Below are 56,528 nucleotides of genomic sequence, written 5' to 3'. Positions count from 1 at the left end.
GTGTTTTGGAAACCAAGTTCCCTCTCTTCGTACTCCCAGTCCTATTAAGAGGCCCGGCGCCGGAATAGGGGAATGTCGGTATCGGTAGCCGCCTGATACCCAAAGCTGAAGAAGTTCAGACACCTCTCCGCCTTGGTAATATCCTTGTCAGGTCGAAGCACATAAGCATCGAACCCGCACCGCTTCATGAACTGAAGCTGATCCAGCAACACATCCCCGATGGCCCGCAGCTCATTCACATAGCCGAAACGTTCCCGCAGCAACCGCGCAATACTGTAACCGCGGCCATCACTGAACTTCGGAAAATTCACCGCAATCACCGGCAACTCATTCACCCGGCCATCCAGAATCTCCGGCTCATCGTGGCTGTCGAACCACACGCCGATGTCCTGGCGGCCAGCAAAATGCTCATGGCCGGCCAGCCACAGATCGGCCGGAATCAACGCCGGCTGGTCTGCCGGGATATCCAGCGATTCACCTTCGGCCGGGCGGGGCACCACAACCCAGTTGTCGTGACGGATGCTGCCATCCCGGGAAATAACGTTAGGCATAAACCCGCTCCTTGAAAGGCTCAATTCCAACACGGCGATAAGTGTCCAGGAAGGTTTCTTCCTCCGTGCGCTTATCCACGAACACATCAATGATTTTGGCGATTACCTCGGGCATCTCGTTCCGTGCAAACGACGGCCCCAGAATCTTGCCAATTGAGGCATCATGGTGGGATGAACCGCCCAGACTGATCTGATAGAACTCCTCACCCTTCTTGTCGACCCCGAGAACTCCGATATTGCCAACATGGTGGTGACCACAGGCATTCATACAGCCGGAGATGTTCAGATCAATGTTGCCCAGGTCGTACAGGTAATCGAGATCATCGAACTTTCGCTGGATGGCTTCGGCTACGGGGATCGATTTGGCGTTGGCCAGGGCGCAGAAATCACCACCGGGGCAGCAGATCACATCCGTCAGGGTGTTCAGGTTCGCGGTGCCAAACCCCATGGGCGTGATGGCCTGCCAAAGTTCCAGCAGCCGATCCTGGCGAACATCCGCAAGTACCACGTTCTGGTGGTGGGTTACCCGGATTTCGCCAAAACTGTATTCATCGGCCAGATCCGCGATCTGTTCAAGTTGCCGGTCAGTAACATCACCCGGAGGCGTCCCTGTCTTCTTCATGGTCAGGTTAACAATGGCATAACCCGGTTTTTTGTGGCTGTCCACGTTATGAGTCAGCCACTGGTCAAAGCCTCTGTGCTCGAAACGCTGGCTAGCCAGTAAGTCCGTGGCATTCTCAAGTGCAGCATAATCCGGCTCGGTGAAGTAGCCCTGGATGCGCTCAATGGCCTCGCGGGTCAGGCGCGTCGGGGAATCCTTGATGTGGGCCCACTCGGCTTCGACCTTTTCGGCAAACCCTTCCGGCGTCAGTGCCTTGACCAGAATCTTGATACGGGCCTTGAACTTGTTATCCCGGCGACCGTACCGGTTATAAACCCGGAGCACGGCTTCCAGATAGGTGAGCAGATCCAGCTCGGGAAGAAATCCACGAATCACCGGCCCGACCATCGGCGTGCGGCCAAGGCCACCGCCAACATGAACCCGGAAGCCCAGTTCACCGGCATCGTTGCGGACCATCTGCAGGCCGATATCGTGCACCTGAATGGCCGCACGGTCTGTCTGTTCCGACGCATTCACAGCAACCTTGAATTTGCGCGGCAGGAACGCAAATTCCGGGTGGAAAGTAGACCATTGGCGAATGATTTCGCAATAGGGCCTCGGGTCTGCAATTTCGTCGGACTGAACCCCGGAGAACTGGTCCGTGGTGGTGTTCCGGATGCAGTTACCGCTGGTCTGGTTGGCGTGCATCTCCACTTCGGCCAGTTCTGCCAGAATGTCAGGAACATCCTCAAGCGCAGGCCAGTTCAGCTGCACGTTCTGACGAGTTGTGAAATGGGCATAGCCTTTGTCATAGTCACGGGTGACGCGTGCCAGCCTGCGCAACTGGTCAGAACGCATCATGCCGTAGGGAACACAGATCCTGAGCATCGGGGCAAGACGCTGAATGTACAGGCCATTCTGCAGGCGCAGGGGAAGGAACTCATCTTCAGCCAGTTCGCCGGCCAGGGCCCTCTCGGTCTGGTCACGGAACTGGGCAACCCTTTCGGCAGCTAACTGACGATCGTGTTCATCGTATACGTACATAGTAGGAAGATCCTGCTTGAAAGCGTCATATCCGGGCCGACGGCCTTATATCTGCGGGAAAGGATAACAGCGGGTTTTTATTCTTAAAATGATTATTTCAAAATATGTTTATCGATTCAGGCGATAAGCGGGCGGAACAACGGACTGGACGAATATCAATTTCCTGCTTAACTTAAAAGCGTCAGCGGAGAAGTTGCACTTCGCTGTTACCTTGATAACAAGAACGCGACATTGAACCCGGAAAGAGGAAAAGACATGAAGAAGACCGTGCGCTCAGATAGCCAGGCTGATGCCGTTGCCGCCGTTCTGCTGGTCATCCTGGCCGTCGCATTTGCGGTGGTCTGGGTCTCCAGCCAATAACCTTACTGGCTGGCCAGGACCAGGTTCACGATCACAATCAGCCCCACCACAAAACTGGCGGTGAATAACACGCCGGCAATAATGTAGGGCCAGGGGCTGTGGCTTGAAAAATCCTCTTCCCGGCGCTTGTCGGACTGAACCCCGAAAGCGCCGGCCAGAATGCTTTGCATGACTTTCAGAACGCCGGGTCCCTTTGGTTTTTGTTGATCCTTGTTTTCCGCCCCGGAGGATTCCGTCATAAAGCCGCCCCTGTTATCAGCCGTATCTGAAGCTTACTCCGCCGGATCGTATGCCAGGCTTGGCGCCAGCCAGCGTTCCGCTTCAGCCTTGGAAATACCTTTGCGTGCAGCATAGTCCTCAACCTGATCCGCGCCAATTTTCCCGACCGCAAAGTATTTGGATTCCGGATGGGCAAAGTACCAGCCAGACACCGCCGCCGCCGGGAACATGGCAAAGTGCTCGGTCAGTTCGATACCGGCCTTGTTGGTGGCATCCAGCAGATTGAACAGCGTGGCCTTCTCAGTGTGATCCGGGCAGGCGGGATAACCCGGCGCAGGGCGAATGCCCCGATACCGCTCCTTGATCAGATCGGCACTGCCCAGCTGCTCGTCGGCGGCGTAGCCCCAGAATTCCTTCCGGACCCGCTCATGCATGCGCTCGGCAAACGCTTCAGCCAGCCGGTCGGCCAGGGCCTTGACCATGATGGCGTTGTAATCGTCATTGGCGTCCTTGAACTCCACCGAGAATTCCTCGGCACCCACGCCCGTGGTTACCGCGAAACCGCCCACATAATCACAGGTGTCCGACCCTTCGGGGGCCACAAAATCGGAAAGGGCCAGCATCGGTTTGCCTGGCGCCTTCTCGTCTTGCTGGCGAAGATGGTGCAGGGTGGTCAGCTCTTCAGAGCGGGACTCATCCGTGTACAATACAATGTCGTCTCCGCGCCGGTTCGCCGGCCAGAAACCGATGGCGCCACGGGCGGATACCCGGTTTTCATCGATCATCCGGTGGAGAATCGTCTGGGCGTCGTCAAACAGGTGCCGCGCAGCCTCGCCACGCTTCGGGTCATCAAATATGGCCGGGTACTTTCCGGAAATATCCCAGGACACAAAAAACGGTGTCCAGTCGATGTAATCGATCAGCTCGTTAAGATCATATTCCTCAAACACCCGGATACCGGTGAAGGCCGGTTTTGGCGGCTGGTAACCCTCAAAGCTGATGTCCGGCGCGCGATCCCGGGCTTCCTTCAGGGATACCAGCTTGGTGCGGTCGCCCCGGTTCTTGCGGCGTTCGCGGATCTGGTCGTATTCGGTACGAGCGGCGCCCACCAGGTCTGGTTTGGCGGTCTTGCTGAGCAGCTGCGAAGCCACATTCACACAGCGGGAGGCATCCGACACGTACAGAGCGATGTCGTTCTTGTACTGGGGCTCGATCTTGACGGCGGTGTGGGCCCTGGACGTGGTAGCACCACCAATCATCAGCGGAATGTCGAAATCCAGACGCTGCATTTCCCGGGCGACGTGGACCATCTCATCCAGGGACGGTGTGATCAGGCCGCTGAGGCCGATAATATCGACGTCATGCTTTTTTGCGGCGTCCAGGATCTTGTCACAGGGCACCATAACGCCCAGATCGATCACCTCGTAGTTGTTGCACTGAAGCACCACGCCCACGATGTTCTTGCCGATATCGTGGACATCACCTTTGACCGTGGCCATCAGGATCCTGCCCTTGGCTTTCTGGTCTTCGGTTTTTTCGGCCTCGATGTAGGGTATCAGGTGCGCCACGGCCTGCTTCATGACCCGGGCGCTTTTGACCACCTGGGGCAGGAACATCTTGCCGTCGCCGAACAGGTCACCGACCACGTTCATGCCGTCCATCAGCGGCCCTTCAATGACCTCAATGGGATGGCTGGCTCTCTGGCGACAGGCTTCCGTGTCATCCACGATGTGGCTGGTAATACCCTTTACCAGAGCATGTTCCAGTCGCTTTTCTACCGGCCACTCACGCCAGGCCAGATCCTCTTCCTGGGTTTTGCCGCCTTTGCCCTTATAGCGCTCGGCGATTTCAAGCAGGCGGTCGGTGGCATCATCGCGGCGGTTCAGAACAACGTCTTCCACCAGTTCTTTCAGTTCCGGGTCGATCTCATCGTAAATGACCAGTTGCCCGGGATTCACGATGCCCATGTTCATGCCGGCCTTGATGGCGTGGTACAGGAACACGGAATGAATGGCTTCACGCACCACGTCGTTGCCCCGGAACGAGAAGGACACGTTACTCACACCGCCGGAGATTGAGGCGTAGGACAGGTTCTTGCGAATCCAGTGGGTGGCATTGATAAAGTCCACCGCGTAGTTGTTGTGTTCCTCGATACCGGTGGCAATGGCAAAGATATTCGGGTCGAAAATGATATCGCCCGGGTTGAAGCCGATGCCGGTCAGAACATCGTAGGAGCGTTTGCAGATCTGGGTCTTGCGCTCGTAGGTGTCTGCCTGGCCCTGCTCATCGAACGCCATAACCACAACGGCGGCGCCATAGCGCATACAGTCCCTGGCGCGCCTGATAAACTCCTCTTCGCCTTCCTTGAGGCTGATGGAGTTCACCACGGCCTTGCCCTGGATGCAGCGCAGGCCCGCTTCGATGACATCCCACTTGGACGAATCGATCATGATGGGAACCCGGGAGATATCCGGCTCGGAGGCCACCAGATTCAGGAAGGTAACCATCACCTCCTTCGACTCCAGCATGCCCTCATCCATGTTGATGTCGATGATCTGGGCGCCATTTTCCACCTGGTCCCGGGCAACGCTCAGGGCTTCTTCGTACTGTTCTTCCTTGATCAGTCGCAGGAAACGTTTGGAGCCGGTGACGTTGGTACGCTCACCCACGTTGATGAACAGAGTATTTTCATCGCCGGTGAACGGCTCGAGGCCAGACAGGCGCAGGGCCTTCGGACGCTCCGGAATCTTGCGGGGCGGGTACTTGGCAACAGCCTGGGCGACGGCTTCGATGTGGTCCGGGCGGGAGCCGCAGCAGCCGCCAATGATGTTCAGGAAACCGTCCCGGGCAAAACCTTCGATAATCTCGGCCATTTCCTCCGGGGTCTGGTCGTATTCGCCAAACTCGTTCGGAAGACCGGCGTTGGGGTGGGCGCTGACGTAGGTTTCGGCCTTGGCGGAGAGTTCCTCCACATAGGGGCGCAGGGCGTCGGCACCGAGGGCACAGTTCAGGCCTACTGAAATCGGTCTGGCGTGAGCCACGGAGTTCCAGAAAGCTTCGGTCGTCTGGCCCGAGAGTGTGCGGCCGGAGGCATCCGTAATGGTGCCTGAGATCATGATCGGCAGGGTGACGCCGCTGTCTTCAAAATATTGCTGGGTCGCGTAAATCGCGGCCTTGGCGTTCAGTGTATCGAAGATGGTCTCGATCAGAATCAGATCACAACCGCCTTCAACAAGACCTTCTACCGCCTCGTAATAGTTATCAACCAGGGTCTGGAAATCGACATTCCGGTATCCCGGGTTGTTCACATCCGGTGAGATCGACGCCGTTCGGGACGTGGGACCAACCGCGCCTGCCACAAACCGCGGTTTGGCCGGGTCCTTCACGGTGTATTCATCCGCGACCTGCCGGGCCAGCCGGGCCGCCGACACGTTCAGCTCTTTGGCAATTTCCTCCAGGCCGTAATCCGCCTGGGACAGGCGTGTGGAGTTGAAGGTGTTGGTCTCGATGATATCCGCGCCAGCATCCAGGTAATCCGCGTGAATGTTACGGAGCAGGGCAGGCTGGGTAAGGTTCAGCAGATCATTGTTGCCCTGAACTTCCCGCTCGAAATCGGCAAACCGGTCGCCCCGGAAGGCCTGCTCGTCCAGTTTCAGATTCTGGATCATGGTCCCCATGCCGCCATCAAGGATCACAATGCGTTCCTGCAGGGCCTTGTGGAGCTGGTCGAGACGGGTGTTGCGATCGGTCATAGGATTACTTCCGGGTGTCGTTATTAGCGCTGTATTGAAGTCAATAGCGCGGGATCATAGCAAAAATGCCTGAGCCCGTCTTAGTGCGAATGATCATTATCAATTACCTTCCTGAAATGAGCTTGCATACGGGAAATTCATTACCCCGGTAAAGCCCGACTATTTTACTTGGTCTTTCATGTTCCCGCGAACTGCCTTAAAATGAAGTCAAACTTTCAAACGGGTTGAAAACATGGCTTTGGTTACTGTGACAGATCCCGCACGGGACTACCTCGCACAACTTATTGAAAAACAGGACGTGGAAGGCATGGGCGTACGGATCTTCGTGACCCAGCCCGGCACCAGGAATGCCGAAACCTGTCTGGCCTACTGCCCGCCCAATGAAGTGGTGCCAACGGACGAGCAGGTAGACCTTGAGAAGTTCACCCTGTACCTGGATCACACCTCCGTGCCTTTCCTGGAGGAAGCGTACGTCGATTATTCAAAAGACCAGATGGGGGGGCAGCTCACCATCAAGGCTCCGAATGCCAAGGTGCCCAAGATCGACGACGACGCCCCCTTGCCGGATCGCGTCAACTATGTTCTGGCCTCCGAGATCAACCCGAATCTGGCGTCCCACGGCGGCGAGGTGTCTCTGGTGGAAATCGTCGATGAGTCCGTGGCTGTTCTTCGCTTTGGCGGTGGCTGCCAGGGTTGCTCCGCGGTCAGCCTGACCCTGAAACAGGGGGTTGAATCCACGTTGAAGGAGCGGGTGCCGGAAATCACCGCCGTGCGGGATGTCACCGACCACTCCTACACAGAAAACGCCTACTACCAGTAAGCGATCCGCGATCCTCACCTTGAGGTACCGTAGCTTCCGGGCTGCGGTACCTGCCTCCAGGCTGCCGCAATACCGAGTTCACAAAGGCTACACGGCCAATGTTGTGACAACTCGGTTGCTCCATCATTCGTCGCACAAACAGAAACAGCACACAGGTATTATCGTGTGTGTTCGTTAACGGATATATTGCCGGCTTAACCAGACTACACACTCAAACCGGGGTCAAACTTGTTCGACGTTGCGCTTCTGTCCTTGCCGCTCATGGCGGCTGTGGTTGGCTGGTTCACCAACTGGCTTGCCATCCAGATGTCTTTTTTCCCCGTTCAGTTCATAGGCGTAGGGATTGTCGGCTGGCAGGGCGTTATTCCCCGCAAAGCCGAGAAGATGGCTCATATCTGCCTCGACAGAACCTTGCAGCAATTTGGCGACCTGAATGCCGTCTACCGGAAGCTTGAACCTCAACGCATTGTCGAGCAGGTCATTTCCCAGGTCACGCCCCGGATGGACGAGTATATTGATGAAGTCATGTACGAAATCCAGCCGGTGCTCTGGGATAACCTCCCCGTATTTCTGAAAAACCGGATTTACCAGTGGGCGAGGGAGCGGTTACCGTCCCGGATTGAGGATCTGGTGGAGGATTTCGGCGACGACCTGGATGAACTGGTGGACCTCAAGGCACTGCTCAGCCGGGAACTGGCAACCCATCCGGACCTGATGAACCGGATCTTCAGGCAGGCGGGGGCGGTTGAACTCAGGTCGGTGATCAACCGGGGCGCCATTATCGGCGCTATTCTGGGTGCGGTTCTGGTGCCGGTGTGGTCCAGGTATCCGGAGCCCTGGCTGCTGCCGCTCGGTGGCTTTGTGATTGGCTTTGTCACCAACTGGATTGCCATCAATCTGATTTTTGCACCGTTAAACCCCCGGCGGGTTCTGTTCTGGAAAATCCAGGGTCTGTTCCTGCGTCGCCAACCCGAGATCAGTGATGTCTGGGCGAAGCTGGTGGCCGAAGAGCTGATGACCGTGGAAAAAGTGGCCGATGCCATGATCAACGGCAAGCATGGCGACCGAACCCGGGCCATCATCCAGAAACACCTGCGGCCTTTGCTGGACAACTCTGTCATTATGAAACTGACGGCGCAGGTAACCGTGGGCATGACGGGTTACACGGAACTGAAAAAGGCCATGAACCAGAAGGCGGTGCTGGCCACTCATGATGTGTTCAGTGATCCCGCCTTTAACCGCGAGCGGGCGCCGGTCGTGGCGGAGGTCCTGTCAGGCCAGATGAAAGCCCTGAAACCCTCCGAATTCCAGGACATTCTTCGCCCGGCTTTCCGGGAGGAGGAAATCCAGCTGATGATCGTCGGCGGTATGTTCGGCGGCCTGGCGGGACTGCTGCAGTTCCTGTCCCTCACATACATGACATTCTAGGCAAAGTACGCTCTGTTCCTTTGAGGGCGCACAAGGAGGAAGGCCATGCCTCTCTGGGTATCACTTACAGTTCAGTTTTTTGTGACGGTTGCCGCCGTGCTTCTCACACTCTGGGGTTTCTGGCGTTTTGTCGTGCGTCCCTACCTGGACAAGAAAGTCTCGGAGCTGATTGAGGTCTCCCGGGAAATTGAGCCTGCGGTTACGCGGGGAGTGAAAAAGGGTGTGACAGACACTCTGCGAGCGCTGCCCGAGAGTGCCCTGGACGGCACCGTCAAGGAATCGACCCGCCAGTTTCTGAAATTCGGCTCCGGGCTGTTTGAAAACGGGCTGAGCAGCTTCCTTGGGACTGCGGCAGACCTTGAACGGAATAAGCGGGAAAACCCCGGCAAGCCCTTCGAGCGCCCTACAGACAGTTAGTAGGCCGGGGCAGCCCGGCAATCCGGCAGGCGGTTTTTGCGGGTGTACCGGGAAACAGCTGCATCAGATAGATGCTGTTGCCCTTGTTCTCTCCAAGGGCCTCCTTCACGGCCTTCACGAACAACCTGTTTGAGGGTGGCGATATTTCATGTTCTTTGTAAAAATAACGAAGAAACATGATGATTTCCCAATGATTTTCACTTAGATGAATGTCATCCTCAGCAGCAATCGTGGTCGCGACGCCTTCCGTCCAGGCGTGGGCATCCTCAAGAAATCCTTCGTTATTGCGTTCCGGCATCGTGCTACTGGTCATGGCTTACCAACTGATTACCCGTCGGGCCTGAAGCGACAATGACACCATATCGCCAAACCCCACCAATGTCGCATTACCAACCATATTACCGACGCCACGCGCGGAAACATCCGGCGAAAGTGCGAATACCTTGCCGATAGCCGGCAGACTCCCCGCAGAGAGTAACAGAACGCCGTTTTCGGTCAGCAACAGGGCATCCCCCTCGGATAGCAAGTCAAGGCACTGCGCTGCCCTTGGGTGCTCCGGGGATTTATTCAGAATATGCAGAGTATCGAATGAGCTCATGTCCGGTTAACCTGCAAACGCGGTGTGGTCGTATTGATCGAGCAGGGTTCTGTTGGCATCCACCAGAGTCACGCCGGTAATAAGCGAGGTCTCATCCAGCCCATACTTCTGGCAGGCTGAACGGTCTGCAAGGATCGCCTCAATGCCGAATATGGGCGCCGCCGAAAGGTTTTTCTCCACCGACTTCTGGGCTATGCCGGCCGTATCCTGTGCCCGCTTCAGCCAGGTGACTCCCGCACCGGTAAACAGCAGCGATGCCGGCTGGTCGAACGCTGCGAGGGAGAATGCCATATCCAGTGCTTCTCGCCCGCTCCAGGTGCCATAGGATGCCTGGTCAATCATGATCAGTGTGCTCATGGTCAGCCTCCGGCGTGGAAATAGAGTGTTCGTGCAGACGTCCTCCGGCCTTCGACCCATTCGCCAAGGCCGGCGATTTCGAAAGGGTGAAGCAGGTTGGAGCCGGGCAACGCGTAGCGCTTCCGCTCAGCTTCGTTCACCAGACCCCGGCGCAACGCTGAAGCAATGCAGGCTATCCCGGGGATGCCGTGGTGTTCGAGAAAGCTCGCCCATTCCTTCGGCCAGTGCGTCTCGTCAGAGGGGGGGGTGCACAGTGCCGAGGCAAGATGCACGCCGTCACCATACAGGAAGACGCGGGCGATGCGGTGGCCTGCGTCTGTGGCAGCCCTGGCGAAACCCAGAGCCGTCTGGGGCGCCTGGGAGGAATAAGGCGCGCCAGTAATGACCAGGGTGAAGGTTTCAGATGAGGTATCGGCCATGATTCCGGTTCGTTTGTGGTTATGGACGCTGGGATTTTCAGTGTAGCTAAAGCAAAAACCCCGGCAACTGCCGGGGTTTCAAAATCGGCTATTTTAGCCCGGCATCAGTTGTCACCGCTGAAAGCGGACAGCAGGTGCAGCAGGCTGATAAACAGGTTGTAGATTGAAACGTACAGGCCGACCGTCGCGATGACGTAATTCCGCTCGCCGCCCTTGATGATCTGGCTGGTCTCAAACAGGATCATAACGGACGCGAAAATGGTGAAGCCTGCGGATACCGCCAGTTGCAGAGCGGAGCTCTCCATCAGGAAGGCCAGCAGCATGGCGCCGATCAGCACAAACGCGCCAGCGGTCAGGAAGCTGGACATGAAGCTGAAGTCTTTCTTGGTAATGATCGCCGTAGCGGACAAACCTACAAAGGCGATTGCAGTCAGCGTCAGCGCTTGAGCAACGATCTGAGAGGCACCGGCGGCAACGAACGCACCAATGATCGGACCAAGGGTGTAACCCATGAAGCCGGTCAGGGCGAAGGTGGTCACGATCCCCCAGGGGCTGTTTTTCAGCTTATAGGTCGCGAACAGCAGACCGATGTATCCCACAATGGTGATCAGAAAACCCGGATGGGTTCCGTTCATGTTCAGGAAAGCGGTAAGCGCCGAGAAGGCGAGGGTCATGCCCAGAAGCATGTAGGTGTTGCGCAACACATTCATCGCGTCAGCGCTGATTCCTGTGGTCGCGCGCTCGGTCTGGGGAGCAGAATAGGCTCCCTGAGAGTTTTGAACGCCGAAACGTTTGTCTTCCATTGTCATCTCCGTTTTATAACGACTGGATACTGTGTCTCATCATAGTGTCAGATACGCAACTTTCAATCATTTACGACATGAAACTGGCTCCTGGATTCCATTAAAAACCGTTAATATTGAAAAATGCGACGGGTTTTATGCAGGGCGTTGACAGCACAGGCAATTCCGGTATCATGCTCACCGCTGTCGCAATGGCAGCAATGGGAAAACGGTGGGCTGGCAGAGTGGCTGAATGCAGCGGTCTTGAAAACCGCCGAAGGTTAGTAGCCTTCCCGGGGTTCGAATCCCTGGCCCACCGCCATTTTTCCTTTCTCTTCTTTTCCCTCTTTCCCGGAGACACCCGATCGCTGTTCACTTTTCCGGTGGTTTTCCCTACTTGGTTTAATGCCAGGTTACCCTCATTATCAGCGTATTGATATCGCGAGGGCTCATTATGACAGACTCACAAAATACCCACCAATCCGCAGTCGAGTCGCCGGATCGTCGTGACCGGAAGTTTTCTGTGTCAGCAAATCGGGGCAAGGCCAGCCACAAGATCCGGTACGTTGAAGCTGGCGGTGCTGCGGTTGATACGGAGGAGTGCACCTTCTGCCAATCGGTGCCGGATCTTTCGAATGAAGGGGGGAGAGAGAAGTACGGAGCGGCTGATACCGCTCCGGGAACAATTGAAAGCTCCGATTGAAAGCTCCGATCAGAGATCGCGGCCCGGATAGGCCGTCTCTTTTTGTTCGTCCGCCCGTTTCTGCCGCGCAGCCAGAGCTTCTGGCTCATTCCCCGGCACCTGCCAGCCCAGCAGATTCTCCTCAATCAGCTTGACCAGGGCTTCAATGTGGCCCGGCGTTGCGTTCAGCGCGGTTATGTAACTGAAACCCTCGCCACCGGCTTCCATAAAGTATTCACGGTTCTCCTCGTCGATTTCCTCAATGGTCTCAAGGCAATCGGATGAGAATCCCGGGCAGAATACGTCGATGGATTTAACGCCTGTGCCAGGCAGTGATTTGAGCGTCTCGTCCGTGTAGGGCTTTAGCCACTCTTCCTTGCCAAACCGGGACTGGAAGGTGGTCAGGTAATCTTCTTTGCTCAAACCAAGCCGTTTGGCCAACAGCCGCGAGGTTTTCTGGCATTCACAATGGTAAGGGTCGCCTTTGGTCAGGTATTTCAGGGGAACCCCGTGATAGGAGAGCACCAGCTTCTGATTGCGCCCGTGATTGGCCCAGTGCGCCTCGATATGCCGCGCCATGGCTTCTATGTAGGGTGGGTAATCCGGGTAATGGGAGACGAACCGGAGATCCGGTAACCACCTGCGCCTGGCAAAATCGCTGGCAATGGCATCAAAGGTTGAGGCAGAAGTCGATGCGGAATACTGGGGGTAGAGTGGCAGTACCAGCAGTTTCCGCACCCCCTGCTGCTGCATTTCATCCAGAACCCGGGAGATGGAGGGGTTGCCGTAACGCATGGCAAAGCCAACCACCACATTGGGCCCGTATTTGCGCTTGAGCGCTTCCCGGATGCCCTCAGCTTGCTTTGCAGTGTGCAGCAGCAGGGGTGAGCCCTCTGGCTGCCAGACACTGGCGTAGGCCTCTGCACTGCGCCTGGGGCGAATCCGCAGAATAACTCCGTGCAGGATCAGCCACCACAATGGCCGGGCCAGTTCCACCACCCTTGGGTCCGAGAGAAATTCAGCGAGGTACCGGCGGAGTGCGGAGGTCGTGGGGGCATCCGGGGTACCCAGGTTGGTTATCAGCACGCCCAGCCTGTCAGGCTGGGCGTGGCTGAAATTCTCTGAACCTTTGAATTGCATGCGGTCGATCCTGAACGTTGGTTTTGCGTTATGAAAAGGTCAGCCTTTCTCTCTGGCCTGCTGAGCCATACGTGGTGCCAGACCGGAAATGTCGTAACCGGCGTTGCGGGCCTTGGTAAAGATTTCGTCGGCTGACGTGTTTCGGGCCGAACTCAATGCCCAGAGCACAGTGCAACGGGTTCCGGAACGGCAGAATGCCAGTACGGGTTTTTCAGCGTCCCGGATCATTGGCGCGAACCGGCTTACATCGTCGTCGGTGATATTTCCGGACGCCACCGGCATGAACACCCAGGCCAGGCCATGCTCACGGGCTGCTGCTTCGATATCAGCCATGGAAGGTTGCCCGGGTTCCTCCTGATCAGGGCGATTGGCTACCAGGGTTCTGAATCCCAGCTTTGCGGCCTCTGCCACGTCTTCAACGGAAATCTGCGGAGCTACCGAGATGTTGTCATCAATCTTTCTGAAATCCATGGGGGGTTTCGCCTCCGGGATGGGTGGGGGTGAGCATATACCCGTAGGCGATTTTACCAAAAAAAAGCCCGGCAAAGTATGCCGGGCAGAGGCGTGCGAGTAGTATCCATGAAAGACTTCCAGACAAACCGGCATCAGCAGGGACACCGGTATAGGGAAGTATTGACTATATTTTGAACACTTCAAGCGAGAGCCACTTTCGTTTGAAAACATTTTTTCATATCGGATAGGTCTTTATACTGCGCCCTTTCACTGAGCGGTTTTCAGGCCGACTGAAATCCCGCCCAAGCTGTAATACAATAGGCTTTCAAGAGAAATATCTGCACCCCGAGGTTGTTACATGTCTGAACAGAACGACGATAAGCCGGAGAATGATGCGCAACTGGCCGCAAAAATCAAGGGTTCCGCGCGCCAGATCTGGTTGGCGGGGCTGGGTGCCTACACCAAGGCCGAGGAAGATACCGGTCGTTTCTTTGACCGGCTGGTTCAGGAAGGCGAGCAACTCGAGAACAGAACCCGGGGTGTCGTTGAAAAGCAGATCAAATCCGTTGAAGACCGGGTTGAAGGCGTTCGCGAGAGGGCGACGGGCACCTGGGACCGCCTTGAGCACATGTTCGATGAGCGGGTGTCGGGTGCCCTCAGAAGACTTGGCATCCATCGCCGGGAAGAAATTGACTCCCTGGCGCGCCGGGTCGAAGTGCTTGAAAGGGAACTGGCACGGCTGCGTGATCAGGCCGGAGACGACGAGGAAGAATAACGCCAGCTGTCGTCAGAGCCGGTTGTCTTTAAAGGGTTGTCTTTAAAGATAGTCCCGGCTCATCAGCCGGGCTTCTTCCCGGTCGGCTGGTGCCAGGTAGGGAATTACCAGGTGCATCATATGGTAAACGCCCCGGCCGGGGTCTACCGACTCCCGGTCGTCCAGGTGGGAAAGTGTATCGAAAGCGCTCCAGTAACAAGCGGTTAGCGTTAACTGCTCACACAGGGAATCAAGCTCTTCCTGATCAATTATCAGGGTGCCTTGCCGACGGAAGCTTTCGCAGATCGCTCTGAATGCCGACGTTTTCTTCTTCTGAATCCGCTTGAACCGCACCCGCAACTGGTCGTACCGGGACAGCACATTCACCAGATCCTGGTAAAGAAACCGGTAACGCGCCACCGTCTCAAACAGCAGGTGCAGAAAGAATCCCTGCTGGTCCAGAGAGATATCAGCATCTTCAGGAACCGTCAACAGATCCAGCATGTCCAGCTCGTACTGGTCGAACAGTTCCTCGACGATGTCACCCTTGCTCTTGAAGTGGTAGTACAGATTGCCCGGGCTGATGTCCATTTCGTCGGAAATCAGCAAGGTCGTAACATTGGGCTCGCCGACGCTGTTAAACAGCGCCAGGCTGGTTTGCAGGATGCGGTCGCGGGTTTTGATTTTTTTCATATCGCGCCGTGCCAGACCCTAGAGCTCGAAGCTCGCCCAGACCGGGCAATGGTCTGACGGCCGGTCCATGGCGCGAATGCCGTAGGAAACACCCGCCTCCCGGGCTTTCGGGAGCAGGCTGTCGCTGGCCATGATCAGATCAATTCGCAGGCCCCGTTTCGGATCCCGCTCAAAGCCCTTGCTGCGGTAATCAAACCAGCTGAAGGTGTCGGCCTCCTCCGGATGAAGGTGGCGGAATACATCGGTATAACCACGGGCTTCCACCTGGCCCAGCCATTCCCGCTCCTCCGGCAGGAAAGAGCACTTGCCGGTGCGGAGCCACCGTTTGGCGTTATCGGCGCCGATGCCGATGTCCTTGTCGGTGGGCGAAATGTTCATGTCACCCATCACCACCACATGGCCACCGGCCTTGTTGAGGTCGTCGAGGTACCGCATGAGGTCGGCATAAAACTTTTCCTTTGCCGGGAACTTCACCGGGTGGTCCCGGCTTTCTCCCTGGGGAAAATAGCCGTTAACCACCGAGAGCTTTTCGCCGTTCACCGTAAACTGGCCGGTAATCAGGCGGCGCTGGGAATCTTCCCCGTCCCAGGGATAGCCTTTGATAACCTGCTCTGGCTCCGCTTTTGAGAGCAGGGCAACGCCGTAGTGGGTTTTCTGGCCGTGGAAATGCACGTGGTAGCCCAGCTCGCGAATGGCGTCTGTTGGGAAGTCGTCGTCCTGGACCTTGGTTTCCTGAAGCCCGATAAAGTCCGGGGCGAGGGCATCAATCACAGCGTCGAGCTGGTGCAGGCGGGTACGGATACTGTTGACGTTGAAAGACACGAACATCATTGCGAAAACTCTCCGGCGTTAGTTCCCGCCGGAGTTTAGCACACTGACCCCCGGGTGCTGCCCTGGCAGGGACGACAGTTTCAGGGAGTCAGTTCACAATCCGGGTAGGTATCGACTGAATAACGGATGTGGGCGGTATAATTGCTGTCCTGATTCTTGCGGATGTTGGTCAGGCCATGGTAATCCGTGAGGGCACCGTTATCGTTGTAACCGAGCACAATCGGATCCACCAGGAATCTCAGAACCATGCCCGTCGGGCGTATCTGGACCACGTGGTCAGCGTCGACCTTATCGCTACTGATCGGTTCGAGCACAAAGCCATAGTGTTCGCCCCGCGTCGGGCCGAGAAACCGGAAATCGACTGACTCACCAGCCACCACGCTTTGCCAGTTCTGACGCACAAGGTTGTCGAACCCGGCATCCACTACAGTGCTGTCCGGATACTCCACCTCGAACCGTTTCGAATCGCCGGTGGGCGTGTCCCAGTTGATGACCAGGATATCCGGTTGGGGGTAGACAATTTCCATGGCCTCGCTGAAATCTGGCTGAACGAAGTTCACAGCCGGTCGAATGACGGAGAGATCGTATTCAAGGGCTTTCCGGGCGAAAGGCTCGTTCCCGTCCGGTTTGTGGTAATCCACACTGTGCTGCTGGGGACGAAATACGCCCTCCTGGCAGGTGCCATCGACACTGTGGCGCTCTTGATAGAGCACCTGGCCGTCGGGGGCGGTGGCCTCTCCGGTAAACCGGAAATCGTTCGCGATTGCCGGTGTGGTTATTATCAGGAGGGCAGACGAAACAATCCAGGCGGCCGTTTTCATCGGGCCAGCTCCGGGTAAAGCGTTTTACGGGCGAAAAGAAGCAGGGGGAAAATGACCAGCCAGCCAAAACCGAGGGCTATCAGTGAGGGTATGAGGTCCGGCAATTCCACCGCCCCGATCTGACTGGCGGACCAATAGGCAAACGGCCCGGCGATGGGGGCGAAGACGAAAGGCAACCAGGGTTTTCGGCTCATCCAGTTCAGTGAATGGCTCAGCGTGGTCATGAAAATGGCCCAGATAGCCACCAGCCAGGGAGGGGTTAACAGAATCGCCCCGCTTCCATCGTCCAGGATGCCGGTGCGAAACCAGATGCCATCAAGAACAGAGCCCGCTACCGTTCCGAGTACAACGAATTGCAGTTCTGTGATCCTGTTCTGACTCACCAGCACAAAATGAAGGATCAGGAACAGAACAACGATGCCGGCTCCCACAGGACCGGGATAGAATACGCAAGCGAACCACCCGGCCTGGAAAAGCAGGAAGTTCAGTACATTACGACCCGTTTCTGACGCAATCACAGGCTCAGGATGTTCTCACGTTTATTGCCCGGCTTTGCGAACACCATTTGGGCCACACCAATGGCGCGCTCGCTGAACCCTGCTTCGCAGTACGCGAAGTAGAAGTGCCACAGCCGACGGAAAGCCTGGTCGTAACCCATGGCATCCAGTTGATCCCGTTTGGCGATGAATCGCTCATACCAGTCATGCAAGGTGCGGGCGTAATGGAAACCGGTATCTTCGGCGTGTGTCAGTACCATATTGCTTTCTTTGCGGACCGATTCAAGGATGGCACCGAAGGACGGTATGAAACTGCCCGGGAAAATGAATCGCTGGATAAAATCCACATTCTTCAATGCCCGCTGATAACGCTGCTCTGGCATATTGATAGCCTGGACCAGCGCCAGACCATCCGGCTTCAGCAATGCGTTTATCCGGGAGAAATAGCTGTCCAGAAACTGGGGGCCGACTGCCTCGATCATCTCGATGGACACCAGTTTGTCGAACTGGCCTTCCAGATCACGGTAGTCATCAAACAGCAGAGTCATTCTGTCTGCCAGACCTTCCTGTTGAACCCGCTCTTTCACCAGCTCCAGTTGTTCCTTTGAAATCGTGGTGGTTGTTACGTGGCAACCGTAGTTTTTGGCAGCGTGAATGGCAAAACCACCCCAGCCGGTCCCAATTTCCATCACCTTGTCGCCGGGCTGAAGATCCAGTTTGCGACATATGGTGTCCAGCTTGTGCACCGCGGCTTCTTCCAGAGTCGATCCGGCGCTCGGATAGATAGCCGAGGAGTACATCATGGTCGGGTCCAGGAAGGTCTCAAACAGCTCGTTACCCAGGTCATAGTGAGCGCTGATGTTTTTCCGGGAACCTTCCCTGGTGTTACGGTTCAGCCAGTGAAGGCCTTTCAGCACAGGCTTTGTTACCCAGCTGAAACGGTCCTCGAATTGGTTCATGCGGTCGACGTTACGGGTGAAGAAGCGGAGCAGAGCGACCAGATCCGGGGTGGTCCAGTCTCCGGCCACGAACGCCTCGGCGGCACCAACACTACCGCCGGTCAGCAGGTCCCGCCAGGTGCTGTGATCGTGGACGACTAGCTCGGCTGGCTGGTAGCGGGTATTGCCATCACCAAATACCAGGTCCTCAAATCCGGTTTCACGAACCGTCAGTTGACCTTCCCCCAGTAACCGGAGCTGCTGAATCACCAGGTTTCTCGCAAACCGACTAAGCATTGGCACACTGGCTGAGCCGGATGAGGTGGTTTCAACCGAAGTATTCAGGTTCTCCATGAGCTTACCCTTCCACGAGTCTTGTCGTTGGTTTCAGCACTGGTCACGTCCAGCCCTGAATCATCATGCCCACGGCGATGGGCGATATCGCCTGCCGGAAGTTTGTCCGGGTGGGTATAGAAAGGTGCACCCTTGAGCTTAAGCCGGAGGGCATGCCAGTAGATGCCTGCCACCACCTTGAATGCTTCAACCGGAAATTTCCGAAGACTTCTGTGGACATTTCTACGAGTGACAGGGGTACGTTGGACTACCAGGGTGGCATCAAAATGCTTGCGGCCTTGTTCCAGAACATTCATGTGGATTCTCAGCTCCGGGCCCCGGAAACTGAAACTCCATTCATAGTGCTGGTTCATGCCATTAAACGGGGAAACGTGAAAGCGCTTGCTGAAACCGAACTGCTCGGTGCGCCAGCCTGTCTTGTTGGGTTCTGAACCCGTGGTTTCCAGGCAATAGACATGGCGGTCCTGCCAGGGTGTGTTGGTAATCTGAGCAACAATAACCCTGGGCACAGCGCCTTCGGCGGACCGGTCTCCGGCACCGTAGCAAAAGTAGAAACTGACCGGATTGAACACCTGGCCGAAATAGCGGGGGTGGGTAATCAGCTCCACTTCGCCCTCAGGGCGCCAGCCCGTCGCTTGTTCCACATGATCCCGTACAGCCGCCGACAGGTCCCCTGCCTCCGGCCGGAAGTAGTCCTTCCGTTTCAGGGAAATCCAGTTAAAATGTTCCAGAGAAAACAGCGGACTGACATCGGCGATGCTACGCCACTCATCGGTGTCCAGAGCAAGCATGCCGGTGCCGTAGCTGAATTCATGGTGCACAGGGTACTTCCGCCTGTGCCGGACAGTACCCTCCAGCCACTGGCTGTTCACGGTCAAAACTCCACCCCGAATGCCCGGGTTACCCGGAGTGCGCTGCGAACCCCGTCCTCGTGGAAGCCGTTAAACCAGTAGGCCCCGCAGAAGTGAGTGCGGTTCCGGTTACCGATCTCGTCATATCGCTCCTGGGCGGCCACCGCATCCAGTGTGAACACAGGATGGGCGTACTCGAAGCGCTTGATTACCTTGTCCGGGGCTATATCGTGGCTTCGGTTCAGGGTTACGCAGAAGGTTTCCGGCGCATCGTGGAAATTCTGCAGAACGTTCATGTTGTAGGTGACCGACACGGGCTCCGTGCTGTGGGCAGGAATAAAATAGTTCCAGGCCGCCCAGGCGCGCCGGTTGTCCGGCAACACATTGCTGTCGGTGTGAAGCACAACATCGTTTTTCTGGTATCCCATGGCGCCGAGGATATCCAGCTCCTTGTCAGTCGGGTCCACAAGCATGGCAAGGGCCTGGTCGCTATGGCAGCCAAAAATAACCTGATCGAAGCGGTGCTCCTGTCCTCCGACGCAGACGGTCACGCCGGTTTCATCCCGGACCACCTTGTCTACCGGGCTGTTCAGGTGGGTTGAGTCGCCGAGGCGTTCCATCATTTTTGTCACATACTGGGCTGAGCCCCCGGAAATCACTCGCCAGGTCGGGCGGTCGTCTACTGACAACATGCCGTGGTTATTGAAAAACTGCAGGAAAAAGCGAATCGGGAACTGCTCCAGCACAATCTCCGGGGCGGACCAGATGGCAGCGCCCATGGGCACAATGTAGTAATTCCTGAAATACCGTGAGTAACCATTCCTGTTCAGGTATTCGCCCAGAGTTTCCTCATTGCTGATGCTCCCGGACTGGAGATCTGCCCGGGATTCCTTGTTGAACCGGAGAATCTCCCGCACCATCTTCAGGAACGGCAAGTTGATCAGGTTACGGCGCTGGGCAAACAGAGTGTTCAGGCTGGTACCGTTGTACTGCAGGCCGCTCGTGCCGCAGTCAACGCTGAAACTCATATCGCTGACTTCCGAGGCGATGCCCAGCCGGTCCATCAGGCGGATGAAATTCGGGTAGGTCCAGTCATTGAACACAATGAAACCGGTATTGACTGGCCAGGCACGGCCACCGGCCTCAATCTGTTCCGTGTTGGTGTGGCCGCCGGCGTAACCGGCCGCCTCGAAAATCTGAACCTCGTGCTTCTCGGCCAGAAGCCAGGCAGCCGTGAGGCCGGAAACGCCGGCACCGATGACAGCAACTCGCTGACGTTCACTACTCATCTATTGTTTTCCTGTGCGGTGTTGCTTTTACGGGCCATGGAGGCCGCCATGCGGTCAACCAGAGGCCGGGGAAGGGCGCTGAGTGCTCTCAGCATCCAGGTAAAACGCTTGGGGAAGGCGATTTCATTGTGGCCACGGGCCAGGCCGCTGACGATTCGTTCGGCAGCGTCTTCTGCAGAAACCAGAAACGGCATCGGGAAATTGTTGCGGTCGGTCAGCGGTGTTTTCACGAAGCCTGGCGAAACCACCACCACATCGATACCTTCTGCGTCCAGGTCTGCTCTCAGGGAGCGGGCAAAGTAGGTAAGGGCTGCCTTGGACGCGCCATAGCCCTCGGCCCGGCCAAAGGGAAACCACCAGGCAGAGGAACTGACGATCACCAGAGTGGCCGGCTTTCCCTTTGCCCGGCTGCGGCGCAGAGCGGGCAGGGCGATGTCCAGGCAGCGGGCGGTGCCAATCACGTTGGTGTGAATGTTCTTCTCGATCACATCACTGCTGTAATTGCCGATTTCCAGGTATTCACAGGTGCCGGCGTTGAGGATCACCATGTTCAGGTCGCCGTGCATCTCAAGAGAGCCGGCCACCGACTGGAGATCTTCTTTGCCGGTAGTGTCTGCCGCAGCCGTAATGATCCGTTCAGGGGCGGCGGAGGCAAGCTCTTCGAGCGCGCCCTTTCGTCTGCCGGTGATGACCAAACGATGCCCACCGCGGGCCAGGGCCCGGGTTACGGATTCGCCAATGCCGGAGCTGGCGCCAGTAATCCAGATATTTGAGGTTTCCTGAAGTCGGTCACTCATCCTGCCTGGTCCTTGATCCAGCGAATAACCCCGCCAACCACCGGCAGGTTTTCGTAGAGCATTTCTCCTACGTCAAAGTAATCGCGGTGGTAGCACACCATGTTGTCCCGGATTTCCAGGTGGCTCATGCCCTGAACCAGCACTTCCCGGCCTTTGCGAATGCGCTTGTGGCGCAGGTACATCACCCACGGAACCGCTGCAAACTCACCCTGGACAACGGCTTCACCAAACTCGAAGCGACAGGAGATGACGTTGGCGTAGGCCCCGGCGAAATAACGGGTGAGCTCGTCGAGCCCTTGAACCGGGCCCAGTGGGTCCTGAAACCGAATATCTTCACTGTAAACACGGGCGAGTTTGTTCAGATCGCCCTTGTCGAGTTCGTTGAACAGCGCCCGGAAGTTGTCGAGCGTTGCCGGCACCGCCGAGTTACGCGTACCTACTTCGATCTTTGAGGCGGTTGTCATTGCCTTCTCATCCTCATCTTATCCAGCTCGGTTGTCTCTTCCTGAATATGCTGGGGTATCGGGTTGAGCTCCCAGATTATGCCCAGCTTTGACATCAGCCAGAGGCCATACCATGTGATGTCGATTTCATACCACCGGAATCCCTGGCGCACAGACTGGGGCCAACGGTGATGGTTGTTGTGCCAGCCCTCACCCAGGGTGAGCAGAGCCAGCCAGAAGTTGTTCCGGCTGTCGTCCGGTGTCTCGAACCGGCGCTTGCCCCAGACATGGGACAGTGAGTTGATCGAGACCGTGGCGTGGAATAACGCTACGGTGGAAATAAAGAATCCCCATACCAACAGCTGCAGACCATTGGTTCCCAGGCCAGGCGCCCAGGCGGCCAGGGCCTCACCGAGGACGTAGATACCGGCAGCGGCCAGGGCGGGCACCAGGGAGTCAAACCGATTGATCAACTTGAGCTCAGGAAACTTCAGCCAGTCCCGGATTCGCCGTTCATCGGTCGCGAATCCTGCGTCACAGGTAAACCAGCCCATGTGCGACCACCAGAAGCCACCATGATGGGGGGAGTGAAGATCCTGCGCTTCATCGGAATGCTGGTGGTGATGGCGATGGTGAGCGGCCCACCAGAGCGGCCCGCGCTGGGCGGCACTGGTGCCAAGAACGGCGAATACGAACTGGGCAGGGCGGCTGGTTTTAAAGGTCTTGTGGGCGAAATAACGGTGGTAGAATCCGGTAATCGCAAACATGCGCACCAGGAAGAAGGCAATCGCAAATCCGATGGCGAAGGCGCTAGCCCCGGTATAAAAGGCCAGCAAGCAGGCCATATGAAGCGCTATGAACGGAACAACACGTAAGAAGTTGAACGATCTGGACGTGGTGTCGATGTGATCCGAACCTGCCTCGGAATCGAACCATCTCAGAATGTTTGTAAGCCAATGCTGCACTCGGGTCATACCCTGATTGCCCTTTCTCTTAAATGGAACCTTGATCGCACGATCAGCCCGGTGGCTGATTCTGTTTCATGAGGGGTTGTACGATCTCACTACAGGAATTGGATGCACCATAAACCATGTTTAATCAAACCTTTGATTCGCCTGTTATTCGCCGTACCGCGATTGTTGGTTCAGGGCTGGCCGGGCTGACAGCGGCGATCTTCGAAAATTCGCCGACAACGAATGCTTTGGCCCATGGCAAAGGCGGTTTGGTTTCCAGACCCTCGGGTCGGCAGGTTGGCCCGGAAGGACCAGGCGTGGTCGGTCTCCGATAACCGGGGCGGAGAGCAGCCGGGTCACCCCTGGTTTGCGGACCACTATATTGGCCTGGCAGGCGACTGGCTCAGTGGCGGCCGCGTTGAGGGCGCGTTTGACAGCGCCTGTGGACTGGTCGTCGAAATGAACGCGGTGCCCACTACTCAGTAAAAGAATCCTGGCTGCCGGTGGTTACGTCCGGGCGGGTGTAAAAGTGGGTGATGGTGCCGTCACTGAACTTGCTGAAGAAGGCGCTGACATCGGTGATCTTCTTCAGCGACCGAGTACGGCGAATGGGTTCCCGAACCAGAACCTTGATGCCATTGAAATTGTCCTGGATGTTGGAGAACCGCGCCCGCATTGAACAGGTCACCACCTGGGCAGGGTTGAGGGCAAGTTCCCCGGCCAGCCAGGCGCTGTGCCGCTCAATGCCCCTGGCCGAAAGGTCCTCCCGGGTATCAAGATGGTTCAGTTTTACCCGGTTCACAATGCAGAAGGAGAAACTTTTCGGGTGTTTGCGGGCTACTTTCCGGAACGCCTCCCAGAAGAAGTTGTCGGTGAGCTCCGCAAAGTAGGTCATGTCGCTTAAACAGGTATCCACCCACTGAAAATTCTCCGGATCATCCAATACCTCGTTTATGGCCTCTCGTAAGAGCCAGTCAAAGCCCAGGGCCGTCTTGTGGGCGTAGACCTTGCGATACATCTGGTGGCGGCTGTAAACAAAATCCTCAAGCGCCCCCAGCCCTTTCTGGGTGATCGCCAACCCAAGCCAGGGTTCAGACACATCCCAGCCAAAACGCAGGTTGCTTAACAGGTGATCCAGGTTGAAGCCGCCGATAGTCACTGAAGAATGGAAGCCGTCCCGCAGCATGTAATCGGCCCGGTCAGCATCAATCTCGCCGGAAACGATTGATGACAACAGGTCCATTACCAGGCCGGGAATGTTATCGCTCAGGGGTGTGCCTGCCGCGGCGTCTTCACCGGCAATAAACGCCCAGAAGGTTCTGGCGTGCCGGCAAAAGGTCTCGCTGGGCCTCACGTCCGTGGTCTCCATAATCCCGATCACATCCCGGGCATGAAGACCGGCACTTTCCAGGTCTGTCGCAGAAAGAACGTCGTGGGCGACACGCACTGAATAATGTTCGTGTTCCAGCTCATCGGGCTCTTCCGGGTGGTAGGCTGAATAATCCACTCCCCGCCAGAGATCCCGGAATCGCCCGGGCCGGGACATCAACTCCCGGATCTGTCGCGCCTGCGTGAACTGGTGGGAAAAGCTGGAATGGCCGCTGTCGTGGAGCAGGCAGCCAAGCCGAATGGTTTTCGCCAGGTAGTCAATGGCGTCCAGCTGGCTCAGGCTCAGGTCGGTCTGCTCGCTCAGCTGGCGCTCCCGAAGGTAGGCGTCGATCATCGAGCGGAACATACGGGTTCCCACATGCATTACGCCAATACTGTGCAGGAAGCGGGAGTGGGTGGCGCCGGGGAATACCAGGCTCAGGATGTCGTTCTGGCAGATGTTCCGCAGCCGCTGGAACAGCGGATGGTCAATAACCTGGATCTCGTGCCGGTAAAGTGGAATACCACCGTGAACCGGATCCATGATCAGCTTGTCATAGGCTCCGAGAAGATCATTAACGGCACGTCTCATTGGCAGGAATCTCCCAATTTCATAAAACTGGCCTTGTTATATCACAGGGGCGTGCCAGAATAGGCTTATTCAAGCCAATTTATCGTTTATCGCTGGTAGTTTAGGGCAGTCGCCATGGCTTCGCGCACCGAGCGCATACTGATTATTGACGCCGATGAAAAGGCTCGTACGGATCTTGCCCGTTACCTGGAAGCGAGGGGCTTTTATGTTACCGGCTATCCGGGCCTCGCTGCCGCCAAGGCACTGTTCAACGATAACATCCCCGACGTCATCTTTGCAGACCTGTCCCCGGAGGCTATCCGGGACCTGGCCAACCGGCTTGAAGAAGCCGAAACCTTCACACCCATCGTTGCCTGTTCGACCAGTGACTCCAGCGCTGATGTCGTCAGTGCGCTGCGGGCCGGGGCCGCAGATTTTGTTCTGAAGCCCTGCAACGACGACAAGGGAGCGCTGGACGATGTTATCGGCAAACTGTTTGACCGGGTTCGGGTCAATCGCCTGAACCAGCTTTACCGCCACGAACTGGAAGAGGCCAACCGGGATCTGCGTGACGGTATCGCCGAGCTGCGGGCCGACCAGCGCGCCGGCCGCAAGGTTCAGTTGCGGATGCTGCCGGAACGTGAGCAGGTCATGAGTGGCTTGCATATAGACCACCTGATCAAACCGTCACTGTACCTGAGCGGTGATTTTCTGGATTACTTCCGGATTTCCGACGACAAGGTTCTGGTCTACATTGCCGATGTATCCGGCCACGGAGCCAGTTCCGCGTTCGTTACCGTGTTGCTGAAGAACCTTACGAACCGGTTGCAACGCAACCTCCGCCGTGGATCGAGTGACGACATTCTGTTCCCTGAGCGCTTCCTTGAACGGATTAACTCGGAATTGCTGGATACCGGTCTCGGTAAACACGTCACCGTCTTTGTTGGCATCATTTCTGTCAGCGAACGTAGATTACAGTATGCAGTAGGTGCGCATTTCCCGATGCCTATCCTTTCCTTTGAAGGTGGTGAAACCGCTTTCCTGGAGGGAAGTGGGCTGCCGGTGGGGCTTTTCGAGACGCCGAAATGGGAAGTATACGAGGTGCCATTGGACAAACCGTTCCACCTGACCCTGTTTTCGGATGGAATTCTGGAAGTTATCCGGGAAAAAAGTCTTGATGAAAAGGAACGGACACTACTTGAACTCGTGTCAGGAGGCCGTCACACTATCGCAGCTCTTAGCGAAGCTCTGAATCTCGAGGAGATCACAGAGTTGCCGGACGATATCGCTATTGTGTCGGTTACTGATACTATGGATGGGTCAGACAACACCTCGTCGAAATAGTGGCAGCGTGAAACATGGCTGGTTACAAGATCCTGCAAGCTGAAAAACAGGGCATTTACGTCCTGAAGTTTATCGGGGAAATCCGGCTGAACCTGTGTTCGACGCTGGACAATCTGGTTGAGTCCATCACTCAGGATCCCCAGTTCAAGACCGTGGTGATTGATCTCACCGAAACGGAGATCATCGACAGCACCACACTCGGTCTGCTGGCCAAGATCGCCATGGCGGCTCAGAAGCAAAGTCATTTCCTGCCCACGCTGATTTCCACCAATCCTGACATTACCCGCATTATCACATCCATGGGGTTCGACAAGATCTTTATCATTGTCCGTGAACCCGCGTCCCGTATTGAAGAACTTGAAGAAATTCCTGTTCTCAGGGCCAGCGAACAGCAGGTTCGGGATAAGGTTCTCGATGCCCACAAGGTGCTGATGGGCCTGAACAATCGCAACAGGGAAGAGTTCAGGAATCTGGTGCGCGCTCTGGAATGTGAAGAGCCCGGTTAACGCCACCCGCCTGCTGCGCCTGGCGACACCGGTTTCACACCTGATCTGAAAAAACGGAAGAACTATGTCTGAAAAAACGACGCCTCAAAAAAATGGGGCAACAGGGCCGGTGCATGACGTAGCGGTTCTCGGCGGCGGCAGTTTTGGCACCGCCATGGCCAAAGTGCTTGGGGAGAACGGCCATCGCGTTCATTTCTGGATGCGTGGTGAGGCCCAGGCCAGGGAAATCCGCAGCAGCCGCATCAACAGCCGGTATATGCCGGGAATCGAACTGACTGGCGATATTCGGCCAACCACCGACCTTGCCGACGCCGTCAGCAAGGCAGAAATCGTGCTGGTTGCCATTCCCAGCAAGGCTTTTCGGCCCGTTATCCGGGAAAACTGCGACAAATTCCGCGATGACCAGATCGTCGTCAGCCTGACCAAGGGCATTGAGGAACACGGCTTCAAACTGATGAGCGAGATTCTCCAGGAAGAGATTCCGCGCTGCCGTATCGGCGTACTCAGCGGGCCGAACCTGGCAGCTGAAATCGTGAACCGCGACCTCACCGCCACCGTCATTGCCGCCAAGGACCCGGACGTACGCCGGGCCGTTCAGGATCTGTTGGGCTGCGAGTATTTCCGCGTCTATGCCAACGTGGACATTTACGGCGTGGAACTTGCCGGCGCCCTCAAGAACATCTATGCCATTGTCGCGGGCCTCGCTTCCGCTCTGGAGATGGGTGAGAATGCCAAGGCCATGCTGATCACCCGAGGCCTTGCTGAAATGAGCCGGTTCGCCGTAAGCCTTGGTGCCAACCCTATGACCTTCATGGGGCTGGCCGGCGTCGGTGACCTGATCGTGACCTGCACGTCCTCCAAAAGCCGGAACTATCGGGTCGGCTACGCCGTGGGGCAGGGCCAGAAGCTGGATGACGCCGTGGCGGAACTGGGGCAGGTGGCTGAGGGTATCTATACCCTGAAGCTGGTGAAAGAAAAGGCTGAGGCAATCGGCATTTATATGCCACTGGTGCGCGGCCTTTATGAGATTCTGTATCGCTCTGCATCCATCAAGGCAGTCATCAACAGCCTGATGATGTCGGTCCAGAATTCCGACGTGGAATTCATACTACCCCGCACCATAACCCAGTAGCCGGCCACTTAGCGGAGGTTGCCTTTGCAATTGCTCATCATGCGCCACGGTGAAGCCGGCTGGCACACACTGGATCAGGAGCGGGAGCTGACCGAATCGGGCCGTCTGGGCGCTGCGGAGGTGGCAGCACGGATCGCCGAATCCCCCTGGCGCCCGAAACTGATCTGGAGCAGCCCCTTGGTAAGGGCCCGGCAAACCGCCGCGATTGTCTCCGAAATCCTCAATTGCCCGGTGGAAGAGAAAATGTTCATTACCCCGGACGACGATCCCGGGGAATGCCTTGATGCGTTGATCGAGCAGGATCAATCACCACTGATGATTGTTTCCCACATGCCGCTGGTTGGCAGCCTCGCTACACTGCTGGTGGATGCCCATCGCCGGGGCATACCCTTCATGACCTCCCAGGCGGTTATGCTCGACATGCCTGTAGTGGGGCCCGGCTGCGCAGACTTGAAAGCACAGTTTCTGCCCTGATACTCCGAATCACTGAACCGGGAGCCACCGTTATGCACACGAATCCGGAAAGTCTTGCAAAGCAGGTAGAGGAAACCGTGAAAAATCCCGGAAATCCGCCCCTTGATCAGTGGCACCCCGAGCTGTCGGGCGACATGGATCTGCGAGTCAGCCGGGATGGTCAGTGGATCTTCAAGGGTGAGCCACTGGCTCGTGAGGCCATCGTGCGGCTGTTCTCAACCATCCTGCGCAGGGAAGAAGATGGCGAATATTACCTGGTCACGCCGGTGGAAAAATGGCGGATTCAGGTGGAGGACACGCCGCTGCTCGCACATTCCCTGCAGGTCACCGGTGAGGGTGACTGCCAGGTGATTTCTCTGATCACCAACGTCGGCGAAACCCTGGAAGTCGGGCAGCAGCATCCGCTGGAGGTTGGCACCTATCCCCGCTCAGAGGAGCCAAGACCGGTTGTGGCGGTGCGGCACGGTGTGGAGGCCCGGTTGGTGACCGCCGCCTACTACGACCTGGCGGAACATGTGGTCGAGCGAAACGAAGACGGCCACCCGGTTCTGGGCGTGTTTAGTCACGGAATTTTCTACAAAATCGGGCAGGTTGGTTGAAAACCCGTACCATGCCCCCAGAAATGACGGTAGAAAACGCACTCTGTCACTTGTTAAACTGTGTTTTCGTACTTGTTACGAGCCTGGCTCTCTAACGAGGCCCGGTGGTCGTTAGTCCCTCTGTGCAGTCTGGCTGTTCACGATCACTTTCGATTGCCTAAATCAATTAAACAGTCATTGCGACACGCAAGGAGATCACATGGCCCAACCTCGTGTTGTCACCATCCATTACACGCTCACTAACGATCAGGGAGAGCAGCTTGATTCCTCCCGTGTAGAAGGTCGCGAGCCCCTGTCTTATCTGGAAGGTGCACAGAACATTATCGGTGGACTGGAAAGTGCACTGAACGAAAAGAACCCAGGCGATCAGGTGAAGGTTTCTGTAGAACCTACTGAAGGCTACGGCGAAGTTAACGAAGAGCTGGTTCAGCCTGTTCCGCGTTCTGCATTTGAAGGTGTCGATACGATCGAGCCGGGCATGCAGTTCCAGGCACAGACTCCGGGCGGCCCCCAGGTTGTTCGTGTAGTTGAAGTTGGCGACGAGACCGTTACCATCGATGCCAACCATCCGCTCGCCGGACAGACTCTGCACTTCGATGTGGAAGTGGTAGAGGCCCGCGAAGCGACTGACGAAGAGCAAGAGCACGGTCACGCCCACTAAGCTTTTCTTAAGCGCTAGCGAACGAAAAAGGGGTCAGATGAAAAGTTCATCTGACCCCGAGTTCACCGGCTATCCGGCAGATCGAGAAAACGGGGTCAGATGAAAACCTTCATCTGCCCCCAGGTTCACATGTTCGGATAGTTCGGGCCACCGCCCCCCTCCGGCGTCACCCAGGTAATATTCTGGGCCGGGTCCTTGATGTCACAGGTCTTGCAGTGAACGCAGTTCTGGGCGTTGATCTGAAAGCGCTTGCCGCTGCCGTCGTCTTTTTCGACCACTTCGTACACGCCTGCCGGACAATAGCGCTGCGCGGGCTCGTCGTATTTTGGCAGGTTGTCCCGGATCGGAAGCTCCGGATCGGTCAGCTTCAGGTGAACCGGCTGATCTTCCTCATGGTTGGTGTTGGAAATGAATACCGACGACAGACGGTCGAAGGTCAGGGTGTTATCCGGCTTCGGATAGCTCACTTTCTTGCACTCAGAGGCCGGCTTCATGGTGGCGTAATCCGGCGTGGTGTCGTGGAAAGTGAACGGAAGGCTGCGATGCAGGATGTTCTGCTCGAAGAAGGCGATCGCGCCGCCAATCACGTTGCCGAACTTGTGCATGGCCGGGCCGAAGTTACGCTCTGCGTACAGCTCCTTGTAAAGCCAGCTGTCTTCATACCGCTTCTGGAAGCTGGTGATTTCCTCGCCATTCCTGCCTTCTTTCAGCGCTTCAAACACCGCGTCTGCGCCAAGCAGACCGGACTTCATGGCGGTATGGGAGCCCTTGATCTTGGAAAAGTTCAGGGTGCCAGCATCACAACCGAGCAGCAGGCCGCCAGGGAAGCTCATCTTCGGCAGGGAGTTAAAACCGCCTTTGGTAATAGCTCGGGCGCCGTAGGCGACACGCTTGCCGCCTTCCAGGTATTTTTTCACTTCCGGGTGCAGCTTCAGGCGCTGGAATTCTTCAAACGGGCTCAGGTGCGGGTTGCTGTAGGAAAGATCGGTGATCAGCCCCACGTAAACCTGGCCGTTTTCCAGGTGGTACAGGAAAGAGCCACCAGTGGAACCGGTTTCGTTCAGCGGCCAGCCCGTGGTATGTACAACCAGGCCCGGCTCGTGTTTGGCAGGATCAATGTCCCACAGCTCCTTGATGCCGATCCCGTAATGCTGCGGATCCTTGCCTTCATCAAGCTTGAAATCGTTGATCAGGCGTTTGCCCAGGTGCCCACGGCAGCCTTCAGTAAACAGGGTGTACTTGGCGCGCAGTTCCATGCCCGGCATGTAGCCGTCTTTCTCGGAACCGTCACGGGCAACGCCCATGTCACCGGTGATGATGCCTTTTACCTGGCCGTCTTCGACGATGGTCTCGGCGGCCGCGAAGCCCGGATAAACTTCAACGCCCAGGCCTTCGGCCTGTTCGGCGAGCCAGCGGCACAGGTTGCCCAGGCTGATAATATAGTTGCCATGGTTGTGCATGTTTTTGGGCACAAACGCATTAGGGATCCTGGTGGCGTTTTCCTGGTTCTTCAGCAGGAAAATGTCGTCACGGGTAACCGGCGTGTTGAGCGGGGCACCTTTCTCTTTCCAGTCCGGGAAGAGTTCGTTGAGGGCGGTGGGCTCGAATACGGTACCGGCCAGAATGTGGGCGCCGATCTCAGAACCTTTCTCTACCACGCATACGGTGAGTTCCTCGCCAGCTTCCTGTGCCAGTTGCATGACACGACAAGCTGCCGACAGGCCCGCCGGGCCACCGCCGACGATCAGAACATCAAATTCCATCGATTCGCGTTCCACGTTGGTCTCCTCAAACATCTTTAATGGATATTATGTGCCCGCAGGCGAATTTTTCTGGGTCGTCATCATACCGGTAAAACTGCCTATAGACGACTGCCAGAAGCCGAATTCAACGACTTGTTTATAGCAAAGGATACCGTATTTGATGAATCAAACAAACGTTTGTTTGAAATTTGGTCTGTCCTTTGGCATTGTATGAGCACACTGAAACATCGTGTGTTTTGAGTCGAAATCTAGTATCGTCTCATCGCCATTCCCGGTCAATACCGGGAAACTGGCTGAAACATCTGTCCTGACGCGTCGTCTGAGGCTATTGATTCTGCTGAGCGTTGCCTCCATTATTAGTGCGCATCGAATTTCGGCAGGCTTCACGTGAGGACTGCAAGTCATAAACCCATCGTAGAAGAACGAGGAATCTATGAAGGTTCTGGTCGCTGTAAAACGAGTAATCGACTACAACGTAAAGGTGCGCGTCAAGCCGGACAATACCGGTGTTGATCTCGCCAACGTCAAGATGGCAATGAACCCGTTCTGCGAGATCGCGGTAGAAGAAGCGGTTCGCCTGAAAGAGAAGGGTGTTGCCAGTGAAATCGTGGTGGTTTCCATTGGCCCGAAAGCCTGCCAGGAGCAGATCCGTACTGCGCTGGCGCTGGGTGCGGACCGTGGTATCCACGTCGAAACGGACGAGGAGGTTCAGTCTCTCGAAGCGGCCAAGCTGCTGAAGGCTGTTGTTGAGAAGGAAGAGCCAAAGCTGGTCATTCTCGGCAAGCAGTCCATTGATTCCGATAACAACCAGACTGGCCAGATGCTGGCCGCGCTGACCGGAATGGGGCAGGGCACCTTTGCATCCGAAGTGGTTGTTGAAGGCGACAAGGTTAACGTAACCCGTGAGGTAGACGGTGGTCTGATGACCCTTTCCCTGAACCTGCCGGCGGTTGTCACCACGGACCTGCGTCTGAACGAGCCGCGTTACGCTTCCCTGCCGAACATCATGAAAGCTAAGAAGAAGCCGCTGGACGCCATGAGCCCGGCCGATCTGGGTGTCGATATTACACCGCGTCTTTCCACTCTGAAGGTTGAAGCGCCTGCCTCCCGTCAGGCGGGTGTAAAAGTGGCCGACGTTGCCGAGCTGGTCGATAAACTGAAGAACGAAGCGAAGGTGATCTGAATGAGCATCCTTGTAATTGCTGAACATGACAACAGCAGCCTGAAGCAGGCTACCCTGAATGTTGTAGCGGCTGCCAAGGCCATCGGCGGAGACATCGACGTACTGGTTGCCGGTGAAAACTGTGGCGCCGTTGCCGAAGCAGCAGCCAAGGCCGAAGGCGTTAACAAGGTACTGGTTGCCGATAACGCTGCTTATGGTCACTTCCTGGGCGAGAACCTGGGCGAGCTGGTTGCCGAAGTGGGCAAGGGCTACAGCCACATCCTGGCTGCTGCCGGTACCACTGGCAAAGACTTCATGCCGCGCGTTGCAGCGCTGCTGGACGTCGCCCAGGTATCCGACATCATGCGTGTTGAGTCTGATGACACCTTCGTTCGTCCGATCTACGCGGGTAATGCGATCGCGACAGTGAAGTCCAGCGACAGCATCAAAGTCATCACTGTTCGTCCGACCGCGTTCGATCCGGTTGCAGCCGAAGGTGGCTCCGCCGCCGTTGAGCAGCTGGAGGTGGTCAAGGACGCTGGTCTGTCTTCCTTCGTAAACGAAGAGAAAGCCAAATCTGACCGTCCGGACCTGGCCAGTGCCGGTATCGTTATCTCCGGTGGCCGCGGCATGCAGAACGGCGACAACTTCAGGATGCTGGAGCAGGTTGCTGATCTGCTGGGCGCCGCCGTTGGTGCATCCCGTGCCGCTGTCGACGCCGGTTTCGTACCGAACGACATGCAGGTTGGCCAGACCGGTAAGATCGTCGCCCCGCAGCTGTACGTTGCCGTTGGTATTTCCGGTGCCATCCAGCACCTGGCCGGTATGTCCGATTCCAAGGTGATCGTTGCGATCAACAAGGATGAAGAAGCGCCGATCTTCCAGGTAGCCGATTATGGCCTGGTAGCGGATCTGTTCGAAGCGGTTCCGCAACTTGAAGAAGAGCTGAAGAAAGTTCTTTAACTTTCTGTTCAGCTTGAGAAAAGGCACCTTCGGGTGCCTTTTCTATTATCGAGCAATCCTGTTAAAGAACCATGGACTCAGAACCTCTGTTTTGCTACTGTCCTCCCGTATAAAGCCGACAGGGCACCCGCAGGAAGCGGGGCTTCTGGCTTTGCGAAACTAAATGGATTTAGTTTATCAAGGATGGAATCATGCCTCAGGCAACCGGACTGCAGTTCACGGCCACCCTTGGCCAACTCCCCAAAGACCTGTTCGTGGTCGCCCGTTTTGAACTGACCGAACACCTATCCAGGCTTTGCCACTGCAAACTGGAACTGGCCAGTACCTCCCCGGACATTTCAGCCGAGGAAGTCTTGGAACAGCCCGTGGAACTGGTGGTCTTGCGGGACGGTGTACCGCTTCGGCGCTTTACCGGCGTGGTCAACGAATTCGCCCGGAGCGACTCCGGCCATCGCCGCACCCGCTACGAAGTCATCGTCCAACCCCCGCTGTGGCGCCTGGGCTTGACGCACAACAGCCGCATCTTCCAGACCCAAAGCACCGATGCCATCGTGCACACCCTGCTCGAAGAGCGAGGCATCATTGATACCGTCTTTGACCTCAAGCGCACCCCCGAGGAACGGGAGTACTGTGTCCAGCACCGGGAAAGCGACCTGGACTTTGTCGAACGACTGGCCGCCGAGGAAGGCTGGCACTATCGCTATAGTCACGGTGAGGTAGAAGGAAACGAGCCTCCCGCCCTGATCATCGCCGACCACCACGGCGACGCCCCCAGGCTCGACCCGGTGGCGTACAACAGCAAGGCCGGTGGCAGCACCCGCCAGAGCGCCGTCTTCCAGTTCAGCTACCGGGAACGGATCAGGGCCGCCTCCGTGGCCATGAAGGACTACACCTTCAGGAACCCCGCCTACGCCCTGATTCACGAACAGCAGGCCGGCAGGCTGGCGGCCCAGCGGGACGACTACCAGCACTACGACTACCCCGGCCGGTTCAAACAGGACGCCAGCGGCCAGCCCTTCACCGAGAGCCGCCTGGATGCCCTCAGGAACGACGCCGCCACTGCCAATGGCCAGAGCAACCGCCCCGACTTTACCGTGGGGGGCAGTGGCTCTACCACCTACCACAACGCCTTCAACGCCATCCCCGCGGGTCGCACTTGGCGGCCACAGGTCACACACCGCCCCTTGATGGACGGCCCCCAGATCGCCATCGTAACCGGCCCGGAAGGCGAAGAAATCCATTGCGACCAGTACGGCCGGGTGAAAGTCCGATTCCCCTGGGATCGCTATTCAGAAAATGATGAACACAGCAGTGCCTGGCTCAGAGTCAGCCAGGGTTGGGCCGGTGGACAGTACGGGTTCATCGCACTTCCGAGAATCGGCCATGAAGCCGGCAGCGAAATCCACCACAAGGCCGGCATGAAAATCGTGATCGAAGCGGGCGCGGAAGTCACCCTCAAGGCCGGTGGCAGGCACCAAGGTTACACAGGGATCGTTAGCGCAAACCAGCACCCGAGCCAACGCCGACCCGGAATCCGCGCCTGCAACAACGGCCCTCACTGGCCGGGCCAGGCAAGCCGAGAGCAACCCGACTCAAGTGGCCCCGGCCAGCGAGGAGGATGGGCAGGACCGGCTTGCGGACGTCAGAGGCCGGGACAGTGAGCAGGACCTGCTGAAAAGTACATCAACCTCAGGGAAGAGCAAGACGGTATGAGCGAATCTTTCACTCTCAAACCTGAAAAACTGGAAAAAACAATCCGCCTGAGGGCCGAAAACGACACCGGTGAGCCAGCAGGGATGGTGATGGCTATCCCAACCCGGGAGGGTGAACACCTTCAACGTGCCGGTGCTGGAGGACTGGACACCACTGGAAGAAAAGCCAGAAGGCGAACTCGGCAATACCCTGCTGAGCGTGTGCCCGGTGGCCGAAATTCACCGCAAGCGCCCCATCAAGGTCAGCGGCGTGACCGTGTTTGGTGGGCGGGCTGTTTCCACACTGCGCCCCGGTTACCTCTATGTATTCCGGGGGCAGACACTCTGGCGGGAATTCGAAGTCAGTTCCGAGGGCACCCTCAGCGAGGTCGACCTGACACCCGCCCGCCAGCAAAAAGCCGACCGCCGTTCACCGGTGGGCAAACCCGTGACCGACTTCCTGGTGCCGGTTTTTCTGCAGAATCGCTTTGAACTTTCCGACCTGACCCTGAAGGCAGACCCGTCAGACGATACCCTGGCCGAAGCCAGGGCGCACAGTGCCATCGTGTGCGTCGCCATTCCCGACCCGCTGTTCCGCCTGCGCCATGCCCTGGCGCAGTTGCACCTGGCCCTGTATTACCTCGATGCCATCGACCTATCCCTGAAAAACCGACCGTTGATTCATTCCGCCACGTTGATACGCCAGGCGCTGTTCGATCCACAAGCGTCAGCCCCAAGTGAACAAGTTGAGACCCTGCGAGCCGCAGTGGACCGGAATAAACTCCACAAGGTTCTCGATCATTCCGAGCGCCAGAAGGTGCTCGAGGAAATCTCTGTCCATCTGGGGACGCTGGAAACACTGGCCAACAGCGGCGACTTCGACACCGCCTGTAATGATTACCTCAACCACAACGGGCTGGGGCCCTGCGAAGCGTTTGCGCTCCAGGCCGATCTGTTGAACCTGACACAACAACTCCCCGGCGTGCTGAATGCCCACGGCCTGGAATCTCCGGGCATTTTGTCACGACTGCTCAAACAGGGCCTGGGTAAGAACCCGCTCATCGACGCCCTCGCTGAGGGGGCAAAGTCGGACCGTGAGCTTCCTCCCATGCTGGCGCGATTAAAGGAACTCGCGGGCGATCAAAATACGCTGACGGAGGACAGCCTGACCGGAGCGGGCCTCTCATCCATCAGCGCGTTGGCCCAGCAACTAAAGCAGGAAGAAGGTGACTCCAATCCGGGCAATGGCTCGTCCGCAGTCCCCAGCGGTGCAGCAGGCACCGCAGCGGGAATGGTTCAAACAGCCTTGGGAGGCTGGAGCGCTGCTGTACTCAAGGCTGTTGAAGGTTTACGCCAGAGTGGCGACCTGGCTGCCATCAAGCTGGACCGCGTGTTCACGTCCGTCAAAGAATCGGCCGATATCGCGGATCCCAACCTTGGAGGGGAATTGCGGGTAATGCATCGGGGGGAGGTTGATCTTACTCGCTACAGCATCGTGGGGGTCCACGGCAAGGGCCTCTCCTTCGGGCTAACCGATGCAGACCGCCAGAGCGAAGCCCTGACAAGCCGCAATGATTACCTGTTTGCAGACAGAACAGACGCAGCGGGTAAACGGATAGCGTCCACCAGCCCGAGCCGGTTGATCGATGAAGGGAGCGAAACCTTGGTCAAGGCCGCGGCTCATACCTGGGTGTTTGTTCTGCCCGTTGATCACCCGGAAGCCCGGACATTCAGTGCCGTGAAAATTGACTGGGCGAAAAAGGCCAAAGCGTTTGCTGATGGGCCGGGGTTATCCCGGGTGTTGGTTGGGTTGGCGGCGTATAATCTCGCTTCAGAGATTTGGTCCTGGAGACAGTTAAAGCCTGAAGAATATGGAATTGCAGCTGTTAAATTCATTGGGGCTGTCTTAGACCTCTCCACAGCATTGATGAAGCTTCATGTCGTAAGCGCTCCGGCGGATAGCAAGCTGGTCTCAAAGGTCATACTCAGGCCCCTTTTTGAGATTAAATCCGTGCCAATGATTGGCCCCCTTATCCAGAAGCGACTTTTAAAGGTTGGGGCCGGCACAATTGTTCGGGCTATGGGGCTGGTCAATTATATGACCGGGGGTTTTATGGTAGGTATCAGCGCCTGGGACTATCGAAATAGTCTCAGCCGTGGTGATATGGATGCTGCTCTTGGGCATGGTTTGGCTGTTGCCGGCGGCAGCGTCTTCCTGGCGTCGCCACTACTGACCGGATTGCTGGCGGTACCCGGTTCGGGCTGGGCACTGCTTGGGTTGGGTGTTGTATTGGGTGGTAGTGTGTTCGCAGCCATAGCTACCGACAGTGAGATAGAGCGCGTGCTGAAACAGGGCCCCCTTGGCCTGGGTCCGGCCCACGAGGGAATGCCTGCTGACGATGCTGTCTATTATCCGCAGTTGCTCAGCCAGCTTTCCCCGGTAACGGTATCCGCCAAACGGTATGGTGACTTGAGCGGTAAGGAACAGGCGATGCTTGCGTGCCACAACCCGTCCCCGGACGACTACAGGGTGACGGTGCGTTCTCCCTTGGTCAGCCGCTTCAAACTTGGCCAGCCAGCGGAAGGTAAAGCCAAAGACAGGAAGCCGGATTTGAGGCTGGGCGTTCAGGAACTGGAATATACGCACGGCGTAATGGATACCCCCGCCGGACAAGTCGATGAATATTACTTGACTCGAAACACGCCCTTAAGAAAGGTGACGACTTGGGTTCCCGTACCGGAAGACCACGCCGTGCATTTTCTGATAGAACGGAACCTGGCCGGTGGCGAAACCCATGCGTTTGGTCATGGTGAAAGGCGAACCATCAGCCTGAGGGTTGTCTTGCAGGCGCGCATTGAGAGCGAAATAGCGCCATTTAGGGTTCCTATGCCGGTACTTGATGATTACGAGGCGTTTGATATCAGTCGTCACAGTGTGTTGCCCGATAAACGGCCCCAGGCTTTGAACCCATTCGACAATGAGCCAGTACCCTACTGGATTGTGAAAGAGGTCGCCGTGTGAGTGAGAATGGCCACACAAGTAGCCAAGGGAAAACCAGTTTCCGAGCGGATCAGATTCCGGAATTGCCGGAGCCTCCAAAGAAACGCGAACGACTTGGTGAGGACCTTCAGCCATTTGGTGATTACGCCGGTATCGAGCCCTATTACCTGGTGTGTGAAGATGTAGCTGCGGTCCATCATCAGGAACAGGGCGACCCGGATGGCTTTACATCTGGGGAGTGGTGGTGGGATCAGCGTCAAATTCGTTTTCTCAATGGTAAGGCATTTATTGGCCTTTCGGTTTTGCTGCTGCTTATTCCATCTGTATGGGGCACCGCCTTAGTTGGCGGTGGTGGCGTTGCCGCAGTGTACTATTTGCTAGTTACTACAACCGATACGGCATATTTTCTTCGAGTTCTAGTGATTCTATTTGCAGTTTTCGTTTGGATGCCAGTTTCATTTTATATCCTCATTAAAACCATGCCTTGGGTCATGGGCGGTTTCGCCCTGCTATTGAGACCATTCGACAAATTACTGGGCAAACTCCTGGACCGCGGCCTGGATTCAGGCGAAAGCGCCTTCAACCGAGAGACGGGCAAGCTGAGTTTTGCCCTTCCGGGTGGAAAGAAGCTGACGGCTCCGTTTGAAGAGTTCGACGCCTACGTGGAACGTGTGGTCCAGCATGGCGGCATCTTCTACCGCCTGATGTTTGTTCATCGCTACACCGGTAAGCAGTTCAGCCAGACCTCCCTGAGCCGGATTGAGCCAAGCAAAGAAGAGGTCATGGCCCTGTGGGACATGCTTCAGCGGTACATGGACGTATCCCAGCCGCTGCCGGATGTGCCAAGGCTGGAGCCCTTCCGTCATCTGGATCCGGTAACAGCCGAGCACGACCAGCAAGCCGGGCGTAATCCCCGGTTCTGGCGTGACCTGGATCTGGAAGCCTGGAAACAGGGCGAAGGCGCTGAATGGCTGAAGCGTCAGGCGGAATACCCCTGGGATAAACGTACCTGCCGGCTGACACCACGCTTGGGAAAGGTCTCCACGCAGGCGTACCGGGAATTGCGCCCGCAAGACGCTTACCCTGTTTGACTATCCGTCGTATCAACGTGCCAGGTCAACTAATTGCCTTTGATCAGTTTTTTCTCTTGCTGGTCCGACTGCTGTAAGTTAAAGATTGAAAAACCCAGATTTCAGTGCTTGGGATGGCAGTGGGCCGAGGGTACCTTTCTCTTTGGGTAAGACCAAAATACCTGCCATGATACCCGGCCCCGACTGTTGAACTGGATACACGAACCATGATCACTATGCCGTTTGATGCATTAGCCTGCCCACTGGACGGTTGCCCGCTCATCCCCAGCGAAAAGACCTGGCGGTGCGAGAATGGGCACAGCTTTGATGTTGCGAAGCAGGGCTATGTGCATCTGTTACCGGTTCAGAAGAAACGCACCCTGGACCCGGGTGACAGTAAGGAAATGGTCGCGGCCAGACAACGGTTCCTGAATGCCGGCTTCTACAAACAAATCGCCGACGCCGTGAGCGAACTCGCGCTGCAGTCGCTTCCGAGTGAGGGGACTGGCTCGGTGCTGGATGCCGGTTCCGGAGAAGGCTATTACCTGCGCCACCTGGCAGGCGTCGCTGGCGACAGAAGCCTTGCCATGATTGGCGTCGATATCTCGAAATGGGCGGTCCTGGCAGCGGCAAAACAGGATAAGCAGACCCGATGGGTGGTCGGCAGCAACGCAAACCTGCCGGTATTGCCGGAATCAGTGGATCTGGTGCTTTGCCTGTTCGGGTTTCCGGTTTACAGCGAATTTTTCAGGGTACTGAGGTCCGGAGGGCAATTGATACAGGTGGATGCCGGTGCGGACCACCTCCGGGAACTGCGCGAAATCATTTATCCCGAACTGAAACCGCCCGGAGACAATGAGACCCTTGCCCCGGAGGGTTTCCAGCAGCTGGATTCAACCGTGGTACGTTTCCCGCTGACCCTTCCAGAACGGGACAGCATTGCCGACCTTCTGGCCATGACCCCGCATCTTTACCGGGCCAGCTCAGAAGGCCTTGAAAAGGCAGCGGCACTTGAATCACTGGATGTGACGGTGGATGTCATACTGAAACGTTTCGAGAAGTTGTAACGACTGAAATCACTGACTATCTTCTGAACCCGGTGTCGTTCCACACTTGCGGGAGGCAAGACGTTTTTCGGCTTTCCCGATAATCAGGGTGTCCGCGAGAATGTGCAGCGCCTTGTTGGTGGTGCGCACGGTTCGATAAATCTGTTGGCTGGTCTCATCGTGGGTTTCCCGCGCCTTGCGCGCGGTCTGCCGGAAGTCTTCATCCCGTGAAAACAGATCGATCAGGCCAAATGTTGTATTAGAGATAGCCTTATGCAGCTTTTCGACCGCGCTGGCACCGTTTGAAACGGTATCCTCGAGGAGTCTGGCGCGATTCCGAACCTCAAGAAGGTCCATTCTGCTCTTCTGGATGGCGCTGTTTGCCGCCAGGCGATGGGAGTTGAGGATCCGGGCCTGCCGCCGGCAAAGCAGCAGTTGCCAATACGTGTAGCACAGCCCAGCGAAGGCCAGGAGAAGGAGAGCTGACACGATAACTATAGTGATCACAACAATGCGCTCCTATCGGTACTCGATCTGCATATCCACATCAATTTCACGCTCTGTCAGCTCTTCTTCAAGCTCTTTCATCACTTCCTGGTAAACCATTTTACGAACCATTACCGGAAGTTTGTCCGCAAGCACGCGGGCTGAGCGGGATTCCCGCTTGGCCAGGGCAATCGGATCCAGCACCCGCAGCGTAATAACCAGCTCCGGTTCCTGCGCTGACTCCACGATATTGTCATTCTCCATCATTCGGGCGATCACTTTACGCTGTTCCAGAACCTGCCAGCAGACAAAGCCGCTGAACAGGGCAAGCAGAATGCTCAGTACCGTAAGAAAGGTGATCAATTCGGACCTCCGGGAATCGTTCTGTTCACTGCCTGGCAGTGTGCCTGGGCAGTGTGCCTGATAGAGTGTGACAAACGATTGGCCGTGACGACGGATTTACCGGTGGGGCGGGGAAAATAGAACGGCGCTCAAACCTGCTAATATCGGTTAGGGTTGTGCAGTGAACTAGGCTAAATCAATGAGTTAAGGTCGACTATTCATGCTAACGGAGGATTGCTCATGGTTTGGTTCAAAGCGTTTGTAAGTGGTTTTCTCGCGACCCTGGTGTTCCATCAGGGCCTGCTCACGCTGTTCTGGCTTGGTAACGTAGTGCCCAAGGCACCTTTCAACCTGTCCCCGGTGCCACCGCTGGGTGTTCCGGCCGTTGTATCGCTGGCGTTCTTTGGCGGCCTATGGGGTATGGTGTTATGGCTCATTCTTGGCCGTCTGGCCGGGGTGAGGTTCTGGCTGGGTCATGTCATTGTAGGGGCAATTGGTCCCACGGCAGTCGCCATGCTGGTGGTTTTCCCCCTCAAAGGGCTTGATGTGTCCGCCCAGACCTGGGTGGGCGGGCTTCTTCTCAACGGCTTCTGGGGCCTGGGTGTTGCCGTGTTCATGCGCCTGATGGCTGCAAAAGCGCCATCGGGCCTCCGATGAATATTCAATCAACAGTCTCGACTAAGGAAGATCAATGACTAAATCCGCAGAAACGACCCATGATCTGGTGGTGTTTGGTGCCACCAGTTTTGTCGGCCAGATTCTTACCCGTTACCTGCTCGACACCTACGGAGTGGGTCAGTCGGTGAAATGGGCGATTGCCGGGCGCTCCGAGAGCAAGCTGAATACCCTGAAATCCGAACTGGGTAACACCGCGAAAGATCTGCCGGTGATTCTGGCCGATGCCTCTGATGAGGCGGCGCTTCAGGCCATGTGCGAACAGACCCGTGTCATCATTTCCACCGTCGGCCCCTACGCTCTGTACGGTGAGCCGCTGGTGCAGACCTGCGTACGCACCGGGACCGATTACTGCGACCTGACCGGCGAAGTGCAGTGGATCCGTAAAATGGTGGAGCGCTACGAGGAGGAAGCCAGGTCCTCCGGCGCCCGCATTGTTCACTGTTGCGGTTTCGACTCCATTCCGTCCGATATGGGTGTCTGGTTCCTGCAGAACCAGGCAGAGCAGGTCTTTGGTGAGCCCTGTCTCGATGTCCGCATGCGGGTGAAGACGGCCAAAGGCGAGTTCTCCGGTGGCACTGTGGCCTCCATGATGAACGTGGCGAAGGAAGCAGCGGCGGATCCCAAGCTGCGGAAGGAACTGGCTAACCCATTCTCCATCTGCCCGCCGGAGCACCGCTCCGAAACCCGTCAGCCGAGTCTGAAGGGCGCGGAGTTCGACAAAACCTTTAACGCCTGGCTGGCGCCGTTTGTGATGGGAGCCATCAATACCCGGGTGGTGCATCGCTCGAACGCGCTGCAGGATGCCCGATACGGCAAGGAGTTCACCTACGACGAGGCAATGATGACCGGCCGCGGCACCAAGGGGCGACTGGCTGCCTACGCCATCATCGGTGGTCTGGCGGCGTTCTTTACCGCCTCTGCCATCAAGCCTACCCGCTGGCTGGTTGAGAAGTTCGTGCCTCAGCCCGGCGAAGGGCCAAGCCCGGAAGCCCAGAAATCCGGATTCTACGATCTGCGCTTTGTGGGCCGGACCGAGGATGGCAAGACCATCATCACCAAGGTGACCGGCGATCGGGACCCGGGTTACGGTTCCACCGGCAAGATGCTGGGCGAAGCGGGGATGTGCCTGGCTTTTGATATTCCGGCAGACCAGCCCGGCGGTTTCTGGACCCCGGCGTCATTGTTGGACGGCAAACTGATGGAACGTCTGACCAGCAAGGCTGGCCTGACCTTCGAGGTGGTTGAAACCCGCTAGCGGCTCAGGTAAATCACGCGGTCGGTGCCCGGAAGGGCATCCGGCCCGTGCGCCAGGCTGATTACCGTTTTCCCGTCCAGAAGACCATCCATCCGTTTCGCTATTCGAGCCCGGGTCTCAGCATCCAGGCCGGTAAACGGCTCATCCAGAACCACCAGCGGGGCAGGGTTCAGCAATACCCGCGCCAGCGCCACCCGCCGAGCCTCACCACCAGACAGCCGGCTGCCCGCGCTTCCCAGCCAGGTATCAAGCTGGTCCGGTTCCGAAGCGAACCGCTCCGCCAGCTCCACCTGCTCCAGAATGCTCCACAGGTCGGTATCGCTCGCCGCCGGGGAGCCCAGCAACAGATTTGCTCTCAGAGTATCCTCAAACAGCACGGTTTTCTGGGTCAGATAAACCCGTTCCTGGCACGCGAATGTGCCATGTGCTGGCAGCACCCCGGCGAAGGTGTCCGCCAGGGAAGACTTGCCACTACCGGAATGGCCAAGGATTCCAAGTCGCTCGCCGGCCTGAACCTCAAGCTCGAAATGTTTGAACAATGGCGCGTAACCCGCATGTTTTACTGTGATATTCTCTGCCAGAAGCGCGGTATCCGCCGGCAGATCCACAGCGCCGGAATGAACAGCCGGTTGACTTGCCCGGCAATCCCGGTTCAGGCGTGTAGCCGAGGCCACGGTCGCCCCCAGCTTGCCGAATGCATCCGGCAGCATGGTGTAGGCTTCTGCCAGTCCGAGCAGGGCAATCGGCAAAAGAACCAGCACCGGCCCGGATAATGTACCGGCCTGATACAGGGCAAAACCGGCCCAGAGCGCGAAAACGGCAGAAAGGTTGATCAACAGGTGAGCACCGGCCAGGTGCCAGCCAATCCGGGCGTCTGCCTTAGCCTGCTCTGAGGTTACCTGATGAGCCTGGCGCATCAACCCGGCCGCATGTTTTCCGGTTCTTCCGGCCGCGGTCAGCTCCGCAAAACCCTCGATGTGTTCAACCACGGCGGTTCGCAGGGCTTCCTGCCGGTCACTCTGCCCGGCTGAGAGGTGTCGGGTTCGCAGATAAACGCCGATGGTAGCGATCAGGAACGCCACCAGCAGTACCAGGCCCACCAGCATGGCTGTCTGTAAATCAAAGAGCACCGCTGCCAGCATCACGACCAGTACGGAAACCAGCGCAGCAAGTGCGGTTGGTGCGATCAGCCGAAGATACAGGGTGTCCAGGGAATCGACATCGCTGGTCAGTCTTGACAGCCATTGGGCCCCCGTCAGCTCACTCCTGTGGCTCCGGCTCGCGAGAGATAGTCCCCGGAACAGCGCCACCCGGATGTCGGTCAGCAAGCGCAACACCGTATCGTGGTTGTACACCCGCTCCAGATACCGGAACACCGTGCGGGACACCGCAAAGAGCCGGATGGCCCCGCCGGGCACATACAGATTGATGGTAGCGGCAACTCCGGCAGCCAGAAGAAGTCCCACCAGCGCCGTTTCTGTGATAAACCAGCCGGAAATCGCGAGCAGGGCAATGCCGGAGAGCAGGGTTGCCAGAATCAGGAACCCACCCATTACAAGCCGGCCAGGGCGTTTGCAGATCAGGTCCAGCCAGGGTTTCAGTTCACGCATCCCGAACCTCCCCGCCGGACACCAGCAGCACCCGGTTGGCCAGTGTAAGCAAGGCCTGGTGATGGGTGGAAAAAATCAGGGTTTTGCCAGCCACCGCCAATTTGTGCAGGGCCTCCAGCACAAACACTTCACTGTCGCAGTCCAGACCCGCCGTGGGCTCGTCCAGCAGGATCAGATCGTAATTGGCCAGGAAGATACGGGCCAGACTCAGGCGCCGCGCCTGCCCGCCAGAAAGGCCGTGACCGTCTTCGGACACTGTACTGTGAATTCCGTCTTTCCGACTGTCCAGCAGGGGGCCCAGGCCAACATTGCGCAGGGCAGCTGCAATGGCAATATCGGAGGCGTCCGGCGTGGTCAGCCGAAGGTTGTCCGCCCATGTGCCCTGAACCAGAAACCCTTTCTGTCCCAGCCAGCCAAACCGGAAACTGCCGGGAGTCTGGCCGAACAGCTGGATGGTACCGCTGTCCGGTGCCATAAAGCCGGCCAGCAGGTGCAACAGGGTGGATTTCCCGCCACCGGAGGGACCGGTAAGGGCAATAACGTCGCCCTGCCGGATCGTCAGCGACAGTTCCTTCAGAACCTGATGGTCAGCCCGGAACACCTTTGACACCGAATTCAGCTCAATCACATCGATTGCGGCGGCTGTGTCCGCCAGTTCAACCGACCGATGGCGATCCACCTTTCTGTTCAGGCGCTCAAGAATCTCCGCGCCGGCCCCCATAGCCGCGGCACGGTCATGGTAGTGCTGGGAGAGGGTCCTCAGCGGCTGAAAGAACTCCGGAGCCAGCAACAGGATCAGCAGCCCCGAGAATAACGTCAGCTCCCCCGAAGGCCCATAGGTGATGTAACCCAGCAGGCCAAACCCGATATAGATCGCGATTACCGCGATGGCAACCGAGGCAAAGAACTCCAGCACCGCCGACGACAGGAAGGCGATCCGCAAGGTTTTCATGGTGATACGCCGGTAATAGTCCGACCGCTTGCGAATAAGCTCGGCGGCACCGGTGGTCTGGCCAAACAGTTGAAGAGTTGTCAGCCCGCGAACCTTGTCCAGGAACTGCCCGGAGAGCCGGCTGATGGTCTCGAAATGCTGCTGGTTCAGCTTTTCCGCGCCCATCCCCACCAGGGCCATAAAAACCGGAATCAAAGGGGCCGAGAGCACAAGAAAGATCCCTGCCAGCCAATCCAGCCAGAACACCAGAGCCAGAACCAGCAAAGGCACAATCATCGAAAGGCTCATTTGCGGAAGGAAGCGGGCGAAGTAGCCGTGCAGGGCCTCAACATGGTCTATCCATTCCCGGGCGAGGGTGCCGGCTGAAGACTGGCCCAACCCGACCGGGCCAGTGGCTTGCCAGTGCTTGTGAATCTGCCGCCGGGCATCCCGGCGCACCTGCTCGCTGCAGCGGGCGGCAAGCCGGGTCTGAAAGCCCTGGCCAATAGCGCGAATGAGGATGGCCAGAATCAGGCCAAGAAAGAGGGGAGTCAGTTCCGCAACGGGAACGTTATCGGTCACACCCAGATGAATAATCCGGGCGAGAAGGAACATCTGGACAATGGTGGCCAGCCCGGCAACCGCACCCGCCGCAACCGTACCCCGGATCCAGAGACGGTTGCCACGGGCCAGTTGCCCAAGCCACTGCTTCACGGCTTGCTGGTTGGCGGCGGCTGTCTCTCCGCCCCCGTCAGCCCGTGGCTCAGCCACTTAGTGGTAGCCCTCGCGGCCGGAATACCCAGTCGGTCCAGGCGGTGTAGGCCGGCACCACCCTGCACCAGCCAGGTCTCGTTGCCATGGCACATAAATGATGATGCCGAAGCCGGTAATGAAGGCCCGGATAAGGGGCGGATCAGACAGTTCCATAATCAGCAACCTCCCTGACTGGCCGGGATCACCAGAGCGTGCATTACGATATCATAATCCGAAACGACCAGAAGACGATGGCAACCGGCACTTCATTCAGGCCAGGCCCTCGAGAACCGCAATGCAGGAAGTCAGGCCGATGGTAAACACTGGAAAAATGGCGTGAAATGACACCACGAACGCGAACTGGATCAGCGACAGGATGAGAGGATCAAGTACCATGGGAACCCTCCGGTAATGTTCACATCAAAATAAACGGGTCCAGCGAACCCGTTCAGCCGCTGCCTTGGCTCATTTTGTTATGTTGTTATTACCGGCAGATGGTTGTCATGCTACTAAACATGGCGACAAAGCCGATAGGGCAGATTGTCGCACCCCTTGATATAAAACAAGTAAGGGCAAGCCAATGAGCTTTTACGAGGACCGGATACTGCCACACATCATAGACTGCGCTTGTTCCATGGGCCAGGTGATGAAACTGCGCAGCCAGGTAGTACCCCACGCTAAGGGCCGGGTGCTGGAAGTGGGTATGGGCTCCGCCATCAACCTGGAATTCTATAACCCTGACCAGGTAGAGATGGTGTACGGCCTTGAGCCCTCAGACGGCATGCGCCGCAAGGCCCAAACCAATCTCGCCCGCTCTCCAGTCAAGGTAGAATGGCTGGACCTGCCCGGAGAGAAAATCCCACTGGAAGACCACTCCGTGGACACCGTTCTGCTCACCTTTACCCTGTGCACCATCCCGGACTGGCACACCGCGCTCCAGCAAATGAAGCGGGTGCTAAAGCCCGGCGGCGAACTCCTGTTCCTGGAGCACGGCGAATCACCCCACGACAGCACCCGAAAATGGCAACACCGCATCACCCCGGGCTGGAAGAAACTCGCTGGCGGCTGCCACCTGAACCGCCACATCGCCGACCTGATCCGGCACGCCGGCTTCGAAATCCTGGAGCTGGAAAACCTCTATATTCCCAAGGCGCCGAAGATCGCCGGCTACATCTACAAGGGCAGGGCCATCAAGCCTGCAGAGGCCTGATCAGCGGAGTAGAGAGCAAGGGCAGAATCCGAATTGCGTTACCCTACGCAGCCTTATACAATTCTGCCCCTCAAAACCTCCCTCCGAATGCCCGGATGGTGAAATTGGTAGACACAAGAGACTTAAAATCTCTCGGCCGCAAGGCTGTGCCGGTTCGATTCCGGCTCCGGGCACCATATTTTTATGGTTCGAGCGATTGATGCCTGCAAAGCGTCTTGCCGGGCCTCCGCTCCAAGATCATCATTGATGAACCCATGCGCGGCATACTGCCACTCCTGAATCTCGACTCGAAGACGGGCGAGAGCTACCATGAAATGGGCGGCGAAACCGTGCAGAAGTGCTGGCAATTGTCGCTGGCGCGCCGGACCCTCATTGAGTACGTGGCGTATCGCATTTGTAATGCAGGGTTGAAAGTGAAATCGGGGGAAGCATGACATTGTCAGAAACAGCAGCATCCCGGTGGGCGACGACGGAAGGGCTTCCGTTCCCCCTGGGTCCGACCCGGATCAAGGAAGAGGGCGCCTGCAACTTCGCGCTTTACTCCAAACATGCGGAGAGCGTCACGTTGTTACTCTATACCGAGAGCGATGTGGTCAATCCGGTATTCGAATTCCGGTTGGATTTCCTCAAGAACAAAACGGGCCGGGTCTGGCATTGTCGTATCCCGTTTACGTCAATGAAGGACGCGGCCTACTACGCGTATCGTGTCGGGGGACCCAGACCGGATGGCCGCTTCGAGTGGCACACGTTCGATCACGACAAGATCCTGCTCGACCCCTATGCCAAGTCGGTGTTCTTTCCCCCGGCCTTCGACCGGCTCGCCGCCGTCCGGCCTGGCTCGAACGCCGGCAAGGCGCCGCTGGGCGTGCTTGCCGGCGACAGCGAGGGCTTCGACTGGCAAGGCGACCATCGCCCCCGGCACGAGGCCGACACGGTCATTTACGAGCTGCACGTCGGAGGATTCACCAAAAACCCCAACTCCCGCGTCAGGGACGAGGCGCGCGGAACATATGCGGGCCTGGTCGAGAAGATCCCGTACCTGAAGGATCTGGGGGTCACCGTGGTGGAGTTGATGCCGGTGTTCCAGTACGACCCCGCCGACGGCAACTACTGGGGCTACATGCCGCTGAACTTTTTCTCCCCTCACCACGGTTATCTCAGCAACCACACGGTCAAAGCGCAACACAACGAGCTGCGCGACATGATCAAGGCGCTGCACCAGGCGAATATCGAGGTGGTACTCGATGTGGTCTACAATCATACGGGCGAGGGCGATCACATGGGCCCGGTCTATAGCTACAAGGGGATCGACAACAGCACCTACTATCTGATGGCGGACCGGCCGGATGCACCCTACGAAAATTTTTCCGGTACCGGCAACACGCTCAATACGTCGAACCGCGCCGTCCGCAAGATGATCATGGACAGCGCCCGTCACTGGGCCCACGAGATGCACGTCGACGGCTTTCGCTTTGACCTCGCGTCCCTCTTTACCCGTAAAGCGGACGGCTCGGTCAACGCCAACGACGTGCCGCTGCTCAGCGACATGGCCTCCGACCCGGATCTGGCGCAGCTGCGCCTGATTGCCGAGCCCTGGGATGCCGCCGGAGTGTACCAGCTGGGCCGGGCGTTCCCGGGCATCATGGCCTGCCAGTGGAACGGCAGATACCGGGACGATCTCCGTCGCTTCGTCAAGGGCGATCCCGGCATGGTGCCAGCCCTGATGCGTCGTCTGTACGGCAGCGACGATCTGTTCCCCGATGACCGGATGAATGCCTATCATCCCCACCAGAGTGTCAACTACGTCGCCTCGCACGACGGCTTCACCCTTTACGACCTCGTGGCCTACAACCAGAAGCACAACTGGGCTAACGGCCACGACAACAGCGACGGCATGGCGGAAAACCACAGCTGGAACTGCGGCTGGGAAGGCGATGAGGACGTGCCGCCGGACGTCATGAAACTGCGCAAACAACAGATCAGGAATTTCTGCTGCCTGCTGTTGCTGTCGAACGGCACGCCCATGTTCCGTGCCGGGGATGAGTTCATGCACACCCAGGCCGGCAACAACAACCCTTACAATCAGGACAACGAAACGGCTTGGATCGATTGGCGCCGACTGGACGCCAACCCGGACATCTTCCGTTTTTTCAAGTTGATGATCGCGTTTCGCAAGGCGCATCCGTCGCTGGCGCGGAGCCGGTTCTGGCGCGAGGATATCCAGTGGTACGGGGTTGGCCGGGATCCCGACCTTGGCGGTGATTCCCGCAGCCTCGCCTTTGCCCTGTACGGCGGCTCGCAGCAGGATGACGACCTCTACGTGATGATCAACGCCTGGTGGGAGGAACTGACCTTTGAGATACAGGAGGGGGAAGCTAACACGTGGCGGCGCCTGATCGATACCAGCCTCGACAGCCCGTCCGACTTTCTCGAACCCGGCACCGAAAGCCCGCTGCCGTCGATGCATTATCGCGTGCCGGCCAGGACCGTGGTCGTGCTGGTTCGCGATCGGCCTGAATCCGCAAGCGCCGACCTTTGAAGAGAATGATATGACCGCCGCCGAGCTGTTCTGGGCGACCAAACAAGGCATCCGGTTTACCGGAATGCCCGCCTGGGGCCCGTCTCGAAGCGACCAGGAGCTGTGGGACATTGTCGCGTTTGTGATGACACTGCCGAAAATGAATGCCGCGGATTATGATGCGCGGCGGGTGAGACCCGAACAAAGGAGATTGAAGATGCAGATCGGAATGATAGGCCTGGGACGTATGGGCAGCAATATGGTGCGGCGCCTGCTGCGGGGAGGGCACGAATGTGTGGTGTACAACCGTAGCCCCGAAGCCGTCGAGGCACTTGCCAACGAAGGCGCCGTCGGCTCGGTGTCGCTGGAGGATTTTGTCGCCCGCATGACCCCGCCGCGCGCGGTCTGGCTGATGGTGCCCGCGACAGTCGTGGATGAGATGCTGGCACGGCTGGCGCCGCTGCTCGAAGCGGGCGACATCGTCATCGATGGCGGCAATTCCTATTACCGCGACGATATCCGGCGCGCGGCCGAACTGCAGCAGAACGAGGTGCATTATGTGGATGTGGGAACCAGTGGCGGCGTCGCTGGTCTGGAGCGTGGTTTTTGCCTGATGATTGGTGGCGAGCAGGACATCGTCCGGCACCTCGATCCGGTGTTTGCCACGCTGGCCCCGGGGATGGGCACGGCGCCACGCACCCCTGGCCGGGACAAGCCCGGCAGCACCGCCGAACAGGGCTACCTGCACTGCGGTCCGCACGGCGCCGGGCACTTCGTCAAGATGGTCCACAACGGCATCGAATACGGTCTGATGGCGGCGTACGCCGAGGGCCTGAACATCCTGCACAACGCCAACGCCGGCAAGCGCGCGCATGATAGTGATGCCGAGACTGCGCCAATGCCCAACCCCGAGTATTACCAGTACGAGCTGGACCTGCCCGAGATCGCGGAAGTCTGGCGGCGCGGCAGCGTGGTGGCGTCATGGCTGCTCGATCTGACGGCCGCGGCGCTGGTGGAGGATGCTGATCTGCGCGGCTTCTCGGGGCGGGTGTCGGATTCCGGTGAGGGGCGCTGGACAGCACTGGCGGCTATCGACGAGGGCGTGCCGGCGCCGGTCATCAGCGCGGCGCTGTTCGGGCGCTTTGGCTCGCGTGGCGATGCCGACTATGCCAACCGGGTGCTGTCTGCAATGCGAAAGCAGTTTGGCGGGCATGATGAAAAGAAAAAGGAACACTGAGGTGGATACCAGCCACAATGACATACCGCCGGCGGATGCGCTGGTGCTGTTCGGCATTACCGGTGATCTTGCCCGCAAGAAGATCTTTCCGGCGCTCTACGCGATGGCCAAACGCGGCACCCTCACCGTCCCGGTGGTCGGCGTCGCGAATTCCAGGTTAAGCCCGGCGCAACTGCGCCAGCGCGCCCGGGACGCCATCGAGGCGTCCGGCAAGATCGATGACAAACCCGCCCTTGATCGACTGCTCTCCCTGCTCGACTACGTCAGTGGCGACTACAACGACCCGGGTACGTTCACGGCACTCAGGAAAGCGCTGGGCGAGGCCCGGCGACCGGCGCACTACCTGGCTATCCCGCCTTCCTTGTTCGAGACAGTCACCCAGGGGCTCGGCGCCGCGGACCTGGCCGGGCAGGCCCGCGTCATCGTCGAAAAGCCGTTCGGGCGCGACCTGGCTTCCTCGCGGGCACTCAACCACGTGCTGCGTTCGGTGTTTGCGGAAGATGCAATTTTCCGCATCGATCACTACCTCGGCAAGGAAGCGATCATGAATATCCTCTATTTCCGCTTCGCCAATTCCTTCCTCGAGCCGATCTGGAACCGCGACCACGTGGCCAGCGTGCAGATCACGTTGGCCGAGGATTTCGGTGTGGAGGGGCGCGGCGCATTTTTCGAAAGCGCCGGCACGCTTCGGGATGTCGTCCAGAACCACCTGTTCCAGATCCTCGCACTGCTGGCCATGGAGCCGCCGGGCTATCAGGGTTTTGACGCGGTGCACGCCGAAAAATACAAAGTGTTCCGGGCCATGCGCCCGCTCGCGCCCGACGACCTGGTGCGCGGCCAGTACGCCGGTTACCGCCAGGAGCCGGGTGTGGCGAAGGAGTCCGACGTCGAGACCTTCTGCGCTCTGCGGCTGTTCATAGATTCCTGGCGCTGGCAGGGAGTACCGTGGTATCTGCGCGCGGGCAAGAGTCTGCCCACCACGGTGGCCGAGGTCCTGGTTGAGTTGAAGCCGCCGCCGCAGCGGCTGTTCGACGATTCGCTGCCGGCGACCGGGTCGGCCAATTATCTGCGCTTCCGGCTGTCCCCGGGCTCCACCGTCGCCCTGGCCGCCCGCATCAAGCGCGCAGGCAAGGACTTCACCGGCGACCAGCACGAGCTCTTCCTGCAGGATCAGCAGCCGGAAGATGAATCGCCCTATGAGCGGCTTTTGGGAGACGCCATGGCCGGTAATGGGGCGCTATTCGCCCACGAAGATTGTCTCGAGGCTGCCTGGGCGGTCGTTGACCCGGTTCTGACCACGCATCACCGGGCTCTGGCGTATCCACCCGGTAGTTGGGGGCCAGAGGCAGCAGATGCGCTTATTGCGGCAGACGGCAGCTGGTACAACCCGATACCGGTGAAGGCGAGAAAATGACAATGACGAACGAAGTGGTGTTTCTGCTCGACGTGGACAGGCTGCTAGACAACATCACGCGCGATCTGCTGGACCGCGTCGCCTCAAAAATCGAAGTGCTGACCAAGGCCAGGCAGACATGAGCGGCGCGACGCTGACCACAGTTTCGGCCGCGCCGGCGCAACGCCTGGCAGAGCCGCCGATCAACGTGACGGAAAAACGCGCCGTGCTGCACACCGTCCTGCCGCGGAGCGGACGATCATGAAGCCGAGTCCCCTTGCAGGCAAGCCGGCCACGCCAGCGGTACTGGTCGATGTGTCTAAACTTGTTACGGCCTATTACTCGGACGTGCCAGATGTTTCAGTGCCGGAGCAGCGAGTTAAGTTCGGCACCTCGGGGCATCGCGGTTCCGCGTTCGAAAACAGCTTCAACGAAGGGCATGTGCTCGCCATCAGTCAGGCCATTTGCGATTACCGAGTGCAGCAGGGCATCAATGGCCCACTGTTTCTGGGTATCGACACACATGCGCTGTCCGAGCCCGCCTGCGCCAGCGCGCTCGAGGTGCTGGCGGCCAACGGGGTGGACGTCATGCTTGCCGAGAACGACGAATACACGCCCACGCCAGTGATTTCTCACGCCATTCTCTCTTACAACCGCGGACGCGCTAGCGGACTGGCGGACGGCATTGTCATCACGCCGTCGCACAATCCGCCCGACAGCGGCGGCTTCAAGTACAACCCGCCCAACGGCGGGCCGGCGGATAAGGACGTTACCGGATGGATCGAAGCCAGAGCCAACGGATTTCTGAAAAACGGCCTCCAGGGCGTGAAGAGAATGCCTTTGGAGAAGGCGCTGCACGCCGCCACCACCCACCGCCACGACTTCCTCAACGCTTACGTGAGCGATCTCGGCAACGTGATCGACATGGAGGCGATCCGCGGCGCGAACATCAGTATGGGCGTGGATCCACTCGGCGGCGCCGGCGTTCACTACTGGGGACCGATTGCCGAGCGCTACGGTTTGAATCTGACGGTGGTGAACGAAGCCGTCGATCCGACCTTCCGCTTCATGACGGTTGACTGGGACGGCCAGATCCGCATGGACCCGTCATCAGCCTACGCGATGCAGAGCCTGATCGGCCTCAAGGATCGCTTCGACATCGCTTTTGCCTGCGACACCGACCACGACCGGCACGGCATCGTCACCCGCAACGCGGGTTTGCTGCCGCCCAACCATTACCTGGCAGTTTCCATTTTCTACCTGTTCCAGCATCGGCCGGAGTGGAGCAAGGATGCGGCGGTGGGTAAGACGGTGGTTAGCAGCCAGATGATTGATCGCGTCACGACCAAGCTCGGCCGCCAGCTCTACGAGGTGCCGGTCGGTTTTAAATGGTTTGTGGATGGCCTGCTTGACGGGTTGCTCGGCTTCGGCGGCGAAGAGAGCGCGGGCGCATCCTTCCTGCGTCGTGACGGCAGCGTCTGGACGACGGACAAAGACGGCATCGTTCCGGCTTTGCTCGCCGCGGAAATCACCGCGCGCATGGGCCGCGATCCCGGCGAGATCTACCGCGAGCTGACGCGCGAGTTCGGCGAACCTGCCTATGACCGGGTCGAGGCGCCTGCCACGCCGGCGCAAAAAGCGATGCTGTCAAAACTCTCGCCACAACAGGTGCGGATCTCGCAACTGGGCGGCGAGAAGATCGACCGCATACTCGACCGCGCGCCTGGCAACAACGCCCCGATCGGCGGCATCAAGGTGGTCAGCGCCAGCGGCTGGTTCGCCGCGCGGCCGTCCGGCACCGAGGACATTTACAAAATCTACGCGGAGAGCTTTCGCGGCGAAGACCACCTGCGTGCCCTGCTAAGCGAGGCGCAGACCATCGTCGACCAGGCGCTGACGGGGCATTGATGCGCGCCACACTATTTGCACAGTTAAGGAGTGGCCATGTCAGACCCACTCGATCAGCTTTGCATCAACACTGTGCGGTTTCTGTCGGTGGACGCCCCTGTCAATGAAAGACACTATTGAATGACAAGACATCGCGAACATGAAGGCATCTAAGGAGTTACCAGTGGCTCAGCAGGTTGACGAATTAACCAGTCGGAACACTGTCTACGGATCGTTCTGCTCCGGCAGTGGCTGGATGCTATTGATGTCTCCGGTTGGGACTGCCGGATCGTCCTTGATGATCACCATGATGCCGCCGCCGATAATAGCAATGGCGAGGATGGCTTTGATAATGATCGATTTCCACATGAGTGGCTCCTGTCGGCATTTTTGACGTCTCTACGGACTTTATGGGCAGCGGCGGCCTGTAACAACCCTGTAGCCGAAAAACTGTGGACCCTACAAAAGTCGCTTCGACAGTATAGCCGGTCTCGGCAATACTGGAACCTGGACTTCGGAGAAGGCGGTCGGAAGTTGTTCCCAAAATACGCTGTAAATACTTCCCTGTACGCTTGGCTCCGCACGATTTTGGGAACAACTTCCGGACCGCCTCTGCCACGTATATGGGCTCGAACAGGAGAGCAGTCATGACAGAACAATCGGAACCGCTGGTCCACAAGTACAGCGAAAACGGCATTACCACACTCACGCTGAACCAGCCCGGTAAGAAAAACAGCCTTTCGATGGCCATGCTGGAGGCATTGTCCGAAGAGCTGGAGACCATCGCCTCGGATTCTGAAACCCGGGTTGTGGTTCTGGCGGCCCATGGCAACGTGTTCTGCGCCGGGCACGATCTTCGGGAAGTCCGGGAACAGTTCGATAGCCACGAGTTTCAGCTGGCACTGTTTAACCAGTGCAGCAAGGTAATGCAGCAGATCGTGAATCTGCCCCGGCCGGTGATTGCCCGGGTGGCGGGCGTTGCAACAGCGGCGGGCTGTCAGCTGGTGGCCAGTTGTGATCTTGCGGTGGCGGCGGATACCGCGCGGTTTGCCACGCCCGGGGTGAATATCGGGCTGTTCTGTTCAACGCCGATGGTAGCGCTGTCGCGGAATGTGTCGCGCAAGCATGCGATGGAAATGCTGCTGACCGGTGAGCTGATCAGCGCGCCGAAGGCAGAGCGCCTGGGGCTGGTGAACCAGGTGGTGGATGAGCAGATTTTGGATGAAGCCGTCTACAAGCTGGCCCGCACCATTGCCGGAAAATCGGGCCATACCCTGAAGATCGGCAAGGAGGCGTTCTACCGGCAGTTGGAAATGCCACTGGCCGAGGCCTACGAGTACACCTCTCAGGTGATGGCGGACAATATGATGGCGAACGATGCCCAGGAAGGTATCTGTGCGTTCCTGGACAAACGCAAGCCGGACTGGAAGGACAGCTGAGGCCTGCCCGGCTAACGTGCCGGGCAATTCTCCGTTCTCAGGTTCAGGCGATCACCTTGCCGGAGCTGGTGTTTCCGGAAGAACCCGGCGTTCATCTCCACTGCCTTGATGAAAGGCACGCCGGCCGGGTAGCTGGGGCACCTGGAACCACTGGCTGAAACGCAGGGCACCATCTGGCGGATACTGCCAATCACCCCGTCCCGGTTCAGGTACGCGATGTCCAGCGGAATCAGGGTGTTGTACATCCAGAAGCCGTGACCGGCGTCTCTGGGTTCCCGGTACTCGAAGAGCATGCCGGCATCGGGCGCCAGGGAGGTTCGACCCATCAATCCTTTTCGCCGCTGTTCCGCGGTGCTGGCCACTTCCAGTTGGACGGGCACGGAGCCTGCCTCTGAGACAAAGCAAGCATCAATGACCGGCAGGCCCTCCTGGGGCGCGGCTACGCCCAGGGAGCAGCCATACACTGCGGGACCGGCTGCAAGTATCGCCCAGTACTTCAGCGTGCGGAACAGGCTGATTCCCGGGTTCACGAGCGCAACCGGTAGCCGGTTTTGAAAATCCACCAGATGCCTGTCATGCACGCGGTCAGGAACA

56 protein-coding genes, 2 tRNA genes and 3 pseudogenes (1 of these 61 only partly in view) are annotated in these 56,528 nt (G+C 57.8%); 30 read left to right on the top strand and 31 right to left on the bottom strand.

What is annotated here, in order from left to right; translation table 11 throughout:
• Window positions 1-44 precede the first annotated feature (44 nt).
• The 4 genes from NLK58_RS03005 to metH form a co-directional block, all read right to left on the bottom strand.
• Window positions 45-551, bottom strand: coding sequence for a DUF934 domain-containing protein (locus NLK58_RS03005; RefSeq protein WP_117617199.1), 507 nt, complete (start codon window positions 549-551; stop codon window positions 45-47).
• Window positions 544-2,196 carry a nitrite/sulfite reductase gene (locus NLK58_RS03000; RefSeq protein ID WP_117617198.1) on the bottom strand — a complete coding sequence of 551 codons (1,653 nt, stop codon included), beginning with the start codon at window positions 2,194-2,196 and terminating at the stop codon, window positions 544-546. The genes NLK58_RS03005 and NLK58_RS03000 overlap by 8 nt, the downstream gene beginning before the upstream one ends.
• A 362-nt stretch (window positions 2,197-2,558) precedes the next feature.
• On the bottom strand, window positions 2,559-2,795 hold the full coding sequence (locus NLK58_RS02995; RefSeq protein WP_117617197.1) for a DUF2970 domain-containing protein: 237 nt from the start codon (window positions 2,793-2,795) through the stop codon (window positions 2,559-2,561).
• 33 nt (window positions 2,796-2,828) lie between these two features.
• The gene (gene metH, locus NLK58_RS02990; protein ID WP_341582007.1) at window positions 2,829-6,527 is read right to left on the bottom strand and encodes a methionine synthase; all 3,699 of its coding nucleotides are present in this window, start codon (window positions 6,525-6,527) and stop codon (window positions 2,829-2,831) included.
• A gap of 232 nt (window positions 6,528-6,759) precedes the next feature.
• On the opposite strand from metH, the gene nfuA reads away from it, so the two are divergent.
• From nfuA to NLK58_RS02975, 3 genes are all read left to right on the top strand, one after another.
• The gene (gene nfuA, locus NLK58_RS02985; protein WP_117617195.1) at window positions 6,760-7,347 is read left to right on the top strand and encodes a Fe-S biogenesis protein NfuA; all 588 of its coding nucleotides are present in this window, start codon (window positions 6,760-6,762) and stop codon (window positions 7,345-7,347) included.
• A 228-nt stretch (window positions 7,348-7,575) separates the two neighbouring features.
• The gene (locus NLK58_RS02980; RefSeq protein ID WP_341582006.1) at window positions 7,576-8,775 is read left to right on the top strand and encodes a hypothetical protein; all 1,200 of its coding nucleotides are present in this window, start codon (window positions 7,576-7,578) and stop codon (window positions 8,773-8,775) included.
• A 45-nt stretch (window positions 8,776-8,820) separates the two neighbouring features.
• Window positions 8,821-9,192, top strand: coding sequence for a hypothetical protein (locus NLK58_RS02975; protein WP_117617194.1), 372 nt, complete (start codon window positions 8,821-8,823; stop codon window positions 9,190-9,192).
• On the opposite strand, the gene NLK58_RS02970 is transcribed toward NLK58_RS02975, so the two are convergent.
• The 5 genes from NLK58_RS02970 to NLK58_RS02950 form a co-directional block, all read right to left on the bottom strand.
• Complete coding sequence (locus tag NLK58_RS02970; protein WP_117617193.1) at window positions 9,179-9,505, bottom strand: TusE/DsrC/DsvC family sulfur relay protein; 327 nt, start codon at window positions 9,503-9,505, stop codon at window positions 9,179-9,181. The genes NLK58_RS02975 and NLK58_RS02970 overlap by 14 nt on opposite strands.
• A 3-nt stretch (window positions 9,506-9,508) precedes the next feature.
• Window positions 9,509-9,790, bottom strand: coding sequence for a sulfurtransferase complex subunit TusB (gene tusB / locus NLK58_RS02965; protein ID WP_117617192.1), 282 nt, complete (start codon window positions 9,788-9,790; stop codon window positions 9,509-9,511).
• 6 nt (window positions 9,791-9,796) lie between these two features.
• Window positions 9,797-10,147: a DsrE family protein gene (locus tag NLK58_RS02960; protein ID WP_117617191.1), complete on the bottom strand. Its 351-nt coding sequence runs from the start codon at window positions 10,145-10,147 to the stop codon at window positions 9,797-9,799.
• A gap of 2 nt (window positions 10,148-10,149) precedes the next feature.
• Entirely contained in the window at window positions 10,150-10,566 is a 417-nt protein-coding gene (gene tusD / locus NLK58_RS02955) for a sulfurtransferase complex subunit TusD (RefSeq protein WP_117617190.1), read from the bottom strand.
• 104 nt (window positions 10,567-10,670) lie between these two features.
• Window positions 10,671-11,369 carry a Bax inhibitor-1/YccA family protein gene (locus NLK58_RS02950; RefSeq protein WP_341582005.1) on the bottom strand — a complete coding sequence of 233 codons (699 nt, stop codon included), beginning with the start codon at window positions 11,367-11,369 and terminating at the stop codon, window positions 10,671-10,673.
• A 210-nt stretch (window positions 11,370-11,579) separates the two neighbouring features.
• Here NLK58_RS02950 and NLK58_RS02945 point away from each other — a divergent pair.
• Both NLK58_RS02945 and NLK58_RS02940 read left to right on the top strand, forming a co-directional pair.
• Window positions 11,580-11,670, top strand: a tRNA-Ser gene (locus NLK58_RS02945).
• 201 nt (window positions 11,671-11,871) lie between these two features.
• Window positions 11,872-12,051, top strand: a complete 180-nt coding sequence (locus NLK58_RS02940; RefSeq protein ID WP_341582004.1) for a hypothetical protein — start codon at window positions 11,872-11,874, stop codon at window positions 12,049-12,051.
• 9 nt (window positions 12,052-12,060) lie between these two features.
• Here the strand turns inward: NLK58_RS02940 and hemH are convergent, their stop codons facing one another.
• The gene (gene hemH / locus NLK58_RS02935; RefSeq protein WP_117617187.1) at window positions 12,061-13,170 is read right to left on the bottom strand and encodes a ferrochelatase; all 1,110 of its coding nucleotides are present in this window, start codon (window positions 13,168-13,170) and stop codon (window positions 12,061-12,063) included.
• 39 nt (window positions 13,171-13,209) lie between these two features.
• Window positions 13,210-13,641 (bottom strand): TIGR01244 family sulfur transferase, encoded by a 432-nt coding sequence (locus tag NLK58_RS02930; RefSeq protein ID WP_341582003.1) that lies wholly within the window; start codon window positions 13,639-13,641, stop codon window positions 13,210-13,212.
• Window positions 13,642-13,981: 340 nt separating this feature from the next.
• On the opposite strand from NLK58_RS02930, the gene NLK58_RS02925 reads away from it, so the two are divergent.
• On the top strand, window positions 13,982-14,398 hold the full coding sequence (locus tag NLK58_RS02925; protein ID WP_117617185.1) for a phasin family protein: 417 nt from the start codon (window positions 13,982-13,984) through the stop codon (window positions 14,396-14,398).
• A 42-nt stretch (window positions 14,399-14,440) separates the two neighbouring features.
• On the opposite strand, the gene NLK58_RS02920 is transcribed toward NLK58_RS02925, so the two are convergent.
• The 10 genes and pseudogenes from NLK58_RS02920 to NLK58_RS02875 form a co-directional block, all read right to left on the bottom strand.
• Window positions 14,441-15,070 (bottom strand): TetR/AcrR family transcriptional regulator, encoded by a 630-nt coding sequence (locus tag NLK58_RS02920; RefSeq protein ID WP_117617184.1) that lies wholly within the window; start codon window positions 15,068-15,070, stop codon window positions 14,441-14,443.
• An 18-nt stretch (window positions 15,071-15,088) separates the two neighbouring features.
• The gene (xthA, locus tag NLK58_RS02915) at window positions 15,089-15,901 is read right to left on the bottom strand and encodes an exodeoxyribonuclease III (protein ID WP_117617183.1); all 813 of its coding nucleotides are present in this window, start codon (window positions 15,899-15,901) and stop codon (window positions 15,089-15,091) included.
• A gap of 80 nt (window positions 15,902-15,981) precedes the next feature.
• Window positions 15,982-16,722: a hypothetical protein gene (locus NLK58_RS02910; RefSeq protein ID WP_117617182.1), complete on the bottom strand. Its 741-nt coding sequence runs from the start codon at window positions 16,720-16,722 to the stop codon at window positions 15,982-15,984.
• Window positions 16,719-17,240 (bottom strand): DUF2878 domain-containing protein, encoded by a 522-nt coding sequence (locus tag NLK58_RS02905; protein WP_341582002.1) that lies wholly within the window; start codon window positions 17,238-17,240, stop codon window positions 16,719-16,721. The genes NLK58_RS02910 and NLK58_RS02905 overlap by 4 nt, the downstream gene beginning before the upstream one ends.
• On the bottom strand, window positions 17,237-18,511 hold the full coding sequence (locus NLK58_RS02900; RefSeq protein ID WP_341582001.1) for a cyclopropane-fatty-acyl-phospholipid synthase family protein: 1,275 nt from the start codon (window positions 18,509-18,511) through the stop codon (window positions 17,237-17,239). The genes NLK58_RS02905 and NLK58_RS02900 overlap by 4 nt, the downstream gene beginning before the upstream one ends.
• Entirely contained in the window at window positions 18,499-19,383 is an 885-nt protein-coding gene (locus tag NLK58_RS02895; protein ID WP_341582000.1) for a DUF1365 domain-containing protein, read from the bottom strand. Before NLK58_RS02895 ends, NLK58_RS02900 begins: the two co-directional genes overlap by 13 nt.
• Before the next feature lie 2 nt (window positions 19,384-19,385).
• Window positions 19,386-20,651, bottom strand: coding sequence for an NAD(P)/FAD-dependent oxidoreductase (locus tag NLK58_RS02890; protein ID WP_117617178.1), 1,266 nt, complete (start codon window positions 20,649-20,651; stop codon window positions 19,386-19,388).
• The gene (locus NLK58_RS02885; protein ID WP_117617177.1) at window positions 20,648-21,448 is read right to left on the bottom strand and encodes an SDR family oxidoreductase; all 801 of its coding nucleotides are present in this window, start codon (window positions 21,446-21,448) and stop codon (window positions 20,648-20,650) included. The genes NLK58_RS02890 and NLK58_RS02885 overlap by 4 nt, the downstream gene beginning before the upstream one ends.
• A 125-nt stretch (window positions 21,449-21,573) precedes the next feature.
• Window positions 21,574-21,912 (bottom strand): annotated as a pseudogene (locus NLK58_RS02880) (nuclear transport factor 2 family protein); the annotation flags it as partial.
• The gene (locus NLK58_RS02875; protein WP_341581998.1) at window positions 21,909-22,865 is read right to left on the bottom strand and encodes an acyl-CoA desaturase; all 957 of its coding nucleotides are present in this window, start codon (window positions 22,863-22,865) and stop codon (window positions 21,909-21,911) included. The gene NLK58_RS02875 and the pseudogene NLK58_RS02880, both read right to left, overlap by 4 nt.
• Window positions 22,866-23,099: 234 nt before the next feature.
• Between NLK58_RS02875 and NLK58_RS02870 the strand changes: the two genes are divergently transcribed.
• Window positions 23,100-23,330 (top strand): hypothetical protein, encoded by a 231-nt coding sequence (locus NLK58_RS02870; RefSeq protein ID WP_227539417.1) that lies wholly within the window; start codon window positions 23,100-23,102, stop codon window positions 23,328-23,330.
• Here the strand turns inward: NLK58_RS02870 and NLK58_RS02865 are convergent.
• Window positions 23,320-24,804 (bottom strand): HD domain-containing protein, encoded by a 1,485-nt coding sequence (locus NLK58_RS02865; RefSeq protein WP_117617174.1) that lies wholly within the window; start codon window positions 24,802-24,804, stop codon window positions 23,320-23,322. The two genes, NLK58_RS02870 and NLK58_RS02865, sit on opposite strands and share 11 nt — an antisense overlap.
• Before the next feature lie 114 nt (window positions 24,805-24,918).
• Between NLK58_RS02865 and NLK58_RS02860 the strand changes: the two genes are divergently transcribed.
• The 6 genes from NLK58_RS02860 to NLK58_RS02835 all read left to right on the top strand — a co-directional run bounded on the left by NLK58_RS02860 (window position 24,919) and on the right by NLK58_RS02835 (window position 29,499).
• On the top strand, window positions 24,919-26,127 hold the full coding sequence (locus NLK58_RS02860) for a PP2C family protein-serine/threonine phosphatase (protein WP_117617173.1): 1,209 nt from the start codon (window positions 24,919-24,921) through the stop codon (window positions 26,125-26,127).
• Between the two features lie 14 nt (window positions 26,128-26,141).
• Window positions 26,142-26,633, top strand: a complete 492-nt coding sequence (locus NLK58_RS02855; protein WP_117617172.1) for an STAS domain-containing protein — start codon at window positions 26,142-26,144, stop codon at window positions 26,631-26,633.
• A gap of 64 nt (window positions 26,634-26,697) precedes the next feature.
• Window positions 26,698-27,765 (top strand): NAD(P)H-dependent glycerol-3-phosphate dehydrogenase, encoded by a 1,068-nt coding sequence (locus NLK58_RS02850; protein WP_117617171.1) that lies wholly within the window; start codon window positions 26,698-26,700, stop codon window positions 27,763-27,765.
• A gap of 24 nt (window positions 27,766-27,789) precedes the next feature.
• Entirely contained in the window at window positions 27,790-28,239 is a 450-nt protein-coding gene (locus NLK58_RS02845) for a histidine phosphatase family protein (protein ID WP_117617170.1), read from the top strand.
• A 32-nt stretch (window positions 28,240-28,271) separates the two neighbouring features.
• The gene (locus tag NLK58_RS02840) at window positions 28,272-28,838 is read left to right on the top strand and encodes a DUF1285 domain-containing protein (protein WP_117617169.1); all 567 of its coding nucleotides are present in this window, start codon (window positions 28,272-28,274) and stop codon (window positions 28,836-28,838) included.
• Window positions 28,839-29,037: 199 nt separating this feature from the next.
• Complete coding sequence (locus NLK58_RS02835) at window positions 29,038-29,499, top strand: peptidylprolyl isomerase (RefSeq protein ID WP_117617168.1); 462 nt, start codon at window positions 29,038-29,040, stop codon at window positions 29,497-29,499.
• A 125-nt stretch (window positions 29,500-29,624) separates the two neighbouring features.
• On the opposite strand, the gene NLK58_RS02830 is transcribed toward NLK58_RS02835, so the two are convergent.
• Entirely contained in the window at window positions 29,625-31,277 is a 1,653-nt protein-coding gene (locus tag NLK58_RS02830) for an electron transfer flavoprotein-ubiquinone oxidoreductase (RefSeq protein ID WP_341581997.1), read from the bottom strand.
• A gap of 418 nt (window positions 31,278-31,695) precedes the next feature.
• Here NLK58_RS02830 and NLK58_RS02825 point away from each other — a divergent pair, with 418 nt between their 5' ends.
• From NLK58_RS02825 to NLK58_RS02800, 6 genes and pseudogenes are all read left to right on the top strand, one after another.
• Window positions 31,696-32,445, top strand: coding sequence for an electron transfer flavoprotein subunit beta/FixA family protein (locus NLK58_RS02825; RefSeq protein ID WP_117617167.1), 750 nt, complete (start codon window positions 31,696-31,698; stop codon window positions 32,443-32,445).
• Window positions 32,446-33,387, top strand: coding sequence for an electron transfer flavoprotein subunit alpha/FixB family protein (locus NLK58_RS02820; RefSeq protein WP_117617166.1), 942 nt, complete (start codon window positions 32,446-32,448; stop codon window positions 33,385-33,387). It abuts the gene before it with no gap.
• A gap of 191 nt (window positions 33,388-33,578) precedes the next feature.
• Window positions 33,579-34,775: pseudogene (gene tssI / locus NLK58_RS02815) on the top strand (type VI secretion system tip protein TssI/VgrG); the annotation flags it as partial.
• A 436-nt stretch (window positions 34,776-35,211) separates the two neighbouring features.
• Complete coding sequence (locus NLK58_RS02810) at window positions 35,212-38,100, top strand: hypothetical protein (RefSeq protein ID WP_341581996.1); 2,889 nt, start codon at window positions 35,212-35,214, stop codon at window positions 38,098-38,100.
• Window positions 38,097-39,170: a hypothetical protein gene (locus NLK58_RS02805; protein WP_117617164.1), complete on the top strand. Its 1,074-nt coding sequence runs from the start codon at window positions 38,097-38,099 to the stop codon at window positions 39,168-39,170. The genes NLK58_RS02810 and NLK58_RS02805 overlap by 4 nt, the downstream gene beginning before the upstream one ends.
• Before the next feature lie 206 nt (window positions 39,171-39,376).
• Window positions 39,377-40,216 (top strand): putative RNA methyltransferase, encoded by an 840-nt coding sequence (locus NLK58_RS02800; protein WP_117617163.1) that lies wholly within the window; start codon window positions 39,377-39,379, stop codon window positions 40,214-40,216.
• A 9-nt stretch (window positions 40,217-40,225) separates the two neighbouring features.
• Here the strand turns inward: NLK58_RS02800 and NLK58_RS02795 are convergent, their stop codons facing one another.
• Both NLK58_RS02795 and NLK58_RS02790 read right to left on the bottom strand, forming a co-directional pair.
• Window positions 40,226-40,702 (bottom strand): hypothetical protein, encoded by a 477-nt coding sequence (locus NLK58_RS02795; protein ID WP_227539415.1) that lies wholly within the window; start codon window positions 40,700-40,702, stop codon window positions 40,226-40,228.
• A gap of 12 nt (window positions 40,703-40,714) precedes the next feature.
• The gene (locus tag NLK58_RS02790; protein WP_117617162.1) at window positions 40,715-41,044 is read right to left on the bottom strand and encodes a hypothetical protein; all 330 of its coding nucleotides are present in this window, start codon (window positions 41,042-41,044) and stop codon (window positions 40,715-40,717) included.
• Window positions 41,045-41,263: 219 nt separating this feature from the next.
• On the opposite strand from NLK58_RS02790, the gene NLK58_RS02785 reads away from it, so the two are divergent.
• Window positions 41,264-41,680, top strand: a complete 417-nt coding sequence (locus NLK58_RS02785; RefSeq protein WP_117617161.1) for a hypothetical protein — start codon at window positions 41,264-41,266, stop codon at window positions 41,678-41,680.
• Between the two features lie 34 nt (window positions 41,681-41,714).
• The gene (locus tag NLK58_RS02780; RefSeq protein ID WP_341581995.1) at window positions 41,715-42,956 is read left to right on the top strand and encodes a saccharopine dehydrogenase NADP-binding domain-containing protein; all 1,242 of its coding nucleotides are present in this window, start codon (window positions 41,715-41,717) and stop codon (window positions 42,954-42,956) included.
• On the opposite strand, the gene cydC is transcribed toward NLK58_RS02780, so the two are convergent.
• From cydC to NLK58_RS02765, 3 genes and pseudogenes are all read right to left on the bottom strand, one after another.
• On the bottom strand, window positions 42,953-44,566 hold the full coding sequence (gene cydC / locus NLK58_RS02775; protein ID WP_117617159.1) for a thiol reductant ABC exporter subunit CydC: 1,614 nt from the start codon (window positions 44,564-44,566) through the stop codon (window positions 42,953-42,955). The genes NLK58_RS02780 and cydC overlap by 4 nt on opposite strands.
• The gene (cydD, locus tag NLK58_RS02770) at window positions 44,559-46,268 is read right to left on the bottom strand and encodes a thiol reductant ABC exporter subunit CydD (protein ID WP_117617158.1); all 1,710 of its coding nucleotides are present in this window, start codon (window positions 46,266-46,268) and stop codon (window positions 44,559-44,561) included. The genes cydC and cydD overlap by 8 nt, the downstream gene beginning before the upstream one ends.
• A gap of 255 nt (window positions 46,269-46,523) precedes the next feature.
• A pseudogene (locus tag NLK58_RS02765) lies at window positions 46,524-46,646 on the bottom strand (cytochrome ubiquinol oxidase subunit I); the annotation flags it as partial.
• 184 nt (window positions 46,647-46,830) lie between these two features.
• Here NLK58_RS02765 and NLK58_RS02760 point away from each other — a divergent pair.
• The 8 genes from NLK58_RS02760 to pgm all read left to right on the top strand — a co-directional run bounded on the left by NLK58_RS02760 (window position 46,831) and on the right by pgm (window position 54,516).
• Window positions 46,831-47,460, top strand: a complete 630-nt coding sequence (locus tag NLK58_RS02760) for a class I SAM-dependent methyltransferase (RefSeq protein WP_117617157.1) — start codon at window positions 46,831-46,833, stop codon at window positions 47,458-47,460.
• An 89-nt stretch (window positions 47,461-47,549) separates the two neighbouring features.
• Window positions 47,550-47,636 (top strand) — tRNA-Leu (locus NLK58_RS02755).
• Between the two features lie 254 nt (window positions 47,637-47,890).
• Complete coding sequence (locus NLK58_RS02750; RefSeq protein ID WP_341581994.1) at window positions 47,891-49,999, top strand: isoamylase; 2,109 nt, start codon at window positions 47,891-47,893, stop codon at window positions 49,997-49,999.
• Window positions 50,000-50,009: 10 nt separating this feature from the next.
• The gene (gnd, locus tag NLK58_RS02745) at window positions 50,010-51,215 is read left to right on the top strand and encodes a phosphogluconate dehydrogenase (NAD(+)-dependent, decarboxylating) (protein WP_341581993.1); all 1,206 of its coding nucleotides are present in this window, start codon (window positions 50,010-50,012) and stop codon (window positions 51,213-51,215) included.
• Between the two features lies 1 nt (window position 51,216).
• A complete protein-coding gene (zwf, locus tag NLK58_RS02740; RefSeq protein ID WP_341581992.1) occupies window positions 51,217-52,629 on the top strand; it encodes a glucose-6-phosphate dehydrogenase in 1,413 nt (470 codons plus the stop codon).
• Window positions 52,626-52,751 (top strand): hypothetical protein, encoded by a 126-nt coding sequence (locus NLK58_RS02735; protein ID WP_264756463.1) that lies wholly within the window; start codon window positions 52,626-52,628, stop codon window positions 52,749-52,751. The genes zwf and NLK58_RS02735 overlap by 4 nt, the downstream gene beginning before the upstream one ends.
• Window positions 52,748-52,873, top strand: a complete 126-nt coding sequence (locus NLK58_RS02730) for a hypothetical protein (protein ID WP_264756462.1) — start codon at window positions 52,748-52,750, stop codon at window positions 52,871-52,873. Before NLK58_RS02735 ends, NLK58_RS02730 begins: the two co-directional genes overlap by 4 nt.
• Window positions 52,870-54,516 (top strand): phosphoglucomutase (alpha-D-glucose-1,6-bisphosphate-dependent), encoded by a 1,647-nt coding sequence (gene pgm / locus NLK58_RS02725; RefSeq protein WP_117617152.1) that lies wholly within the window; start codon window positions 52,870-52,872, stop codon window positions 54,514-54,516. Before NLK58_RS02730 ends, pgm begins: the two co-directional genes overlap by 4 nt.
• 204 nt (window positions 54,517-54,720) lie before the next feature.
• Here the strand turns inward: pgm and NLK58_RS02720 are convergent, their stop codons facing one another.
• On the bottom strand, window positions 54,721-54,864 hold the full coding sequence (locus tag NLK58_RS02720) for a hypothetical protein (RefSeq protein ID WP_341581991.1): 144 nt from the start codon (window positions 54,862-54,864) through the stop codon (window positions 54,721-54,723).
• 278 nt (window positions 54,865-55,142) lie between these two features.
• On the opposite strand from NLK58_RS02720, the gene NLK58_RS02715 reads away from it, so the two are divergent.
• Window positions 55,143-55,934 carry an enoyl-CoA hydratase gene (locus NLK58_RS02715; protein WP_117617151.1) on the top strand — a complete coding sequence of 264 codons (792 nt, stop codon included), beginning with the start codon at window positions 55,143-55,145 and terminating at the stop codon, window positions 55,932-55,934.
• A gap of 11 nt (window positions 55,935-55,945) precedes the next feature.
• Here the strand turns inward: NLK58_RS02715 and NLK58_RS02710 are convergent, their stop codons facing one another.
• Window positions 55,946-56,497: a DUF192 domain-containing protein gene (locus NLK58_RS02710; RefSeq protein ID WP_227539414.1), complete on the bottom strand. Its 552-nt coding sequence runs from the start codon at window positions 56,495-56,497 to the stop codon at window positions 55,946-55,948.
• Window positions 56,461-56,528 carry the final stretch of an ABC transporter permease gene (locus tag NLK58_RS02705; RefSeq protein ID WP_117620244.1) on the bottom strand. The gene runs 694 nt beyond the window's last position, so the window shows 68 of its 762 coding nt (coding positions 695-762); the start codon falls outside the window, past its right edge; its stop codon occupies window positions 56,461-56,463. The genes NLK58_RS02710 and NLK58_RS02705 overlap by 37 nt, the downstream gene beginning before the upstream one ends.

The organism is Marinobacter metalliresistant, from assembly GCF_038098645.1.
Taxonomy (GTDB): Bacteria; Pseudomonadota; Gammaproteobacteria; order Pseudomonadales; family Oleiphilaceae; genus Marinobacter; species Marinobacter metalliresistant.
Note: the sequence above shows the minus strand (reverse complement) of the source record. Positions and strands in the feature narration are given on the sequence as shown.

Coding starts and splice junctions, on each gene's coding strand:
- NLK58_RS02930 (WP_341582003.1), bottom strand. CDS start 13,641: ATGGATTTCAGAAAGATTGATGACAACATCTCGGTAGCTCCGCAGATT.
- cydC (WP_117617159.1), bottom strand. CDS start 44,566: ATGCGTGAACTGAAACCCTGGCTGGACCTGATCTGCAAACGCCCTGGC.
- NLK58_RS02855 (WP_117617172.1), top strand. CDS start 26,142: ATGGCTGGTTACAAGATCCTGCAAGCTGAAAAACAGGGCATTTACGTC.
- NLK58_RS02925 (WP_117617185.1), top strand. CDS start 13,982: ATGTCTGAACAGAACGACGATAAGCCGGAGAATGATGCGCAACTGGCC.
- NLK58_RS02840 (WP_117617169.1), top strand. CDS start 28,272: ATGCACACGAATCCGGAAAGTCTTGCAAAGCAGGTAGAGGAAACCGTG.
- NLK58_RS02825 (WP_117617167.1), top strand. CDS start 31,696: ATGAAGGTTCTGGTCGCTGTAAAACGAGTAATCGACTACAACGTAAAG.
- NLK58_RS02890 (WP_117617178.1), bottom strand. CDS start 20,651: ATGAGTAGTGAACGTCAGCGAGTTGCTGTCATCGGTGCCGGCGTTTCC.
- NLK58_RS02910 (WP_117617182.1), bottom strand. CDS start 16,722: ATGAAAACGGCCGCCTGGATTGTTTCGTCTGCCCTCCTGATAATAACC.
- NLK58_RS03005 (WP_117617199.1), bottom strand. CDS start 551: ATGCCTAACGTTATTTCCCGGGATGGCAGCATCCGTCACGACAACTGG.
- NLK58_RS02860 (WP_117617173.1), top strand. CDS start 24,919: ATGGCTTCGCGCACCGAGCGCATACTGATTATTGACGCCGATGAAAAG.
- NLK58_RS02760 (WP_117617157.1), top strand. CDS start 46,831: ATGAGCTTTTACGAGGACCGGATACTGCCACACATCATAGACTGCGCT.
- xthA (WP_117617183.1), bottom strand. CDS start 15,901: ATGATGTTCGTGTCTTTCAACGTCAACAGTATCCGTACCCGCCTGCAC.
- gnd (WP_341581993.1), top strand. CDS start 50,010: ATGACCGCCGCCGAGCTGTTCTGGGCGACCAAACAAGGCATCCGGTTT.
- NLK58_RS02800 (WP_117617163.1), top strand. CDS start 39,377: ATGATCACTATGCCGTTTGATGCATTAGCCTGCCCACTGGACGGTTGC.
- NLK58_RS02785 (WP_117617161.1), top strand. CDS start 41,264: ATGGTTTGGTTCAAAGCGTTTGTAAGTGGTTTTCTCGCGACCCTGGTG.
- NLK58_RS02900 (WP_341582001.1), bottom strand. CDS start 18,511: ATGGAGAACCTGAATACTTCGGTTGAAACCACCTCATCCGGCTCAGCC.
- NLK58_RS02975 (WP_117617194.1), top strand. CDS start 8,821: ATGCCTCTCTGGGTATCACTTACAGTTCAGTTTTTTGTGACGGTTGCC.
- NLK58_RS02835 (WP_117617168.1), top strand. CDS start 29,038: ATGGCCCAACCTCGTGTTGTCACCATCCATTACACGCTCACTAACGAT.
- hemH (WP_117617187.1), bottom strand. CDS start 13,170: ATGCAATTCAAAGGTTCAGAGAATTTCAGCCACGCCCAGCCTGACAGG.
- NLK58_RS02850 (WP_117617171.1), top strand. CDS start 26,698: ATGTCTGAAAAAACGACGCCTCAAAAAAATGGGGCAACAGGGCCGGTG.
- pgm (WP_117617152.1), top strand. CDS start 52,870: ATGAAGCCGAGTCCCCTTGCAGGCAAGCCGGCCACGCCAGCGGTACTG.
- tusD (WP_117617190.1), bottom strand. CDS start 10,566: ATGGCCGATACCTCATCTGAAACCTTCACCCTGGTCATTACTGGCGCG.
- NLK58_RS02885 (WP_117617177.1), bottom strand. CDS start 21,448: ATGAGTGACCGACTTCAGGAAACCTCAAATATCTGGATTACTGGCGCC.
- NLK58_RS02780 (WP_341581995.1), top strand. CDS start 41,715: ATGACTAAATCCGCAGAAACGACCCATGATCTGGTGGTGTTTGGTGCC.
- NLK58_RS02870 (WP_227539417.1), top strand. CDS start 23,100: ATGGCAAAGGCGGTTTGGTTTCCAGACCCTCGGGTCGGCAGGTTGGCC.
- NLK58_RS02715 (WP_117617151.1), top strand. CDS start 55,143: ATGACAGAACAATCGGAACCGCTGGTCCACAAGTACAGCGAAAACGGC.
- metH (WP_341582007.1), bottom strand. CDS start 6,527: ATGACCGATCGCAACACCCGTCTCGACCAGCTCCACAAGGCCCTGCAG.
- NLK58_RS02970 (WP_117617193.1), bottom strand. CDS start 9,505: ATGACCAGTAGCACGATGCCGGAACGCAATAACGAAGGATTTCTTGAG.
- NLK58_RS02920 (WP_117617184.1), bottom strand. CDS start 15,070: ATGAAAAAAATCAAAACCCGCGACCGCATCCTGCAAACCAGCCTGGCG.
- NLK58_RS02995 (WP_117617197.1), bottom strand. CDS start 2,795: ATGACGGAATCCTCCGGGGCGGAAAACAAGGATCAACAAAAACCAAAG.
- NLK58_RS02865 (WP_117617174.1), bottom strand. CDS start 24,804: ATGAGACGTGCCGTTAATGATCTTCTCGGAGCCTATGACAAGCTGATC.
- NLK58_RS02960 (WP_117617191.1), bottom strand. CDS start 10,147: ATGAGCACACTGATCATGATTGACCAGGCATCCTATGGCACCTGGAGC.
- NLK58_RS02735 (WP_264756463.1), top strand. CDS start 52,626: ATGACAATGACGAACGAAGTGGTGTTTCTGCTCGACGTGGACAGGCTG.
- NLK58_RS03000 (WP_117617198.1), bottom strand. CDS start 2,196: ATGTACGTATACGATGAACACGATCGTCAGTTAGCTGCCGAAAGGGTT.
- nfuA (WP_117617195.1), top strand. CDS start 6,760: ATGGCTTTGGTTACTGTGACAGATCCCGCACGGGACTACCTCGCACAA.
- NLK58_RS02820 (WP_117617166.1), top strand. CDS start 32,446: ATGAGCATCCTTGTAATTGCTGAACATGACAACAGCAGCCTGAAGCAG.
- NLK58_RS02875 (WP_341581998.1), bottom strand. CDS start 22,865: ATGACCCGAGTGCAGCATTGGCTTACAAACATTCTGAGATGGTTCGAT.
- NLK58_RS02750 (WP_341581994.1), top strand. CDS start 47,891: ATGACATTGTCAGAAACAGCAGCATCCCGGTGGGCGACGACGGAAGGG.
- tusB (WP_117617192.1), bottom strand. CDS start 9,790: ATGAGCTCATTCGATACTCTGCATATTCTGAATAAATCCCCGGAGCAC.
- NLK58_RS02950 (WP_341582005.1), bottom strand. CDS start 11,369: ATGGAAGACAAACGTTTCGGCGTTCAAAACTCTCAGGGAGCCTATTCT.
- NLK58_RS02720 (WP_341581991.1), bottom strand. CDS start 54,864: ATGTGGAAATCGATCATTATCAAAGCCATCCTCGCCATTGCTATTATC.
- NLK58_RS02730 (WP_264756462.1), top strand. CDS start 52,748: ATGAGCGGCGCGACGCTGACCACAGTTTCGGCCGCGCCGGCGCAACGC.